Below are 44,486 nucleotides of genomic sequence, written 5' to 3'. Positions count from 1 at the left end.
GGAGAGAACCAGCTATCTCCAAGTTCGTTTGGAATTTCTCCGCTACCCACACCTCATCCCCGCACTTTTCAACGTACGTGGGTTCGGTCCTCCAGTGCGTTTTACCGCACCTTCAACCTGGACATGGGTAGATCACATGGTTTCGGGTCTACGACTACATACTCATTCGCCCTATTCAGACTCGCTTTCGCTGCGGCTCCGTCTCTTCGACTTAACCTCGCATGCAATCGTAACTCGCCGGTTCATTCTACAAAAGGCACGCCATCACTCATTAACGAGCTTTGACTTGTTGTAGGCACACGGTTTCAGGATCTATTTCACTCCCCTTCCGGGGTGCTTTTCACCTTTCCCTCACGGTACTGGTTCACTATCGGTCACTAGGGAGTATTTAGCCTTGCGGGATGGTCCCCGCGGATTCCGACGGAATTTCTCGTGTTCCGCCGTACTCAGGATCCTCCTAGGTGTTGTCAGCATTTCGTCTACGGGGCTTTCACCCTCTTTAGCGGAATTTTCCAAATCCTTCAACTATACTAACAGACTACCATAACGGAGTCCTACAACCCCAACAAGCAAGCTTGTTGGTTTGGGCTCTTCCCGTTTCGCTCGCCGCTACTCAGGGAATCGAATTTTCTTTCTCTTCCTGCAGGTACTAAGATGTTTCAGTTCTCTGCGTCTACCTCTAATCAGCTATGTATTCACTGAAAAGTAATATCCTATAAAAGATATTGGGTTCCCCCATTCGGAAATCTCTGGATCATAGCTTACTTACAGCTCCCCAAAGCATATCGGTGTTAGTCCCGTCCTTCATCGGCTCCTAGTGCCAAGGCATCCACCGTGCGCCCTTATTCACTTAACCTTATCAACCTTGCGGTTGGGTCTTGATCACTTCTTCTAGCGATAGAAGGTTAATCAATAAATAAGCAATTGAACTTATTAAAAAACTCATTCAACGCGGTGTTCTCGGTTTGTTTTGATTCTTTTTACTTCAATATCCAGTTTTCAATGAACGAATGTTTTGAGAGTAGACCTCTCAAAACTGAACAAAGTAAAGACGAAATGTATATTTCCGTAATATTCCTTAGAAAGGAGGTGATCCAGCCGCACCTTCCGATACGGCTACCTTGTTACGACTTCACCCCAATCATCTATCCCACCTTAGGCGGCTGGCTCCAAAAAGGTTACCTCACCGACTTCGGGTGTTACAAACTCTCGTGGTGTGACGGGCGGTGTGTACAAGGCCCGGGAACGTATTCACCGCGGCGTGCTGATCCGCGATTACTAGCGATTCCGGCTTCATGCAGGCGAGTTGCAGCCTGCAATCCGAACTGAGAGAAGCTTTAAGAGATTTGCATGACCTCGCGGTCTAGCGACTCGTTGTACTTCCCATTGTAGCACGTGTGTAGCCCAGGTCATAAGGGGCATGATGATTTGACGTCATCCCCACCTTCCTCCGGTTTGTCACCGGCAGTCTCGCTAGAGTGCCCAACTAAATGATGGCAACTAACAATAAGGGTTGCGCTCGTTGCGGGACTTAACCCAACATCTCACGACACGAGCTGACGACAACCATGCACCACCTGTCACTTTGTCCCCGAAGGGAAAGCTCTATCTCTAGAGTGGTCAAAGGATGTCAAGACCTGGTAAGGTTCTTCGCGTTGCTTCGAATTAAACCACATGCTCCACCGCTTGTGCGGGCCCCCGTCAATTCCTTTGAGTTTCAACCTTGCGGTCGTACTCCCCAGGCGGAGTGCTTAATGCGTTTGCTGCAGCACTGAAGGGCGGAAACCCTCCAACACTTAGCACTCATCGTTTACGGCGTGGACTACCAGGGTATCTAATCCTGTTTGCTCCCCACGCTTTCGAGCCTCAGCGTCAGTTACAGACCAGAGAGCCGCCTTCGCCACTGGTGTTCCTCCATATATCTACGCATTTCACCGCTACACATGGAATTCCACTCTCCTCTTCTGCACTCAAGTCTCCCAGTTTCCAATGACCCTCCCCGGTTGAGCCGGGGGCTTTCACATCAGACTTAAGAAACCGCCTGCGCTCGCTTTACGCCCAATAAATCCGGACAACGCTTGCCACCTACGTATTACCGCGGCTGCTGGCACGTAGTTAGCCGTGGCTTTCTGGTTAGATACCGTCAGGGGACGTTCAGTTACTAACGTCCTTGTTCTTCTCTAACAACAGAGTTTTACGATCCGAAAACCTTCTTCACTCACGCGGCGTTGCTCGGTCAGACTTTCGTCCATTGCCGAAGATTCCCTACTGCTGCCTCCCGTAGGAGTCTGGGCCGTGTCTCAGTCCCAGTGTGGCCGATCACCCTCTCAGGTCGGCTATGCATCGTGGCCTTGGTGAGCCGTTACCTCACCAACTAGCTAATGCACCGCGGGTCCATCCATCAGCGACACCCGAAAGCGCCTTTCACTCTTATGCCATGCGGCATAAACTGTTATGCGGTATTAGCACCTGTTTCCAAGTGTTATCCCCCTCTGATGGGTAGGTTACCCACGTGTTACTCACCCGTCCGCCACTCCTCTTTCCAATTGAGTGCAAGCACTCGGGAGGAAAGAAGCGTTCGACTTGCATGTATTAGGCACGCCGCCAGCGTTCGTCCTGAGCCAGGATCAAACTCTCATAATAAAAGTTAGAACAATCTTGCGATTGTTAAGCTCAATTTGTTTGCTAGCATATTGCTTGCTTGTTAAAAATGTTTGTTGTCTTGAATTGAATCAAGACGCCCTACACATTTGGTTCGTCTATTCTTTGTTCAGTTTTCAAAGGTCTACGTTACCTCGCAGCAACTTTTATATCATAACAAACTTTCGTTTGAATGTCAAGAACTTTTTTGAAAAAGTTTTTTTAAGTTGTTTTGCTCGGTCGTTGTTGTCTGTTGTGACAACTTCTATATCTTATCATCTCGTTTGTTATTTGTCAACAACTTTTTTGTTGTTTTTTCAAACTTTTTTCGAGAGATTTGAAATCAAGAATTGTTATTTAATTATTGATTTCTGAATCGCTCAGCTGTGTGACTCGCCTTGCGACATGTAATAATATACCAAGATTTCAAGCATTGGTCAATCATTATTTTCACTTTTTTTAAACTTTTTTTCAATACCGATTATTCTTTCTTATCCGATTAGATAAAGTTCGTTTTTTTATCAGATTACCCATTCTTTTTATTACTCATCTTCGATTTTTTTAGAAAAAAAGAATTGGTTTCAATTGTTTTTCTATTCTTTTTTTATTTAATTTTTTGCGAATACAAAAAAAGATGCCCTTAAGGCATCTTTTTTTATCTCATTGTTGGGAATAATAATACATCACGAATTGATTGTGCATCGGTTAATAACATAACTAGTCGATCAATCCCAATACCTAATCCTCCGGTTGGTGGCAAGCCATATTCTAAGGCTTCGATGAAATCTTCATCTACTCCGTGTGCTTCATCATTTCCTTGTTCCCGTTCTTTTTCTTGTTCTTCAAAACGTTCACGTTGGTCAATTGGATCATTTAATTCTGTAAATGCATTAGCAAACTCTTTTCCGATAATAAATAGTTCAAAGCGGTCAGTGAAACGACCATCTTCTGGATTTTTCTTCGCTAATGGTGAAACAGCTACTGGGTGACCATAAATAAATGTTGGTTGTTGCAATGTATCTTCTACAAATGTTTCGAAAAATTCATTAATGATATGACCGACTGTCATGGCATCTGTAATTTCAACATTATGTTCTTTAGCTAACGCACGGGCTTCTTCTATCGTCATCTCTTGCCAAAAATCTACGCCCGTTTGTTCTTTGACCGCATCTACCATGTGTAGACGTTTGAAAGGACTGCCTAAGTCAACAGCTTGACCATCGTACGTGATATCAGTAGTTCCTAAGACTTTTTCCGCAGCATTACGAATAATTCCCTCTGTTAAATCCATCACATCTTGATAATCAGTATAAGCAGTGTAAGCTTCTAGCATTGTAAATTCTGGGTTATGAGTGGTATCGATGCCTTCATTACGGAAGACACGACCAATTTCATAGACTTTTTCCATGCCACCGACAATTAAACGTTTTAAATGTAACTCTAGGGCAATGCGTAAGTATAAGTCCATATCTAATGCATTATGGTGTGTGATAAATGGACGAGCAGCAGCTCCTCCTGCTTCGTTATGCAAGACAGGCGTTTCTACTTCGACATAGCCATTGCCATCTAGATAACGACGGATTTCGCTAATAATTTGACTGCGTTTCATGAAGCGATCAAAGCTTTCTTTGTTACTGATTAAATCTAAATAGCGTTGACGATAGCGTTGTTCCACATTCGTTAATCCATGGTATTTATCTGGCAACGGACGCAAAGCTTTAGTTAATAACGTAATTGTTTGAGCTTTAACAGTAACTTCCCCCGTATTGGTTTTCATTACTTGACCTGTCACACCAAAGAAGTCGCCTAAGTCAGCATGTTTAAATAGTTCATAGGCTTCATCTCCAACTTGGTCCTTCCGAACATAAATTTGAATTTGGCCTTCACGGTCTTGCAAATGGGCGAAACCAGCTTTTCCTTTACCACGTTTTGTCATCATACGTCCAGCAACGCTGACTTCTGTATTCATTTCACTAAGTTCTTCTTTTGTATGATTATCATATTGTTCATGAAGTTCTGCTGAATTATGAGTGCGATCGAAACGTTTACCGAAAGGATCAATCCCTTCTTCACGTAAAGCTTCCATTTTTTCGCGGCGCACGAGCATTTGATCATTTAAATCCTCTAAATGCGCTTGTTGTTCTTCTGCCACTGTTGTTCCTCCATTCTTGATTTTAACCTATCCTAATAATGCCACAGTAATTCGAAAAAAAGCAAGCCGAATTTTACTTTCGGCTTGAATTTTTTATTCTTCTATAGTAGTTACAGCAACTTTGGAAATCTTCTCTACAAAGGCATCAAGTAAATCGACAACTGCTTGTTGTGTTTCAACTTGGTTAATCGCAACTTTCACTTTGGCTGCTCGCGAAATTCCTTTTAGATAGTAAGAAGCATGTTGGCGAAACTCACGGACCGCAATTTTTTCACCTTTTAAATCCACTAATCGTTGTAAATGAACTTTTGCAATATTGATTTTTTCAGCTGGTGAAGGCTCAGGCATCAATTCGCCCGTTTCCAAGTATTCTTTCGTCCGTTGAATCATCCAAGGATTGCCCAAAGCAGCTCGACCAATCATCACACCATCCGCTCCAACATATTCTAACATGCGTTTAGCATCTTCAGGCGTTTTGACATCGCCATTTCCCATAAAAGGAATGCTTAAATGCTTTTTCACTTCCTTTAAAACGTCCCAGTTGGCTGTCCCTTCGTACATTTGGACACGCGTCCGACCATGCATAGCAATTGCCGAAGCCCCTGCTTGTTCGGCAGCCAAAGCGTTGTCTACAGCATATAGATGATCTTCATCCCAGCCTGTTCGCATTTTTACAGTGACAGGCAAAGAAACTGCCGAAGAGACTGCGTGAACCATCTCATGCACTTTATTCGGATCCAGCAACCATTTCGCACCAGCTTCAGCTTTAATTATTTTATTGACAGGACAACCCATGTTAATATCAATAATCGCCGCTTGCGTATTTTCTTCCACAAACTTAGCAGCTTCCACTAATGTTTCTTTATCTCCACCAAAAATTTGTACACTTAAAGGATATTCCCGCTCATCAATATATAGCATTTCTAAGGTTTTTTTGTTTCTTAATTTAATTCCTTTATCACTAATCATTTCACAAACGACTAATCCTGCGCCAAATTCTTTTACAGTCACACGAAAAGCGGCGTTACTAATACCCGCCATCGGAGCTACGACAACACGGTTGGGGATTTCAACGTCTCCAATTTTCCACATAGTCTTTCCTCCTACTTTTGTTTCGTATTGCGAATCGCTTCATCGCGAAGTTCAATTAATTCTTCTTCACTATAGTGATATTTATTGTTACAGAATTGACAAACTGCTTCCGCTCCATGATCTTCATCAATCATCGCATTTAATTCATCGATCCCAACGGCAATCAAAGCGGTCGCAAATTTTTCTTTGGAACAGTCACATTTAAATTGTACAGGCATTTTTTCTAAAATTTCTACTTCGTCTTCTCCCAATAAGCGATACAAGACTTGTTCAGGTGTTTCTCCATTTTCTAGTAATTGTGAAATTGGGGGCACTTCCGCTAGACGCTGTTCAATAAAATCAATGGTACTTTCATCGGCACCTGGCATTACTTGAATCATAAAACCACCGGCTGCTTTCACCGATTCATCCGTGTCCACCAATACACCTAAACCGATAGCTGAAGGAACTTGTTCAGAGACCGCCATAAAATATGTAAAGTCTTCACCGATTTCACCAGAAACAATAGGTGTTTGTCCAGAAAAGGTTTCTTTTAATCCTAAATCTTTAATGACTGTGAAAATTCCTTCGTTACCGACAGCACCACGTACATCAATTTTACCTGTTGCATTCAACTTTAAGCTGACATGTGGATTTTTAATGTAGCCTTTTGTTTCTCCACGGCCATTACTATCGACAATAATAGCGCCAGCTGGGCCATTTCCTTGTACTTTTACAGTTAATTTATCGTCACCTTTTAAAGTCGCTCCTAGTAAAAGAGCTCCAATCAATGTGCGCCCTAACGCTGCAGTAGAAGAACTCCATGTATCATGTCTTCTTTGCGCTTCACTAACAGTTTCAGTGGCACTGATGGCATATGCTCGTATTGAACCTTTATAGCAAAGGGCTTTTACTAAATAATCTTCCATTCTTTTTCCTCTTCTCTTGGTGCTTTTTTGTCCATTAGTCAGATAATACTAGGAATCAGGTGTTTTTTCAACCAAATAATCTTCCTTCTATAGAATATCTTAATATTATAGAAGGTGCAGTATTCGTCAACTCGACAAATACTGCACCTTCTACTAATTGGTTATTTATAACGATCTTCGTAGTTATTGCGATCATATTCAGAATTGGAATCTGAATCTTTTTTCTCTTCAGATTGGACTTCTTTTTCTGTTTGTTCGCTTTCTACTTTGACTTCTTCTGCTTCATCATGTAATTCTTTTTTCGCTTCTTCAAAGTCTTGTTTTTCTTCAACTTGTTTTTGCGCTTCTTTTTCTTCTAAAGCACGTTTTGCTTCTTCGAATGTTTGCGCTTCTTTTTCACTAGGGTAGTCGCTGTCAGCACCTTCAGGCATTTTACCTGTTTCAAATAATGATTTGATTGCTTTTGCATCTAATGTTTCATATTCTAATAGTTTTTCAGCGATTAGTTTATGTTGTTCACGGTGCGCTTCGATAATTTCATGCGCTTTCGTATGAGCATCCATTAAGATACGACGAACTTCCTGATCGATTTCAAACGCCACTTGTTCTGAGTAAGCTTTTGTTTGACCATAATCACGACCGACAAAGACTTGATGGTTTCCTTCATATTGAACAGGTCCTAATTTGTCGCTCATTCCATATTCCGTTACCATGCTACGGGCAATCCCTGTTGCTTGTTCAAAGTCATTTGAAGCCCCTGTTGATTGAACGCCAAAGATAATTTCTTCTGCTGTACGTCCACCAAGTAAGCCAACGATTTGTTCAAACATATCTTCTTTAGTCATTAAGAATTGATCTTCTTTTGGTAAAGCAATCATATAACCGCCTGCGCGACCACGAGGGATAATTGTTACTTTATGGACAACACGGGCACGGCTTAAGACTAAACCAACGATTGTGTGTCCGGCTTCATGGTAAGCCACCATTTCGCGTTCTTTTTTATTAATCACGCGATCTTTTTTAGCTGGACCAGCAATTACGCGGTCTTCGGCTTCATCCACATCAGAAGCATCAATTTTTTTCTTGTTACGACGAGCGGCAACTAAGGCTGCTTCGTTTAAGACGTTTTCTAAATCAGCACCAGCAAAACCTGGTGTTTGTTGTGCAACAACTTTCAAATCAACGTCATCAGCTAACGGTTTGTTTTTCGCATGAACACGTAAAATCGCTTCACGACCTTTGACATCTGGACGTCCTACCAAGATTTGGCGGTCAAAACGACCTGGACGTAACAACGCTGGGTCTAACACGTCTGAACGGTTCGTTGCAGCAATTACGATAACTCCTTCATTGCCATCAAAACCATCCATCTCAACTAATAATTGGTTAAGGGTTTGTTCACGTTCGTCGTGTCCGCCACCCATACCAGCACCACGTTGACGACCAACTGCATCGATTTCATCGATAAAGATAATCGCAGGCGCGTTTTTCTTCGCTGTTTCAAATAAATCCCGGACACGGCTAGCACCGACCCCGACAAACATTTCAACGAAATCTGAACCTGAGATTGAGTAAAATGGCACACCTGCTTCACCTGCTACGGCTTTAGCAAGTAACGTTTTACCAGTCCCTGGAGGTCCTTCTAATAGTACGCCCGCAGGAATCCGTGCGCCTAATTCAGCGAAACGACGTGGATCTTTTAAGAATTCCACTACTTCAACTAATTCTTGTTTTTCTTCTTCCGCACCAGCTACATCTGAGAAGCGGACACGGTTAGCTTTTTTATCGGCTTCTTTGGCTTTTGATTTACCGAAGTTCATCACACGGCCACCACCGCCACCGCCACCGCCTTGTTGGCTCATCATCATGTAGAAGAAGAAGAAAATAATCACTAATGGTAAGAAACTAAACAACAGTGACAACCAAGCACCACTTGTTGATTGTTCTTTGACAACTAGCTTCACCTTGTTATTTTGTGCCGCATCTTGAATGCCAGCTAAGGTTGTATCACTAGGTAAAACGGTTGTTGTGAAGCCTTTTGACGATGCTTGCGTTGAGCCCCACAATGACAGACCACCTGTGTCTTTCACTTCTTGTTTTTCTTTATACTGCCCTTCAATCCGGTAAACCCCATTGGTTGGTTGAATGGTCATGTCTTTGACTTTTCCGTCTTCCAATTGTTGTTGGAAGGTTGAGTAATCGATGTCTGGCGATTGTTGGTTGTTATTTCCAAAAATGAAATAGACAACCATGACCATGGCAAGTACTACTAAGACGTAGTATAAACCATTTTTCATGCCATTATTCTTTTTGTTCATGCCTGTCCTCCTTATGCTCATCATTACAATTCATGTTATTCTTTTATCAATCCTGACCTTTACATTGTAACACAATTAATTCCTTGATAGATATTAATTTGATTCGTAAACTTCAGGTTTTAAAACGCCAATATAAGGCAAGTTGCGGTACGTTTCTGCATAGTCTAATCCGTAACCGACCACAAACTCATTGGGCACATCAAACCCTACGTAGTCAGCTTTAATGTCTACTACACGGCCTTCTGGTTTATCTAATAAGGTAACAATTTTCACAGATGCAGCTTTACGGTATCTAAACAAATCTACTAAATACGCTAATGTACGACCACTATCGATGATATCTTCTACGATTAAAATATGTCTACCTTCGACATTTGTGTCTAAGTCTTTGACAATTTTTACTTCGCCTGAAGAAACTGTCGCGTTGCCGTAGCTAGATACATCCATAAAGTCCAATTCTAAATAAGTATTGATTTCACGAGTCAAATCAGCCATAAATGGTACTGCACCTTTTAAAATACCGACCACTAAAGGATTTTTCCCTTGATATTCTTCTGTCAGTTGCTTGCCAAGCTCTGCAGACTTCGCAAGAATTTCTTCTTTGGAGATTAGGACTTTCTCAATATCTTTTTCTATCATAGTGCGCTCCTTTCAGCATTACTCCTTTGTCTTAAAAAGGAGTCTGTAGTGTATTTTATCAGTTTCTAAAGGAATACTCAAATAGGAATTTGCAAATTTTGGTACCCAAATGATTTCCTCTTGCTCATCCGTAATGACCCAAGCACTCTCTCTCGCTTCATTTGGCACTTTTTGATCAATAAAAACTCTGCTTAATTTTTTCGTAAACCCTGGTTTTAATGTAATCCGATCACCACTTTGGCGATGACGAACGGTCAAAGGTGTGGCTGTTGTCAACGGGATTGCTAACAACTGACCCGTCCATTGATTAATCTCTTCAGGAAGAGGAAACGGTTTGTCTGTCGCAATTAATCCTAGCCATTCGGTTTCCGATAAATAAATCCCCGCGCCAGGTACTAATAAATGTATAACTTCTTCTCGCAGTGCAACCTGTTTTTGTTCTAAGCATAGCCAATCATAACTTTTAGCTAGTTGCCATTGCTGTTCTAACATAACCGAGCCTTGCGGTTGGCGTTCATCATTCAAAACTTTTAAAATTTGTGTCATCTGGCGTTGGTTTAACGAAACCCCTAATGGCACTAATGTTTTTTGGAAAAACGCGGTTAAAAAGAAGTGCTGGTACGCAGGCGTTTCTTTTAATAATCTCTTCAAAGGAATGCGCCAGCCTTGTTTGGTTGGTTCTACGGCTTCAGATAATTGAGGCTCAATTTGTTCTTGAATAAATTCTTGAGCAAAACGTTGTTCATTACTAAAAGAAGCAATCTGATCTAAGAATTGCGGATTTTCCTGCTTTAATAGCGGCAAAACCTGATTACGGAGCCGATTTCTCAAATATTCATTGGTTTGGTTCGTTTCGTCCTCAAAATAAACGAATGCTTGGCGCTGTGCAAATTGATACAATTCTTCTTTTGGATAAATAAGTAACGGACGAATCAATTCCCCTGTCGCAAAAGGCCGTCTCTCTTTAATGCCCGCGGAATGGGAAAAATTCGTTCCTCGAATCAGCTTCATTAAAATCGTTTCCGCTTGATCGTCTAGATGATGTGCCGTCATTAAGACCGCCGCACCTTCAATTTCCATGACTTCTTTAAAAAATTCATAACGAAATGTGCGCGCTTTTGCTTCTAAATTCCGTTGCTTTTCAGGGTCTTCCCAACGCGTTTCATAATACGTTAGCTCTCGCTGCTGACAATAGGTAGCGAGATATTGCGCTTCCTGTGCCGACGCTTCTCGCAATTGATGATTGACGTGTGCAACAACCAATTGTAATTGTTCTTTTTCTGCCACCTGTTCCATTAACGTCAAAAGGGCCATGGAGTCTACACCACCAGAAACAGCGACCACGATTGTTTGATGCGGTTGCCAAAATCCTTGTTCTTTTCCTCGTTTATAAAACTGCCAAAACATTGTTCGCCCTTCTTTCTTCCTTAGAATAAAAGAGGAACCGAGAAATAACCCATTCGTTATCCCCAGTCCCCCTATTTGTTTGTGCTTAGCCGCGACGTCCGCCACGTCCGCCACGTTTGCCTTCAGTATTACGTTTTAATGAAGATAAACGGTCATCACTATCTTTCAAGAAAGAGCTCATCAATGAGTCAAAATCTTGTTTATTGTTATTGTTATTTGCTTGTGGTTTATTGAAAGGCTTTTTGCCCCCTGCGCGTGGATTACGGTCACGATTCTCATAATTGTTTTCACGACGTTGAAATTCACGTTTTGGTTGTTGCCCTTCTGCTGGCTCTTGCGCTTTACGGATCGATAAGCCAATTTTGCCGTCGTCACCAACTGAGGTTACTTTCACTGTTACTTCGTCACCTACTGTTAATACATCATGAATATCTTTAACGAATCCATTAGACACTTCACTGATGTGTACTAACCCAGTTTTTCCTTCTCCTAAATCAATAAATGCACCAAAGTTAGTAATCCCTGACACTTTTCCTGGCAATTTAGCTCCTACTTCGATTGACATAAAAAAATTGTTCCTCCTATTTTTTCCCTAATTATAATTGCAGTTTATTCAGCTGAAGACTTAGTTGTTTCAGTTGAAGACTGTGATTGACTATTTTTTTCTGAACTGCTCTTGCTTTCTTCCGCTCCAGAAGTCTGTGTTTTTTTCATTTGTTCTGGTGTGGGATAAATCTGTTCGCCTTCTTTTGAGAGAAGGAAACGGCTACGTGCTAATTTTGCCACATAATCATCATCTTTTAACAAAGCAACGTCTTTTTTTAGATCCTTGACCTTCTTATCAACTGCTACGGATTCAGCAATTGCATCTGCTCGTTCTTGTTTGAAAGCACCTAAGCGATGATAATCTTTCATCAATTGGATGCCAGAAAAGGCAAAAATAATGAAGGCCACGAGAAAAATCGCTGCCAAGCGTCTGCGTCTAAAAATCAATTGTTTCTGTTGTTTTTGGAATTCGACATACTGTTCTTTCGTGTAGTCATTTTCCAATGCCGCAACTTTCTTCGAGTTTTTTTCATTCTTTCCCATCGTCTCGCTCCACTCGCTTTGGATTGTCCGTTTTATTATACCAACATCTAAGAACCTTGTCTAATGTTAATTTCAGAGAAGTTAAAGAAAATCAAGCTTTTTTCTAAAATATTCTTTGCTTTTGAAATAACAGTGGTTGATTTATTAATTTTTTTCAAAAGCGGCGCGTCTGTTTCATTAAAACGCTGAAAGGATGAAGCGCTTGGAATATTCATCTTTTCAATGAACTTGCCAAGCGCTCCATCCTCACCTGTTTATTCTTCAGAGACACGTGTTTCTGATTTTATCTCATACATTTTTGTGGCATCTTCTTTTTTCGTAGAGTCATTTAGTTGCAGGACTTCTACTTCTAAAATTCTGTTCCCAAATTGAATTTTGACAAGGTCACCAATCTTCACAGTACTAGAAGATTTGGCTAAGACTCCGTTGATTTGAATCCGACCTTTATCAGCGACTTCTTTGGCAACTGTTCTTCTTTTAATAATGCGAGAAACTTTTAAAAATTTATCTAACCGCATCACATTCACCTCTTTTATTTTTTTTGTCTCATCCGTAAAATTTTTGCGCCATACGGTAAACTTAACCATTCACGTATCGTAAATAATTCTAACTTAATGATGGTGCTAATAAAAACTGTACTACCCACTGCAACACCTATAACTGTAACGAAAAACGCTTGACTTCGGTGATGCACACCTTGGAACAAGATGGAGATAATTCCTTGATAGACCAGTAATGACAGCATCATGATTGCTAAACTAAGCAACAGTTTTTTCAAAAAGTTTCGTTCTCGAACAAAACAATTAATCGCTGCATCCGATTGTCGGACTAAAACGAATAACGTCGCTAGTAACCCAAGAATAGTAGACCAACTAGCACCTAATGTTCCCCAACGAATGGTGAAAAAGCCCGTTGTCAGTAACTTCACTAATAAGCCCACACCAGCTGCCACTAAAGGACCTTTAAAACGATTGCGACTTTGTTCAATACTTTGGTAGGCCTGAATAATGGCCATAAAAGCGATGGATAAAACATACACCCCTAAAACATCGTTGCCTTTATAATCTTTAAAAAGTGTAAAGTTCATGTACGGCAATAACATCATTAGACCAATCGAAGCCGCCGATGCCAAGGTTGTGGTAAGACGCAAAAAGATTTTTGCAACTTGTAAAAATTGTTGACGGTCTTTTTTCATAAAATATTTTGTCAAACCTGGTAAAAAGGTCGAGCTTAAAGCTAAAGCAATTACCAACCCTAATTGAACTAGTGGTTGTCCTCTATCATAGACCCCTTTGTCCACTTTCGCAGCTAAATCAGAGAGCCCGAAAAGCATGAGGGCATTTTTTACTTTAAAGGAATCAATTAATTGAAATAGAATCAGAAAAGCACTATATAAAGAGACCAAACCACCCTCAATCATTAAACGTTTAAATAGTCCTGTGGTTTGAGGCATAATCTTCCATTGATGCAAGTATTCCGTACTTCCACTAAGAATTTTTCGATTGTAGTACCATAAGACAAGTACCGCTAAGACACCGCCAGCCAACGCACCACTCATAGCCACCGTCCCCGTTTGGTAAATGGAGCCACCAAAGTAATGATAGGACAACGCAGCTACTAGAATAACCCCGACACGCACAAACTGTTCCATCACCTGTGAAATACCACTAGGCACCATCAACAAATGACCTTGAAAATTCCCACGATAGAAGGAAAGAATTGGAACGAGTAAAAAGGTAAAGGAAACAACTTCCATTAATGGTTGGAGTGCAGCATCCCCCATACTAATAGCAATTTCTTGACTACCAAAGAAAAAGAAGGCCCAACAAGCAATCGCTAACCATAACACATAGGGATATAGTTGGCGCAACACTTGTTTTTGACTCCGAATATCTGGTTGTTCAGCAACAATTTTGGAAATAAATTGCGGTAAGCCTGACAATGCTAATGTCATCGCAATCCCATAGATTGGATAAACTTGCTGATACACGTAAAATCCTTCATCCCCTACAAAGTTCTGAAAAGGAACGCGATAAAACGCACTCAACACTTTTGCAATGAAGGAAGCAACGGTTAACACAACGGCACCTTGCATCATTCGTTGCATTTCTTTTTGTGCCATCTTCTAGGCCTCCTTTTAAAGGGAATCCGTTTCTTGCGAATGTTTGTATTTTTCTTGTCGCAATGCGGTTGTAAAAGCAGCAATTTCTTGAATCCAAACAGCTTCTTTACAATCTTTCGGCAACTTCAAGGAAATAGTCATTTGTTCTTTCTCAACTGCTAGATCCGCTTTTAAGCTGGTGGCCGATAACGCTTCAAACAACTGCTCCACAGAGTATGTTTTTGTGCCAATTTTACTTAACACAAACTTGACTTTTTGGTCGCGTTTACGAATACTTTCTAACAAGGCACGGTCGCCATCCATTTTGATACGGCCAGTGGTTAATAAATGCGCCACTTCGTCAGGATACTCTCCAAAGCGGTCTAACAAGTCCGCTTCTAATTCTTCGTACATATCCATATTTTCTAATTGACGAATCCGTTTATAAATTTCAATTTTTTGTCGTTCGTCTGTAATGTACGTTCCTGGAATATAAGCATCAATGCCCAAATCAATCTCAACAGACGTTTTTTGGTCTTGGATATTTTTCCCTTGTTTACGAGCAACTGCCTCAGATAACATCTGTGAGTACATATCAAACCCAACCGAATCAATGAAGCCGTGTTGTTGAGCACCAAGAAGGTTTCCGGCCCCTCGAATGGAAAGGTCACGCATCGCAATTTTGAACCCAGAACCTAATTCTGTAAAGTCTTTAATTGCTTCTAAACGTTTCTCACTAACTTCGTTTAGGATTTTTTGCTGTTCGTACATAAAATAAGCATAGGCCACTCGATTGCTACGCCCCACACGACCACGTAATTGATACAACGTAGATAAGCCCATGTAGTCCGCATTTTCTACAAACAAGGTATTAGCATTAGGAATATCTACTCCTGTTTCAATAATCGTTGTAGTGACTAATATATCATATTGTCCTTCAATAAAATCAAACAAAGTATTCTCCAGTTGTACTTCTGTCATTTGACCATGTGCATACGCAATTCGTGCATCTGGAACTAGTGCTTGTAACTCTTCAACTTTTCGTTCAATCGTATCTACTCGATTGTATAAATAAAAGACTTGACCATCTCGGGCCATTTCTCGCTCAATCGCTTCCCGAATCGCCCCAGGATTATTTTCCATGACATACGTTTGGATCGGATAACGATTCTCTGGTGGGGTTTCGATGACGGATAAATCACGGACACCTAACATCGACATATGAAGGGTCCTTGGGATTGGCGTTGCTGTTAACGTCAAGACATCCACTTGTGAACGCAATTGTTTTAGTCGTTCTTTATGTTTCACTCCAAACCGTTGTTCCTCATCAATAATCAACAAGCCTAAATCACTAAAATTAATATCTTGCGACAATAAACGATGGGTACCAACCACAATATCTACTTGGCCATGTTTAATTTTTTCAATTGTTTCATTTTGCTGTTTTTTCGTGCGGAAACGACTTAATAAACCAATTTCTACAGGAAAGCCCTCAAACCGCTCTTGAATCGTTTCGTAATGTTGTTGCGCTAAAATAGTTGTTGGCACTAAAAAGGCAACCTGTTTATTGTTGCTAACAGCTTTGAAAGCCGCTCGTAAAGCCACTTCTGTTTTACCAAACCCTACATCGCCAACTAACAAACGATCCATTGGTCGAGATTTTTCCATGTCGTGTTTAATTTCGGCGGCACTACGTAATTGATCATCTGTTTCAGAATACGGAAAAGCCTCTTCAAATTCTTTTTGATACGCATCATCTGGCGGAAAAGCATAGCCTTTTTCCGATTCTCTTGTCGCATAAAGTAAGATTAAATCATCCGCGATATCTTCAATTTTCGAAGCAACTTTTCGTTTAGTTTTCGTCCATTCACTGCCGCCTAGCTTGTTAATTTTCGGCGTTTTAGACTCGGAAGCAACGAACTTTTGAATCAAGTTCAATTGTGTTACTGGAATAAATAACTTGTCATCATTTTGGTACAAGATAGTCATGTAATCTTGATGGACCCCATCAACTTCTAAGGTTTCCATACCAATATATTTACCAATCCCGTGATTCGCATGAACGACATAATCGCCCGTTTTTAAGTCGCTATAACTTTTCAAACGTTCCGCATTAGAGATTGTTTGACGACGTGCCCGTTTTTTGGTCGTTGTATGAAAAATTTCTTTTTCCGTAATCGCCACGAGCTTGTTTTTAGGTAATTCAAACCCTGTTTGTAATGCCCCTTGGACAATTTGGACATGCCCATCTAACAACTGATCCCAATTGCTTACTACGCTAGGTATGTCAAAGTCCTGAAATAGCTCTTCGACTTTTTGAATCCGTTCTTTCGTAGGAACAAAAACAACGACCGTTTGGTTTTGCTTTTGCCAACGGTCCACTTCCGCTTTTAGCAACGGCATTTGACCGAAGAATTGTTGCATTGAACGATATTGGAAATTATGGACTTCTTGGAAACGAAGATTCCCCATCCCCTTTTGAAAAAGTGAAAAGAAGGTCGTATTTCGTGCAGTTTTTCGCAATTGATCATGAAAGTCTACGCCAAAAGTTTGTTCAGAAAACACGCGCATTTCTTCAATTTTCAGGGTTTGCCATTCCGCTTCCTCTCTAGCGATTTCTCGCTCCGTTTCCATCATACGAGAATAATCATCCACAAAAAGCAAACTATTTTCTGGTAAATAATCTAACAGCGTAGTTTTTTGTTGGTACAGAAAATCTGTATAATAGTGAGCATTTTCTGTAGGAATCCCTTGTTCCCAAGAAGACAGCAACTGACCAAAATATTCTTCTAAAAAATCGGTCTCCGTTTGATCTTTAGCTGTCGCTAAACGTTTTTCTAGAGCATCTTGTAACCTCGTCATGCCATGATTCATATCTGCCTTTGAGAATACTAAATCAGTCATTGGTGAAATCGTTACTTCTTCAAGATTTTCTAATGAACGTTGGGTATCTGCTTCAAAATAACGGATTGAGTCAATTTCAACATCAAACAGTTCCACCCGAACAGGGTATTCGGCATTTAGCGGATAGACATCAACAATGCTTCCGCGAATACTAAATTCGCCGGGCTTTCCGACCATCGATTGGCGTTCATAGCCCATTAACACTAAGCGTTGCGCGAGGATTTCAGGTTCTACTTCTGTCCCGATTTCCCAATGAAGTTGCGCATTTTGCCACGTTTCTTTCGTTGGCAAATATTTTCGTAGTCCAGCTACTGGTACGACCACGATTCCTGCATTCGCTGTCATCAGGAAATTTAACGCACTCACTCGATCTGCGCGCGCTTCTGGTGAAGAAAAGGCCATTTCGGCGGATAACACTTCATCTACTGGAAATAGATGAACTTGTTCTGAAGGTAAAATATTTAAAAAATCATCTACTAATTGATTGGCATAGTATAGGTTTGGGACCGCAATAACAATTTTTTGATGCGTCTTTTGTAAAGCGCCTGCCATCAGTAATGTTTTAGCAGAGCCTGATAACCCAGTAATTAGTTGGCGCGTTCCTGTTGTCATTAGTTGACTGCGCCATGATTTAGCAATTTCTGTTTGGCTAATTCGTTCGATAATATTCAAACAAGGGCCCTCCTTTCTGCTATTTTCCATTAAATTGATTCATTGTTTCAACAAACGTATGTCCTTCGCATGCATATAAAGCGGCATCGGCTGCTTTTTTTACAGCAAGTAACATCTCTTCGTGTGTTTCTTTGGGAAAAGTACTTAGTACATGGTGGATAACTGTATCATTTTTTGAGGGCCGACCAATGCCAATTTTAATTCTAGGAAAGACATTAGTTCCTAAATGGGCAATCAGACTTTTTATCCCATTGTGGCCGCCAGCACTACCTTTTTGCCGTAAACGAATTTTACCGACCTCTAAGTCTAAGTCATCATAAATAACAATCAAGTCTTCCTCATCTACCCCAAAGTAGGTCAACAACGGACCAACAGAGCGACCTGATTCATTCATAAATGTTAATGGTTTCACTAACAATACTTTCTCAGTCCCTATAAAAAACTCTGCAATATCTGCTTCAAAATTACTATTATTAAACGAAACATTTTGCCGATACGCAATTTCATCTAGCGTAATAAAGCCAATGTTGTGTTTTGTTTCTTTGTATTTACTACCGGGATTTCCCAGTCCTACGATTACTTTCATCTTTCATTCTCCTTGGATTATAAGCTTGCCAACACAAAATGGCTGGGAAGCGTATGCGCTACCCAGTTTTATTCATTATACCATAGAAATAAAAAAACTCGCAGTCTTTGAAGATTAAGAAAGATGTAAAAAAATTTTTTAGAAATTTAAATATGCGTAAGATAGTGAAATTACGCACATGTAAGAGCTACCATTTTGAAACAGGTCTGAAAACTGTATCATTTTTACAATCAAAGTTCGTGACATTTTTTACAAACCATGTTACTATCACTTTAGCAACAGGAAATAAAAACTCGTTGCTCACGAAAAAGAATGTAGAGGAAGGAATGGTACACATGACTGCAGCCGCAGGGAATAAAGATCACCAAAAAGTAATTTTAGTCGGGGACGGTGCCGTAGGTTCTAGCTATGCCTTTGCTTTAGTAACTCAGAATATTGCTCAAGAAGTTGGGATTATTGATATTAATGTACCAAAAACTGAAGGAGACGCGTTGGACTTATCTCACGCATTAGCATTTACTTCTCCTAAAAAAATCTATGCAGCTACTTATGACGATTGCCATGATGCAGACTTAGTTGTCTTAACAGCTGGCGCGCCTCAAAAACCAGGCGAAACTCGTTTAGACTTAGTTCATAAAAACTTGAAAATTAATAAAGAAATCGTTACAACAATTGTTGATTCTGGTTTCAACGGTATCTTCTTAGTTGCCGCAAACCCAGTCGATATTTTGACTTATTCAACTTGGAAATTCTCTGGCTTCCCGAAAGAACGAGTAATCGGTTCAGGAACTTCACTAGATTCTGCTCGTTTCCGTCAAGCAATTGCCGAATTAGTTGACGTTGATGCACGAAATGTCCATGCCTACATCTTAGGGGAACACGGAGATACAGAATTCCCAGTTTGGTCACATGCGAATGTCGCTGGCTTACAAATTTACGAATGGGTGAAAAATAATCCTGACGTTGATGAAGAAGCAATGGTTAATTTATTCTTCAACGTACGCGACGCTGCTTACACAATCATCGAGAAAAAAGGTGCTACTTTCTATGGAATCGCGGTTGCACTAGCACGTATCACTAAAGCTATCCTAAACGATGAAAACTCTGTGTTACCATTATCTGTTTATTTAGAAGGTGAATATGGTCAAAACGATATTTATATCGGTGCACCAGCGATCATCAACCGCCAAGGCGTTAAACAAGTCATTGAAATTCCATTAACAGATGCTGAACAAGAAAAAATGGAAGCTTCTGCTTCTGCATTAAAAGAAGTTATTGAAACAGCTTTTGCTAAATTTGAAGCAGAAGAAGCAAAATAACTCCTTCTACAATAGTCGAAAATTAAAAACAACCAAGAGTGACCACTATTGTTACTCCGCTTTAAAGCCTGGTACAAAAATCCAAAGTGATTTTTGTACCAGGCTTTACTTTTAATCTGTTTTACTTTACTCATCACTCAACTTTTAAAAAAAATTATTGTTTTGTTTAGCTCGAAAAATAACAATAACCAAAAATAAGTTTATTATCTAAAATTCACTACACTACTTAATACAGTCCATCTGCTTCTTCTTTTGTCACAATGTAAATATTTTTCATTTGCGTATAAGCATCTAGCATTGATTTATGCGTTTCTCGACCAATTCCTGATTTTTTATAACCGCCAAATGGCGCGCCCGCAGGCAATTGATTGTATGTGTTGACCCACATCCGACCTGTCCGTACACCACGAGCAACCCGTAATGCTACATTGATATCTTGTGAAAAGACGGCACCACCTAGACCATATTCAGAATCATTAGCTAAACGAATGACTTCTTCTTCCGTTTCAAATTTAATCACTGTTGCAACAGGACCAAAGATTTCTTCTTGGGCCACGCACATTGTATTCGTGCCATTCGCTAATAACGTAGGTGCTAAAAATGCCCCCTTGTCTAGCCCATTTTCTGTTAAACGTTGCCCACCAGTAATCAGTGTAGCTCCTTCCTTCACACCAATTTCGACATATTTTAAAATTTCTTCCAATTGATGCTCATTGATCTGAGCGCCCATTTCAACACCTTTTTCCCACGGGAAACCAACGTTCACTTGTTCAAATTTTTCCTTTAAAGCTTCTACAAATTGATCATAAATACCTGACTGAACGAACACACGAGACCCAGCACAACAAACTTGCCCTTGATTGAATAAAATCCCTAACTGCACGCCTTCTAATGCACGTTCCCAATTGGCATCTTCAAAAATAATGTTGGCTGATTTTCCGCCAAGTTCTAAAGTGGCTGGAATTAGGCGGTCGGCCGCCGCTTTAGCGACAGTGTACCCCACCTCTGTTGAGCCTGTAAAAGCTAGCTTATCAAACCCTGGATGTGCCAACATATAATTTCCTGAATCAGAACCACGACCGGTGATTAAATTCACTACTCCTTTCGGCAAGACTTGATCAAAAATCTTAAACAATTCCAACAAACTTAATGATGTGCTCGAGGACGGATGAATCACAACCGTATTACCTGCTGCCAACGCTGGCGCTAATTTCCAAGCACCCATTAATAAGGGGAAATTCCACGGAATAATTTGACCCACAACACCAATGGGTTCTTTCACAACAATGGATAACGTATCCTTATCAAATTCTTTGACAGACCCTTCTTCTCCACGAATCACACTAGCAAAATACCGAAAATGGTCTGCACTGGCAGGAACATCAATCGATTGCGTTTCCCGAAGCGGTTTTCCATTATCTAAAGTCTCCACCATAGCCAAATGTTCTTGATTTTCTTCAATCAAATCAGCAATTTTCAATAAAAGATTGCTTCTTGTTACAACGTCAACATCTTTCCATGTCTGAAACGCTTCTTGAGCTGCTTCTACAGCTCGATCCACATCTGCATTTGTGGCATCAACAAATTCTGCTAATTTTTCACCATTACTAGGATTGTAACTAGCAATCATTTTGTTACCACTACCTGTTGTCCACTCTCCATTAATATACAATTGATAGCTACTGGCAACTACTTGATTTATTTCTTTTTTACTCATTTAACCACCTCTTTTTTTATTTTTGTATCCGCTTACAATTATAAGACATCTTCTACCTAAAAGTAAATGATTCTACCTAAAAAAAATATAGCTATCGGCGACTGTTGCTAACTCATCCCGACCTGAAATCGCCTGGCAATAACTGAATGTATTAAACTTTATTGGAGAGAACTTTTGCCAAAAAAAGCTAGCACTGAAGAATTAAAATTGCTTCTTCAGTGCTAGCTTTGATTTTTCCAACTCATTCGTTCTTATTGACAAAGAGCTGATTTTTTTATTTATCTTTTGGAACGATATAGTTCATTAAATGTGTTTCATCGGCTGAGATTGTACGTGTCGAAACAACGTTTAATCCCTTCACGTTCATTTCAGAAATTAAGATGCTACCATCTTTAAAGACTTTTTCCACAAATGCGACATGACCATAAGTATTGTCTGCGCCTAAAACACCAGCTGGGAAGGAAACCGCTGCGCCTGCTTTTGGTGTACGACTTACTTTGTACCCGCGTGCACGACCTGTTTCGCCCCAATCTTGACCATTCCCCATTGTTAAGTCCACACGTTTACCTAATTGCGTAATACGGTTGTAGACATATTGTGTACAGTTGCCCCAAGCATAACTATTAAAGGTGTCATAGTTTTTGCCATTATAGGCTGGGAAATTTGATTCCATTGGTTCAACGGTTGCTTTTTCTTTATCATAATAAGTTAAATCGTATGTTTTAATTAACGCATTTAATTTCTTATGGTAATCTTTGTCCGTTGCGTATTTTCCTGTTAGGAAACGTGTCGCTTCTTTGTATGATTTGGCTTCCGTTTTCCAGACACCATGATAGAAATCTTTATTGGAATCTAAACCATTTTTCAATAATTTCGCATAATCTTCCATTGATTCTTTATACGTTGGATATTGACGGAATTTTGCTTCTACTGTGTATAGGTTACCGAAACCATTGTCTTCATAGGTAATAAAAGAAACAGATTGACCTTTGTAATCGCCTTTAATACCAAACAAATTGTAGTTTGGTTTCTGGCTTAATTTACTATTGCCGCTGCCACTTTCTAAAATTGCTTGAGCAATCATCACACTAGCATATAAGTTTTTGTCCTTGGCCACTTTCCGAGCAGATTCACCGATTTCTTGAATAAACTCTTCTGTCTTCTTCGTTTTGCTGACCGTAAACGTCTCATCGTCTTCCACTAACCCAACCGTTTCATTTGTAACTGGTGGGACTATTTCGGGCTGCGGTGTTGACGCTGCTGGTTGTTCTACTGGCTTTTCAGCTGGCGCTGTTGGTGTCACTGGTTTCGCCGGCTGTTTTGATTCAGAAGTACTCGTGCCAGGTTTTGGCTGTTCTTTAGAAGAACTTGGTGTAGTCGTCGGCGTGGTACTTGATTCAGTTGTACTTGTTGACGTAGAATCTGTGGTTGACTCTGTTGTACTCGTTGAGGTGGAGTCAGTAGTCGATTCTGTCGTACTTGTGGATGTTGAATCAGTTGTGGAATCTGTCGTTTCGGTTCCTGACGTTTCCGTGGACTCCGTGGTTGCAGATTCACTTGATTCGGTTGAACTTTCTGTTTCAGTTGTTGATTCTTCTGTCGCTTCTGTTGTTTCACTAGTCGCTGTCGTTTCAGTGGCTTCAGCAGTTGTTGCTTCTGCGGTTGTTTCTGCAACAGAACTATTTTCAGCTACCAAGTTATTACCTTCTGCAAATGCACCTACTGGCATTGATGAACCTAAAAGTAATAAGGTAGAGAACAGGGCAAATTGTTTTTTCATACTCATTCTCCTTTTTTATTTTTCTCCATTTATTTTTATGTACCAACATAATAATTGACATAGTTATTGTTTAAATGGCTCCTTTTTTAATAGTATACTGTTTCATAAAAAATTTCTAGCAAAAAGTTAAAAAAATAGAAGAAAATTCACAAATTATTCTATCTTTTTTTGGTAATTTTCTAAGAAAAAAAAGAAAGGGCTTGAATAAACATCAATGTCCTCTCTTTTTCTCGTTATCCTTCAAACAAAATACTTTTTTTTCGAAGCGCCTCTTTGATTTCTTGGAAAGTTTCTTCGTCTGCACAGCGAATAGTATGCAGATGGACGCCTCCTGTTAAAACTGATAGTAATGTAGCATGCTCTTTTTGATACTTGTCCATAAATTTATCAATATCTTTCTCTGATTGAATGCGCAAACTGCCGATTAATTCCCCATAAAGCGGATGTGCAATACTCACATCTACCACTTCTCCACCTTTGGCAACAATGACTGACAATTCTTCTCTCGTTTGTTCAGGCGTATGTTGACAAGCAATTTTCCGCTCAATTCCTTCTAAAGGTTGTTCCAACATATACCCTCGAGCTGTTGCGACAATTTCGACCCCTGTCGCCCGTAATAGAGCGACATCTCCTACAATAATTTGTCTACTGACATCAAAAGCTTTTGCAAAACGAGTGGCACTAATTGGCTTTTCGGTCTCTCTTAATCTTTTAACAATCTCTCTTCTTCTGATTTCTCCATCCACGACCTTCGCCTCACTCTCCTAAATGTTTTTCTTGGAAACGTTTAGAGGCGTCCATAATTCCCTGGAAAGTCTCAGATAATGTTTCTTCATACTCGGCATTTTCAACATGATTCAGAATAGTTTCTAATACTTGTTGTTCTCTTTCAGAATCAAAAACTGCATGACCTGCTTTCTTTTTCACTGCAGCAATCTCTGCGACGACGTCCATCCGCTGTTCTAATAAACGGACCAGTTCCTTATCGATTTGGTTAATCTTTGCTCGTTGTTGTTCTAAAGAAGTTGTTGGGGCGTCATCTTCAGTCAATTCTTTAATTATCCGTGCTGGATTACCTGCGATCACACAGTTTTCTGGGAACGATTTGGTCACAACAGCACCTGCTGCCACCACTACATTATCGCCTAATGTTACGCCTGGAAGGACAATCGCTCCACCGCCAATCCAAACATTGTTGCCAATGATAATTCGTTTCCCTGATTCCATTCCGCTATTACGCTTGGCTGCTTGTAATGGATGCTCGGCTGTATAAAGTTGCACATTGGGGCCAAACATACAGTTATCGCCAATTTCGATTGGACAAACATCTAAAAAAACGTTATTAAAATTGGCATAGAAATTTTTTCCCACAGAAATGTTGTAGCCGTAATCAAATTGAATCATCGGTTCGATGTACGTCCCGACACCCACTTTTCCAAATGTTTCTTCTATTAATTGACGACGAATATAAGTGTCTGGTTGTTGGTTAATTAACGCCATTTGTTCACGGGCTTTTTTGCGATCAGCCACTAATTCAGGATCTGAGGCAAAATATAGTGCACCTGCGATCATTTTTTCTTTTTCTGATTTAAATTCTTCCATTCCGTTACTCCTTTATCGTTAATTCTGCAAATATCGTTTCGGCTTTCGCTTCTAAAAAATAATAAGGTTGTTGTAAAAATAGCGGCGTTTGATTAATGGCTAAAATAGCTGCCGTTGGTTGTTTATAATGTATCAAATCGCAAAATGGATGCACTTGAAAACTCGTGCCGACAATCACGATTAAGTCGGCAGAAGCAACGGCCTGAATGGCTTTTTCGATTGCCTCTTCGGATAATCCTTCTTCATACAAAGTAATAGCTGGACGGATTTGTCCATGACAGTCTGCGTGCCGATCACTAAGCAAATAGTCTTGCCAAGGAACCGTTGCACCACAAGTTTGGCAATAACATTCATATAAATTACCGTGAAAGTCCACCACTTCTTGGCTACCTGCTTTTCGATGAAGCCCATCAATATTTTGTGAAACAATTTTTCCCCGTTTCATTTCCTCTAATTGGGCCATTTTCTGGTGAATGATATTAGGTTGTGCGTCTGGATGATAGAGCGTTTTAACGAATTGATAAAACTTTTCTGGCTCTGTTTTTAAGCAAGTCCGGCTCAATAAGTATTCCGGTTGCTGGATTCCTTGATAGACACCTTTTAAGGAACGATAATCTGGCACACCTGAGGCTGTCGAGATACCCGCACCTGTTAAAAATGTGATTTTTTGTTGGGTTGCCAACCAATGAATTGCCTCAGCTTGCGTGATATTTTGCATATCGATTCAGCTCCTAATCTTCTATATTATAACGTATTTTAACATTAGCACCAAAAGTTTTTCCACTTTTTGAAAACTTCTTACCTATATATTGATTTATCTTGAAAGAGTTTGTGACAAATTTCTCAACTCGTGGTAAAATATGCATGAGTAAAAGTGAGGTGAAACAACAATGGTCGCATTTATTATTTATTGGGCTGCAATTATTGCCTGCATCGCTTGGGGCGTTTTAAGCATTTGGTTCTCTGTTTTTTATCTTTCTCGTAAAGAAAACGGAAATCTTTGGGCTTTTGCGTTCTTCAACGTTATCGCTATTATCGCCTTAGCAATTGTTTTATTAGTTTACAAAACTTGGGATTTCGGTATCTTAACTTACTCAAGTCTAATTTATACAATTTTAGCTTCTTTAGGTGTATTGACTGTTCTTCAAGCTATTTTAGGTCGTGAACCAAAAGCTGTCAAAGCTTAAGTAAAAAGCAACTGTTCCTTTAGGAATGGTTGCTTTTTTCGTATTAGTTTCTATTTCGTAGGGAAAATGTTACGCTAATTTCATGGTGTTTGTGTCCTCTTGATAAATTCCTTTGCTGGAACATATTGACTTTCTTCTGGATTTATCCTAAAATTAATAACTGAATTTAATAACTGAATAGTGCCTCAAAAAAGAGGTAGAGGTCGCGGTTTTTATTACGCTTGTGGAGTGAGAGGACACTGGGAAGCAAGTTTAGGATCAATCGCCGAAATGCATAACGGAGCCTCTTCTGTTGTGTGTTGGGACGTAAGTTAAGAGCTTGCGGACTGTCTTAGTAGTGATGCTAAGTTGTGCTATGTTTCGTTGAGGAATTTTTTTCGACATTACCTAGCAACCTTACATCTGTTTGGTTGTTTTTTTGTATTCAAAAATAGGTTGTGACAGAAGTATTCTCCTTTAAAAAGACAGAATCGCTTTTGCTCAGCTGATTATCAAAGCTTGTTGATTGAAAAAAGACAAAACGATCAATCAGACAAGAAATTTAAAGGAGAGAAAAAGATGAACAAAAAAGTTTTTTCATTCAGTCTACTACTTGTCACGCTATTTTCGTTACTTGGCATGACAACCAACGCTTCGGCGGAGGAAAATGGTGAATTTCGTGTCGGCATGGAAGCTGGATACGCCCCTTTTAACTGGTCACAGAAAAATGATGCACATGGCGCAGTGCCTATTCAAGGCAACTCTTATGCAGGCGGCTATGATGTTCAAATTTCTAAAAAAATTGCTGATGGTTTAGGTCGTAAATTAGTAATCGTCCAAACCAAATGGGACGGCTTGGCGCCCGCCTTACAATCTGGAAAAATTGATGCCATTATCGCCGGAATGAGCCCAACCGCTGAACGAAAAAAAGAAATTGCTTTTACAAACCCTTATTATGAATCACAATTTGTCGTAATTGTTAAAAAAGATGGCAAATACGCTAATGCAAAAAGCTTGAAAGATTTAGCTGATGCTAAAATTACAGCTCAACTAAATACATTCCACTACGGATTAATTGATCAAATTCCAAATGTCAATAAACAGCAAGCAATGGATAACTTTTCAGCTATGCGAACAGCACTTGCTTCTGGCATGATTGATGGGTATGTTAGTGAACGCCCTGAAGGCATAACAGCAACTAGTGTCAATAAAGAATTAAAAATGTTAGAATTTCCAAAAGAAAATGGCTTTGATGCTAGCGCTGAAGACTCACAAGTAGCAGTCGGCATGCGTAAAGGCGATCCTGACATTGAAAAAGTAAACAAAATTTTAGCAGGTATTTCTCAAGATGAACGGACAAAAATTATGGACCAAGCAATCAAGGATCAACCTGCAGCAACAGATAGTGATGAACAAAAAACAGGACTTATTAACGATTTCAAAAATATTTGGAATCAATATGGCGACATGTTTTTACGTGGTGCTGGTTTAACGCTATTTATCGCGTTAATCGGGACGGTCGTCGGAACAACCCTTGGTTTACTAATTGGTGTCTTCCGTACAATTCCAGATTCTGAAAACCCAGTCGCTCGTTTCTTCCAAAAATTAGGAAATTTAATTCTTTCTATTTATATTGAAGTTTTCCGTGGTACACCAATGATGGTTCAAGCAATGGTTATTTTCTATGGTTTAGCTCTAGCTTTTGGCATCTCTTTAGACCGAACAGTGGCCGCACTATTTATCGTTTCTGTGAATACTGGTGCCTATATGTCTGAAATTGTTCGCGGAGGTATTTTCGCAGTGGATAAAGGACAATTCGAGGCAGCACAAGCGATTGGGATGACCCATGGACAAACAATGCGTAAAGTCGTTATTCCCCAAGTATTACGTAATATTTTACCTGCAACAGGGAATGAATTTGTCATTAATATCAAAGATACGGCCGTGTTAAGTGTTATCGGTGTCGCAGATTTATTCTTCCAAGGGAATGCTGCTTCTGGCGCAAACTTCCAGTTCTTCCAAACCTTTACAATTGTCGGCATCATGTACTTGGTAATGACTTTTGTGATCACACGAATCTTACGTGTTGTGGAACGTAAAATGGATGGCCCTTCTGCTTACGTTAAAGTAGAAGAATTAACTGAAGAAGGAAAAGAAAGCTAGGAGGCAAATAAATGAGTGCAATTATTGAAATTGAACATTTACGAAAAAGCTTTGGCGAAAACGAAGTATTAAAAGATATCAATATGAACGTCAATAAAGGAGAAGTTGTCACCATTATCGGTTCTTCTGGTTCTGGTAAATCAACGTTACTACGTTGTATTAATTTGTTAGAAAAACCAACAGATGGCAAAATCATCTATAATGGTAAAAATGTTTTAGAACGTGGTTATAGTTTGCCCAAATATCGGACCCATTTAGGTATGGTTTTCCAATCATTCAATTTATTTAATAACATGAATGTCTTAGAAAACTGTACTTCTGGTCAGATGACTGTCCTAAAAAGAAACAAAGAAGAAGCCAAAAAAATTGCCTTAGAAAATTTAGAAAAAGTTGGCATGGCTCGTTTTATTGATGCCAAACCTGCTCAATTATCTGGTGGACAAAAGCAACGGGTAGCCATTGCTCGAGCATTATCAATGGATCCAGATGTTTTACTTTTCGATGAACCAACTTCTGCATTGGATCCTGAAATGGTTGGCGAAGTGCTAAAAACGATGAAAAATCTTGCCCATACAGGGCTAACAATGGTGATTGTAACACATGAAATGGAATTTGCGCGGGACGTATCCGATCGTGTTATTTTCATGGATAAAGGTGTCATTGCGGAAGAAGGGACCGCTGAAGATATTTTTGTCCATCCAAAAGAAGCTCGGACAAAAGAGTTCTTACATCGGATTTTAACGAAAAACTAGTAAAAAAGAGGCAGTCATTCTGGTTAGAGTGACTGCCTCTTTTGTTATTTTTTGTATTGACGAATCATTGGCGGTTCATAAGAATCAATAAATGCACCAATTTCTTCTAAGGAATCTGAAATGAAAATTTTAGCTCGATCCGCTTCTGTTAAGAAACTAGTTTCTACCATTTTATCAAAAAAAGCAGCTAATAAATCATAGTAACCATTCACGTTGTATAAAATACAAGGATTCATATGTTCACCGACCCGGCCCCAAGAGATCACCTCGCTAATTTCTTCTAGCGTGCCGGGCCCACCGGGTAAAGCTAAATATACATCTGCCAATTCAATCATCTTTTTCTTACGCGCATGCATATCACTGACTGTATGCATCTTTGTAATGCCATTATGTGCAATCTCTCGTTCCATTAAAAAAGTGGGCATGACACCAATTACCTCTCCACCTTCTGCCAAAAGCGTATCAGCCACTGTACCCATTAGACCAACATTGCCACCGCCATAAACTAGATCATAGTGATTTTCTTTCATCCAAGCGGCTAACGCTACTGCAGCTTGCTGATAGATTGGCTCATTCCCCAGACTGGCGCCACAATATACTGCCATTTTTTTCACAAACATACCCTCCATTTAGATAGATTCTTTTTTACCATCTATCCTCTGGTAGCTATGGTAGCATATTTTGATTTTCTCGAAAAGGTGCAGCCATTTTTCTTTTCGTTTTAAAAGTATTTGAATTTTCAGACAATAAATGCTATAGTCTTTTTATATTTTAAAATTTCAGAAAAAGGAGCCCTATTATCTTGTCTACCTCACTCACTATTCGCTTAGTTGCCGAAGCAGATTGGCCCGCATTACATGCCTTGGATCAAATCATTTGGACAAAAAAGAATACCCCTGCCGAGATACAACCACTCTCGCTTACGGCATATCAGGAAAAAATGAAAGATGAAACGATTTTTGTTGCCATCAGCGGACAACAACTCGCTGGATTTATTGAAGTCCATCCGCCCACTTCGTTAGCAGCTCATCAAAAGCAATGGCTACTAAGTATTGGCGTTTCGCCAGATTTCCAAGGACAAGGGATTGGTGGTTCTTTGTTGTCGTATGTCAAAGAGATGGCCCAGATAAGCGGGATTCATAAGCTGAGTTTGCGAGTAATGGCTACCAATCAAGAAGCCATTCGATTCTATGAAAAACATGATTTTGTGCAGGAAGCACATTTTAAAGAAGAATTTTATATAAATGGACACTATTGTGATGATTATCAGTATGCTTATTTCATAGAAAAATAAGAAAACCAATGTTTTCTATAAAAACTGGTTGCTCTCTGTTTCTTCTTCTGTTATTTTAAATAATAAGACAATATTAAGGAGTGTGAATCTATGCAAAAAAAGTTAGTTTGGCGTGATTATCTATACGTTGGTTCAATGTTATTCGGTTTGTTTTTCGGTGCTGGAAATTTAATTTTCCCTGTACATATGGGACAAGAAGCGGGGGCTTCCGTCTTTTTAGCAAACTTGGGCTTCTTAGCCACTGGAATTGGCTTACCTTTTCTTGGTGTCATTGCTATGGGTGTTTCTAAAAGTTCAGGTGTTTTTGACTTAGCTTCTCGGATTAATCGTCGTTATGCTCTTATTTTTACCTTACTATTATATTTAACGATTGGTCCTTTCTTTGCTTTACCAAGGTTAGCAACTACTTCTTTTGAGATTGGTCTTGCACCATTTGTTCCTAAAGACTTGCAATGGCTGGTTCTTGCTGGTTTTTCCGCATTATTTTTCTTAGCTGTTTGGCTCTTCTCTAGAAAGCCAAGTAAAATCTTAGATTATGTGGGTAAATTTTTAAATCCGTTATTTTTAGCATTGCTAGGAATTTTGATTGTTTTAGCCTTTGTAAAACCATTAGGTCATGTGGCCAGTGCCGCTGTTGGTGAAAATTATATTTCAAGTCCTTTTTTTAAAGGATTTACAGAAGGTTATAATACGTTGGATGCTTTAGCTTCATTAGCTTTTGGGATTGTTGTCGTTTCCACTTTACGAAATATGGGCGTCGAAAAACCAGGAGATATCGCTAAAGGAATGATTAAATCAGGTGCTTTCAGTGTTGTATTGATGGGGATTATCTATACCTTACTTGCTTATATGGGAACAATGAGTATCGGGGCTTTTCCAATCAGTGAAAACGGCGGGATTGCCTTAGCCCAAATTGCCAATTACTATTTAGGCCTACCAGGGAGTATTTTACTGGCTTTTATCGTAGTTCTTGCTTGTTTAAAAACCGGTATCGGCTTAAGCACAGCCTTTTCTGAGACTTTTGAAGAAATGTTTCCGAAAGTTTCCTATCAAAAATTCTTGGCAATTGTTGTTATTTTACCAGCTATTTTTGCAAATGTCGGCTTAACCAACATCATTCAATTTGCCGTTCCAGTCTTGATGTTCCTTTATCCATTAGCGATTACTTTAATGCTTTTGGTAATCATCAGTCCTATTTTCAAACATCGACGGGAAGTCTATCAAGCAACGACCTATATCACATTGATTGCTGCTGTTTTAGATGCATTAAATAGCGCGCCTGCCTTTATCAAAGATACGGCGTTTGTAACAACGCTTTTAGAAAAAGCCGGCCAATACTTACCATTGTTCACTATTGGCATGGGCTGGGTCGTTCCAGCAACGGTTGCTTTTCTAATTAGTTGGGTTTGGGTCATGATTTCTAAAAAAGATCCTATTCTTGATTAATTCTTACCAAAACGACACTAGAAAAAATGCGGAAGCGCATCTTTTCTAGTGTCGTTTTTATGTATATTCGTTGTACCAAACTCTTGACTATGGTAAATTGAAGTTACCAACAAGTACTGGAGGAAATTGCCCATGTTAGTTACAACAACCGAGAGAATTAGCGGTCAAGAATATGAAATTATTGGAGAAGTTTTCGGGTTAACCACACGTTCTAAAAATATGTTTAAAGATTTAGGTGCTGGACTAAAAAGCGTAGTTGGCGGTGAAATCAAAGGTTACACTGATATGCAACGAGAAGCACGCGACCAAGCAATCGAACGTTTAAAAGCAGAAGCCTCTAAATTAGGTGCAGATGCCGTTGTGATGATGCGTTTTGATTCTGGCACAATTGGCACAGACATGCAATCTGTCGTGGCTTACGGGACAGCTGTTAAATACATCTAAATTTTGCAACTAAAAAGACACAGACCTTTGAGCCGACCCCCAAAAGTTAGACCTAGAAATCTAACTTTTGGAGGTTTTTTTGTATGGCAAAATACAGTTTTGAATTTAAACTTAAACTTGTTCATGACTACTTATCTGGTCAAGGAGGTCTAAGGTTTCTCGCAAAGAAGTATGGGTTTAAAGATAGTTCTCAAATAAGCAAATGGATAAATGCCTATAAAGAACTTGGTGAAGAAGGCCTACTTCGCAGTCGAAAAAATAAGAATTACTCTGTTCAATTTAAGCTAGATGCGTTAGAGTTATATTTAACAACAGAGTTGTCCTATCAAGAAGTAGCTAATCTTCTAAAAATGAACAATCCATCATTGATTGCGAATTGGCTTAGAACGTATCAGAAGTTTGGTATAGAGGGACTCTCTAAACAGAAAGGACGTCCACCTACCATGTCTAAAAAGAAACGAAATGAACCCCAACCACTACCAAGTGAACGATCTCAAGTAGAGAAACTAGAAAAAGAAAATAGAATGTTAAAAATTGAGAATGCCTATTTAAAAGAATTGAGGAGACTGCGTTTAGAGGACGAACAAAAAATGAACGAATCGCACGAATCATTCACAGTCTCCGAAGACACTTTCGATTAAAAGATATTTTGGAAACCCTAAGGTTTCCAAAATCTACTTACATGTACTGGCAAAAACGCCTCGACAGAACAGCTTCAACACAAATCATTGAAGAAGAAATTCAAGCGATTCGTAAAAAACATCAACATTATGGCTATAGAAGGATGACCCAAGAATTGAAACGACGTGGATTTCAAGTGAATAAAAAGAAAGTCCAGCGATTAATACAAAAGTTAAAGTTACAAGTCAAAGCTTTTACTAAGAAATCCAGAAAATATAATTCCTATAAAGGAACCGTTGGTAAAATCGCTAAAAATTTGATTCGTCGCCGATTTAAAACTTCTGTTCCTCATCAAAAAATTACAACTGATACAACTGAATTTAAGTACTTTGAAGCAGATAACGCAGGCATCTTTCGTCAGAAAAAACTATACTTAGATCCATTTATGGATATGTATAATAGTGAAATTCTAAGCTATAGCCTTTCTACTCAACCAAATGGTAAAACAGTTATGGGAGGTCTGAAAGAAGCAATTTCTCAAACAAATGATTGTCCCTATCGGCGCACCTTTCACTCTGATCAAGGCTGGGCTTATCAAATGAATGTCTATATACAAACATTAAAGGACAACAATATCTTTCAAAGTATGTCTCGAAAAGGAACCTGTTTAGATAATTCTCCTATGGAGAATTTCTTCAGTATCCTAAAACAAGAAGTGTACTATGGAAAAATCTATCAAAGTCAAAATGAATTGAGAGAAGCAATTGAGAACTACATTTATTATTACAATCATCACCGAATCAAGGAAAAACTTAACTGGAAAAGCCCAGTAGAATTTCGACAATTCAATCAAAAAACTGCATAAAAAATAGAGTGGAAAAATCCACTCTATAAAAGTCTAACTTTTTGGGGTCACTACACTTTTCTTGTAAGGTCTGCGTCTTTTTAGTTTTCATATTTCACTTCTGCTAAATACAATCCTTCTGGATGAGCAGTCGGACCTGCTAAATTTCGATCTTTGGCTGCGATAATTGCTGGAATCGCGGTTGGTTCCAGCCGCCCATTGCCGATTTTCAATAGCGTACCAACTAAAATCCGAATCATTTTGTACAAGAAACCATCGCCCCGAAAAGTGAATGTTAATTCATCCCCCTTTTCATTGACATGAACACTGGCTTCATGAATGGTTCGGACTTTATCTTCTACCGAACTTCCTGAGGCACAGAAAGAGGTAAAATCATGGGTGCCTAATAAATCAGGCAAAGCTTGTTGGATTTTTTCGAGATCAATGGGATACGGAAAATAACTAGCATAAAAACGTCGAAATGGACTTCGCGGTTTGCCAATATCCACTTTAAATTGATAGGTTTTTTCGATCACGTGATAACGTGCATGAAAGTCTTCTGAAACACGTTCCACGCTTCGCACAGCAATGTCTTCTGGTGTTTGTGTGTCTAACGCAAAGCGCATTTTTTCCAACGGACGTTCCTGCGGATAATCAAAGTGAATCACTTGGCCCATTGCATGAACACCTGCATCTGTTCGTCCTGAACCAAAAACCGTCACGGAGTGTCCGTTATTCATGCGTGCTAACGTTTTTTCTATTTCTTCTTGAACGGTACGCTCATTAGGCTGCTTTTGAAAGCCATGAAAATGAGTGCCATCATAGGCAATGATTGCTTTATAGCGGGGCATAATTTTTCTTCACCTTTTCTAAGTTCTTAATACAAATAAGCCAATGGTTAACAAGACAAAGCCAAACATTACTATTGTATCTCGTAGGTGCCAATGAAGAATGCGGTATTTTGTCCGTCCTTCGCCACCTTGATAACCTCTTGCTTCCATAGCAGTCGCTAAGTCTTCCGCACGATTAAAACTACTTACGAAAAGCGGAATCAAAAGTGGAACAATAGCTTTCATTTTTTGAAGTAAGTTTCCTTCACCAAAATCAACACCACGGGCACGTTGGGCATTCATAATCTTTTCCGTTTCATCCATTAATGTTGGGACAAAACGTAAGGCAATTGATAACATCAATGAAACTTCATGAACTGGAAATTTCACCACACGAAGTGGGCGTAACAAATATTCAATTGCATCTGATAACTCTAATGGTGCCGTCGTTAAAGTTAATAACGTTGACATGAAAATAATTAAAACAAAACGACAGAAAATAAATAGCCCATTCGTCACACCAAACTGGGTAATGGAAATAATTCCCCACTGAAAGTACACTTCCCCCCCTTGTGTAAACAAGGTTTGAAGAGCCACAGTAAACAGAATTAGCCATAATAATGGCCGAACACCGCGGATAAAGAAGCGGGCGCTGATTTTTGATAATGAAATAGCAAAAGCAGTAAAGGCTGCTATTAAAACATAACTCTGCCAATTATTTGCTAAAAAGATAATTCCAATAAAATAAAAACTAGCTAATAATTTTGCGCGCGGATCTAAACGATGGATAAAAGAATCACCTGGAATATAGCGCCCAAAAATCAATTTATTCATCATTTTGCCTCACCTGCTTCCTGCATTTTTTTCAGAAGCTGATCGGCTAATTGATCGGCCGTTAATGGTAATTGCTCAAAAGAAAAGCCTTTTGCCACTAATTTTTCAGCAAATTCGGCTGCAGTTGGCACGCCTAATTGTTTTTCTTTCAGCCATTGTGTCTCTTGAAACACTTCTTGTGGTGCTCCCGCTCGGACGATTTGTCCTTTTTCTAAAACAATCACATGATCTGCGTAATTAGCCACATCATCCATCAAATGTGTCACTAAAACGATGGTCATATTGTGTTCTTTATGCAGACGACTAAACATCTCCATCATTTCTTTACGACCCTTAGGATCCAAACCAGCAGTCGGTTCGTCTAATACTAAGACTTCTGGTTCCATCGCTAGCACACCAGCAATTGCGACACGGCGCATTTGACCACCTGATAACTCAAACGGAGAATGTTGTAAGTATTTTTCATCTAAGCCGACTAAATCAAGCATTTTCTTAGCTAATTTTTTCGCTTCTTCGTCTGAAACACCAAAGTTTTTCGGTCCGAAAGCGATATCTCGCTCCACTGTTTCTTCAAACAATTGTGCTTCTGGAAATTGAAAAACGATCCCAACTTTTTTACGAATTGGTTTTAAATTCTTATTATCAGTTTCTGGCGTAATTACACGCTCTCCAATTGTCACTTGGCCTTTAGTTGGTTTCACCAAAGCATTCAAATGTTGTAATAACGTTGATTTGCCACTGCCAGTATGTCCGACAATCGCTGTATAAGAGCCGTCTTGAATCGTTAAATTAATATCGAATAATGCCCGTTGCTCAAAAGGAGTATTGGGTTGGTAAGTAAAATCTACTTGTTTAAAACGGATGTCCATAACCAATCCACCATCCCTTCTTCTGTTAAATAATTCGTTGGCACAACAACGCCACTCTCTTTCAAAGCTACTTTTAATTTTTCAGGAAACGGTAAATCCAAGCCCATTTCAACAAGCGCTTCTCCTGCAGAAAAAATCTTTTCTGGTGTTCCCTCGTTTGTCAATTGTCCTTGGCGCATCACTAAAATACGATTCGCATTAGCCGCTTCATCAATATCGTGGGTAATAGAAATAACTGTTAAATTGCTTTCTTCTTTAATCTTTTGAATGGTAGCAATTACTTCTGCACGACCTTCTGGATCTAACATACTTGTCGCTTCGTCTAAAATAATAATATCTGGTCGCAAAGCAACCACACCAGCGATAGCTACTCGTTGTTTTTGGCCGCCAGATAGCCGAGCAGGTTCTCGCTTGGCAAAATCTAACATACGAACCCGTTCTAATGCATCGTGAACACGTTCGACCATTTCATCACGCGGAATACCTTGATTTTCTAAACCAAAAGCCACATCGTCTTCGACTGTTGAACCGACAAATTGGTTATCTGGATTCTGAAAGACCATTCCTACCATACGCCGGATATCCCAGACGTTTGCTTCATTTAATTCTTTGCCGCCAACTTTGATAGTCCCAGCAGCTGGCAGTAACAGCCCATTGATCGTTTTGGCTAACGTTGATTTACCAGAACCATTATGGCCAATAATAGCGACCCATTCGCCTTGTTGAATGGAAAAAGACACATCTTTTAAAGCGGGAGAAGCATCTTCTGGTTGATAATTAAATTGGATATTATTTAGTTCAATGATTGGTTGCATCGCGTACTCCCTCAATCTATTTATTCTTTCTAACACTACCAAAAAAGTAGCGTTTTTTCAATCATCTGTTCTGATTCTTCACACTATTTTTTATTATACCAAAAGAACGGTCATTATGGGAGCTCTTATCTGTCTTGACAGGTCTATTTTTCATAAAAATAACTTCTTGTTCTCATAAAACAAGAAGTTACTGATTTTCTTTTAAAAATGTGTCTTCAAATATTCAAACGCATATTGGGCATATAACTCAGCACCCATTGCCATCGCATCTTCATCAATATTAAAACGACCATGGTGATGTGCCCATTCCGTATCTTTCTCTGGATTACCGCTTCCCACTAAGGCAAAACAACCAGAAGCATGTTCAGTATAATAACTGAAGTCTTCACCACCGGTTGTCGGCTCTTCTTGTCTTAAGGCCGCTTCACCAAAATTTTCCTTAATTAGTGTTTGGGCAAACAAGGCATCCTGCTCATCATTAATCACTGGCAACGTTCCATATTGATAATCTAACGAAGCCGTCCCACCGTAAATAGCGGCTGTTTGTTCCGCATAGCGTTGCAGCGCCTGTTCTACTCGATTACGCGTTGCTACACTAAAGCAACGAACCGTTCCTTCTAAACGTGCATTCTCAGCAATCACATTAAAACGGGTCCCCACATCCATCCGTCCAATCGTGACAACTACTGGATCTAAAGGATCTGTCTCCCGAGAAACAATCGTTTGCAGATTCATCACGAAAGAAGAAGCTATGACTGCCGCATCAATACAAGCGTTTGGCATAGCACCATGGCCACCTTGGCCTTTAAAATCAGCAGAAAAAATATCTGCGGATGCGAAACTTGAGCCCACTCGACACGAAGCGGTTCCTACAGGCATTTGTGACCAGATATGTAAGCCAAATACATCATCAACACCGGTCATTGCGCCTTGCGCAACCATTGCTTTAGCACCTTGCGCATTTTCTTCAGATGGTTGAAAAATTAACCTTACTGTTCCCTGAAGTTCTTCCTGGATTTCTTTTAATACTTTAGCCGCTGTTACTAACATCGCGGTATGGGAATCATGCCCACATGCATGCATCTTGCCAGCTTCTAAAGATTTATAAGCTAAATCTTCATTTAATTCCTGTACAGGTAAGGCATCCATATCCGCCCGCAGCGCAACCACTCGGCCTGGTTTGCCGCCCACAATTTCAGCAATTAAACCCGTCGGTTCTGTTTTGCGATAAGTAATTCCTAATTGATCAAGAACTGCCGCGACTTTTTCTGTCGTTCGAAATTCTTCAAATTGTAATTCTGGATGTTGGTGTAAATCCCGTCGAAAAGCAATCATTTCTTGTGAATGCTGCTTGACTAGTGCTTTGATTTTTTTCATACTTACGCCCCGTTTCTACAAACTTAATAAAATACTTGAAAAAATACCCGCTAAAATAACCGAAACAATGGTAACTGTTACGAAACCTGCCACTAACATCGGTGGCATTAAATGGCTCGTTAAAGCCGCCTGTTCTTGTTCATCTTCTGTCAATGATTGAATCACTTCATTAGTAATAATATAATCGGCTGGAAAGCCATATAAAGCTGTCAACGAAACAGCGAATGCCATCTCTTTACTCACACCTAATACACGACCAACAATTGCTGAAAAGATGTACATCCCGATAACACCAATCACAATAATCCCAATCATTGGTAAAAATAAATCCATCAACATTTCAGGTGTGGCTTGTTTTAAGCCATCAAAGACAAAAAGCATTAACCCTAAAATCGCAAAACCAAAGCTATTTGCTTTCTGCAATGGTTGCTTTTCTAAAAAGCCTAAAGACGTTGCAATCACGCCAAAACATAAACACAGCACAAAAGGACTAATCGTCACAAACGGTGCCGTCCACACAGAAACATAATAAGCGAGTGTGGCAACTAAGGCTAAACGTAAAATTCGTGAATAATCTGTATGATATCGTTTGGGTACTTTTTCAAATAGTTTAGGCACATCTGGTTCTGCTCCTGTTTCTTGCCCCTCTTGTTCATGAACCGGCTGCCATGTCCCTGCTCGATATTCTTGAAGCTTCCGCTTTCCTTCTTTTTTTAGAACAATTGAAGTTAAGGGATAACCAGCAAACCCTTGAATGACATAAATTAAAATTGCCAAAACTGAAAGTGAGGCTAAACCAGCTGATTGAGCCGCTTCTGACATTACTAATGAAGAAACTAAACCTCCTACTAACGGCGGGATTGCAACTAAAACTGTTTTTAAGTCAAAAACAAAAGTCCCTACAGCTAATAACAAGGCAATAATGCCCAGAATACCTGACAAAGCAATCACAATCGTTTTCCATTGATTAACCAATTCTTTAACAGAGAGCAGAGTGCCCATATTAGTAATCAACAGATACATTAATAAAGTGGCAACCACTGTAGGAATCCCTGCCACTTCCACAATATTTTGTGGAAAAATAGTCCAATAACCAAGAATAAATAAAACACCACAAACAAAAACAGATGGAATCCAAGCTTTTGTTTTGATAGAAACTACATCACCAATGTATAAAATAACCATCAGCAACGAAAAAGCAAACATTTGCGACATATAATTCCCCCTTCTACTAACTCAGATTGTTTAATTATCTGAAAATTCCAATTAATAATCAGTATAACAAACCGGAAAAGCTTCTGCAATGCTTTTAAGAAACAAAAAAGCTTTGAGAAAACAGCGTTTTCCCAAAGCAAAAAAAAATCACCTTTATATGATGAGTGCTCCCCTGCTAAAGCCATCTTTAGCAGGGAAAGCAGAGCTAGACTCGGAGTCGCCTCCAACATCATAACACTCTAAAAGAAACATCTATAAAGTGATCGGTTTATTAATTATTTAACAAATTCGATAACTACCATTGGTGCTGCATCGCCGCGTCTTGGTTCTGTCTTCAAGATACGAGTGTAACCACCTTGGCGTTCCGCGAAACGAGGTCCTAAATCGTTAAATAGCTTTTGTAAAGCTGATTCAACAACGATAGACTCATCTTCTTCACGAACACTAGCAACTTCATTACGAACGAAAGTAGCTGCTTGACGACGTGCATGAAGATCTCCACGTTTACCTAAAGTAATCATTTTTTCTACAGTTGAACGTACTTCTTTCGCACGAGCTTCAGTAGTTACGATGCGTTCGTTGATGATTAAATCAGTTGTAATATCACGTAGCATAGCTTTACGTTGGCTTGATGTGCGTCCTAATTTACGGTAACTCACGTTGGGTTCCCTCCTTCGTTTCTGTTCTCACGAGCCACTGCTGTTAAGCAGGACTGGAAACTTCGTAAAAGTCTTAATCGTCCTTACGTAATCCTAATCCTAGATCATGCAATTTAAGTTTTACTTCTTCAAGAGATTTACGACCTAAATTACGTACTTTGATCATTTCTGGTTCAGATTTGTTTGTAAGTTCTTGTACAGTATTAATGCCTGCACGTTTTAAACAGTTATATGAACGAACTGATAAATCAAGTTCTTCAATCGTCATTTCTAGCATTTTCTCTTTTTGAGTTTCTTCTTTTTCCACCATGATTTCAGCGTTTTTCGCTTCGTCAGTAAGGTTTACAAAGATATCTAAATGCTCAGTCATGATTTTCGCAGCTAAACTTAGTGCTTCTTGAGGAATGATTGAACCATCTGTCCATATTTCCATTGTTAATTTGTCGAAATCATCACGACGACCAACACGTGTATTTTCTACTTGATAGTTAACACGACGAACGGGTGTGTAGATGGAATCAACTGGAAGTACACCGATTGGCATATCTTCTTTTTTGTTTTCGTCTGCTTGAACATAGCCACGACCAGGTTTCACTGTTAAGCGAGCATGGAAAGTAGCTCCTTCAGCAACACTACAGATAACTAAATCTTTATTTAGGATCTCAACATCACTGTCCACGATAATATCGCCGGCAGTCACGGTAGCGGGTCCTGTAATATCGATCTCAAGGGTTTTCTCTTCTTCAGCATATAATTTCAATGCTAAGCCTTTAATATTCAAAATAATTTGTGTTACGTCTTCTCGTACACCTGGAATGGTTGAGAATTCGTGTAAAACACCATCGATTTGAATATTCGTAATTGCAGCTCCTGGTAAAGAAGACAATAAAATACGACGTAGAGAGTTACCTAAAGTAGTTCCGTAACCGCGTTCTAATGGTTCAACGACGAACTTACCATAATCTCTATTTTCATCAATTTTTTCGATTCTTGGTTTTTCAAATTCAATCATTCTTATCTATACCCCTTTCAAAACGAAAAGTGTCTTGTTCAATGACGTTCCTAATTCAAACTCAGAATGAGTGGCGCTCATTAAACACGACGGCGTTTTGGAGGGCGGCATCCATTATGAGGAACTGGAGTCACGTCACGAATTGCAGTCACTTCTAAACCTGTTGCTTGTAATGAACGAATTGCTGCTTCACGTCCAGAACCAGGTCCTTTAACTGTTACGTCTACAGTTTTAAGTCCATGTTCCATTGCCACTTTAGTTGCGGCTTCTGCAGCCATTTGAGCGGCAAAAGGAGTTGATTTTTTGCTTCCTTTAAAGCCTAATGATCCTGCTGATGACCATGCTAATGCATTACCATGTGTATCAGTAATCATTACGATTGTATTGTTGAATGTAGAATGGATATGTGCTACACCTGATTCTATATTCTTTTTGACACGGCGTTTACGACTAACTTTTTTTGCTGCCATGAAGTTCTAACCTCCTTCACTTAGGAATTATTTTTTCTTGCCTGCTACTGTTTTAGTAGGGCCTTTACGAGTACGTGCATTATTTTTCGTGTTTTGTCCACGAGTTGGTAATCCACGACGGTGACGGATTCCACGGTATGAACCGATTTCCATCAAGCGTTTGATGTTTAAGTTCACTTCACGACGAAGATCCCCTTCAACTTTTAACTTATCAATTTCCGCACGAATCGCATCTGTTTGTTCGTTTGTTAAATCACGTACACGAACATCTTCAGATACGCCAACGTTTGCTAAAACTTTTTTAGCTGTAGTGTTACCAATACCATAAATGTAAGTAAGAGAAACTACTACACGTTTGTCACGAGGGATGTCTACTCCTGCAATACGAGCCATTATTCGTTACACCTCCTAATTATCCTTGACGTTGTTTATGTTTTGGATTTGCTGGGCAAATAACCATAACACGTCCTTTACGGCGAATTACTTTACAATGTTCACACATTGGTTTTACTGATGGTCTTACTTTCATGATAATACCTCCTGTGGTTTTACGGAGTACAATTATTTAAAGCGATAAGTAATACGGCCACGCGTTAAATCATACGGTGATAATTCAACTGTTACTTTGTCACCAGGTAAGATACGGATGTAGTGCATACGGATTTTACCTGAAACAGTAGCAAGAACTTGGTGTCCATTTTCTAGTTCGACTTTAAACATTGCATTCGGCAAAGTTTCGACGACTGTACCTTCGACTTCAATCATATCTTCTTTTGCCACGCACAGTACCTCCTTGTACTTGTTTCGCGTTTTCACACGATAAAACGGCGGAAACTCCAGCTCCCACCTAGAAATTCTCAACTAACTTCGTTATTCATTTTGATGTCACAAAACTGTAGAAGTCGGACTGATATATTCTACCATATTTAGTTATGTTTTGGCAAGAGAAACTGAATACATCAACAGGGTTAAACTGCGGGCAATTGGAAATTAGTTTTCGTCAATGATTTTTTTCACATCAGAAAAAACAGTATCGATTTCGCGATTGCCATCGATTGTATGCATCAAGCCTTGTTCTTTATAGAAAGCTAAGATTGGTGCGCTACTTTCAATGTTGACTGCCAAACGATTTTTAACCGTTTCGGGCTTATCATCTTCTCTTTGGTAGAATTCATGTCCGCCACAGCGATCACAAGTGCCTTCAACTTTTGGCGGGTTGAATAATTTATGATACGTTGCGCCACATGTGCGACAGATGAATCGTCCAGCTAAACGCTCGATTAATACATCTTCTTCTACATGGATGTCAATGACAGCATCAATTTTTTTGTTTAATTCTTTAAGCATTGTATCTAATGCTTTTGCTTGATCCAGTGTACGTGGGAAACCATCTAATAGGAATCCTTTGTCTGTATCTGGTTCAGCAAGGCGTTCTTTAACAATTCCGTTTGTTACTTCGTCAGGAACCAGTTCACCTTTATCGATATAAGATTTCGCTTCTAGGCCCAAGGCAGTTTCATTTTTCATTGCTGCACGGAACATATCTCCAGTAGAAATATGTGGAATGCCATACGTATCAATGATTTTTTCTGCTTGGGTGCCTTTACCTGCTCCAGGTAATCCCATTAAAATGAGGTTCATATATTCTCCTCCTAATTTTAAAGACCGGCTTATGAAGCTAGCCATATGTGAGAATGGTGCTGAGGTAAAACCTCAACACTCGATTCTTACTTATTGATAAAGCCGACATATTGACGTTTCATCATTAATCCTTCTAATTGTTTCGTTGTTTCTAATGCAACCCCGATAACGATTAGTAAACTTGTTCCACCTAAACCGATTGATTGAGGTAAGTTCCAAACCATTTGCGCAATGATTGGAAGTAAAGCAACAAGTCCTAGGAAAATTGAGCCGACAACACTTAATCTCATTAACACGCCAGATACATATTCTTCTGTACCTTTACCTGGTCGCACGCTTGGAATGTAGCTTCCTTGTTTTTGTAAGTTTTCCGCTAATTTCTCAGGGTTTACTTGAACAAATGCATAGAAGAACGTAAACGCAACGATTAGGACAGTATAGATGATTGCCCCTGGAACTGTGTTATAACTAAAGATTTTTGTCATAATGTCATACCAATTTTCACCAGCGAATTTTGATGAGAAAGCTTGTAAAATGGCATTTGGTGTTGCAATTAACGAGCTGGCAAAGATAACTGGAATAACCCCAGCAGCATTTACTTTTAACGGTAAATAACTACTTGTTGGTGCACCAGAAACACGTTTTGTATATTGGATTGGAATCTTACGTTCTGCTTGTTGGAAGAACGTTACGACTGTAACAATCACCAAAATAGCAATAACTAAGATTGCAATGAAAATAACAGATTGCCAAATACGAGAAGACTCGATATTGACGAAGTAATCTTCATAGATTTCTTTGACTGCTCCTGGCAAACGAGAAATAATCCCGGCAAAGATAATCATTGAAACACCATTTCCGATTCCTTTTTCTGTAATTTGTTCACCCATCCAAGTCACAAACATCGTCCCAGCAGTTAAAATAACTGCAATCATCACAAAGGTACCTAAGGTTGGATTGTTGACAATCCCAGTTTGACTTAAGCTATTAAAACCAGCAGTGATCCCCATTGACTGAGCCACACCCAAGACAATCGTTAGATATCTTGTTGCTTGATTTAATTTCTTACGCCCAACTTCCCCTTGTTTTGACCATTCTACAAATCTAG

Annotated in this window: 40 protein-coding genes, 2 rRNA genes, 1 pseudogene and 1 riboswitch (2 of these 44 running past the window's edge); of the genes and pseudogenes, 8 read left to right on the top strand and 35 right to left on the bottom strand. The window is 39.5% G+C overall.

All coding sequences use genetic code 11. The features are described from left to right. From IGJ24_RS01035 to pth, 14 genes are all read right to left on the bottom strand, one after another. Positions 1–856, bottom strand: a 23S ribosomal RNA gene (locus tag IGJ24_RS01035) (it extends 2,057 nt beyond the left edge of the window). A 226-nt stretch (positions 857–1,082) separates the two neighbouring features. Beyond that, positions 1,083–2,643 (bottom strand): 16S ribosomal RNA (locus IGJ24_RS01030). Together the 16S and 23S rRNA genes form the textbook arrangement of a ribosomal RNA operon. 652 nt (positions 2,644–3,295) lie before the next feature. Next, positions 3,296–4,792, bottom strand: a complete 1,497-nt coding sequence (lysS, locus tag IGJ24_RS01025) for a lysine--tRNA ligase (protein WP_002359372.1) — start codon at positions 4,790–4,792, stop codon at positions 3,296–3,298. A gap of 93 nt (positions 4,793–4,885) precedes the next feature. Next, a complete protein-coding gene (dusB, locus tag IGJ24_RS01020) occupies positions 4,886–5,884 on the bottom strand; it encodes a tRNA dihydrouridine synthase DusB (protein WP_002396119.1) in 999 nt (332 codons plus the stop codon). Positions 5,885–5,895: 11 nt separating this feature from the next. Further along, positions 5,896–6,792 (bottom strand): Hsp33 family molecular chaperone HslO, encoded by an 897-nt coding sequence (gene hslO, locus IGJ24_RS01015; protein WP_002359370.1) that lies wholly within the window; start codon positions 6,790–6,792, stop codon positions 5,896–5,898. 161 nt (positions 6,793–6,953) lie between these two features. Beyond that, positions 6,954–9,110 (bottom strand): ATP-dependent zinc metalloprotease FtsH, encoded by a 2,157-nt coding sequence (gene ftsH, locus IGJ24_RS01010; protein ID WP_002363441.1) that lies wholly within the window; start codon positions 9,108–9,110, stop codon positions 6,954–6,956. 93 nt (positions 9,111–9,203) lie between these two features. Further along, positions 9,204–9,749, bottom strand: a complete 546-nt coding sequence (gene hpt / locus IGJ24_RS01005) for a hypoxanthine phosphoribosyltransferase (protein ID WP_002356260.1) — start codon at positions 9,747–9,749, stop codon at positions 9,204–9,206. A gap of 18 nt (positions 9,750–9,767) precedes the next feature. Continuing rightward, entirely contained in the window at positions 9,768–11,156 is a 1,389-nt protein-coding gene (tilS, locus tag IGJ24_RS01000) for a tRNA lysidine(34) synthetase TilS (protein ID WP_289865876.1), read from the bottom strand. 85 nt (positions 11,157–11,241) lie between these two features. After that, on the bottom strand, positions 11,242–11,721 hold the full coding sequence (locus IGJ24_RS00995; protein ID WP_002356258.1) for a S1 domain-containing RNA-binding protein: 480 nt from the start codon (positions 11,719–11,721) through the stop codon (positions 11,242–11,244). A gap of 44 nt (positions 11,722–11,765) precedes the next feature. After that, a complete protein-coding gene (locus tag IGJ24_RS00990) occupies positions 11,766–12,245 on the bottom strand; it encodes an FtsB family cell division protein (RefSeq protein ID WP_002356257.1) in 480 nt (159 codons plus the stop codon). A gap of 254 nt (positions 12,246–12,499) precedes the next feature. Beyond that, complete coding sequence (locus tag IGJ24_RS00985) at positions 12,500–12,763, bottom strand: RNA-binding S4 domain-containing protein (RefSeq protein ID WP_002356255.1); 264 nt, start codon at positions 12,761–12,763, stop codon at positions 12,500–12,502. 14 nt (positions 12,764–12,777) lie between these two features. Then, positions 12,778–14,367, bottom strand: coding sequence for a putative polysaccharide biosynthesis protein (locus tag IGJ24_RS00980; RefSeq protein WP_289865875.1), 1,590 nt, complete (start codon positions 14,365–14,367; stop codon positions 12,778–12,780). Positions 14,368–14,382: 15 nt separating this feature from the next. Next, positions 14,383–17,922, bottom strand: a complete 3,540-nt coding sequence (gene mfd / locus IGJ24_RS00975) for a transcription-repair coupling factor (RefSeq protein WP_033627596.1) — start codon at positions 17,920–17,922, stop codon at positions 14,383–14,385. A 19-nt stretch (positions 17,923–17,941) separates the two neighbouring features. After that, positions 17,942–18,508, bottom strand: coding sequence for an aminoacyl-tRNA hydrolase (gene pth, locus IGJ24_RS00970; protein ID WP_002361556.1), 567 nt, complete (start codon positions 18,506–18,508; stop codon positions 17,942–17,944). 335 nt (positions 18,509–18,843) lie between these two features. Here pth and IGJ24_RS00965 point away from each other — a divergent pair, with 335 nt between their 5' ends. Continuing rightward, complete coding sequence (locus IGJ24_RS00965) at positions 18,844–19,827, top strand: L-lactate dehydrogenase (protein WP_002356251.1); 984 nt, start codon at positions 18,844–18,846, stop codon at positions 19,825–19,827. Positions 19,828–20,053: 226 nt separating this feature from the next. On the opposite strand, the gene IGJ24_RS00960 is transcribed toward IGJ24_RS00965, so the two are convergent. The 5 genes from IGJ24_RS00960 to IGJ24_RS00940 all read right to left on the bottom strand — a co-directional run bounded on the left by IGJ24_RS00960 (position 20,054) and on the right by IGJ24_RS00940 (position 25,644). Then, entirely contained in the window at positions 20,054–21,544 is a 1,491-nt protein-coding gene (locus IGJ24_RS00960) for an aldehyde dehydrogenase family protein (RefSeq protein ID WP_002376404.1), read from the bottom strand. Between the two features lie 274 nt (positions 21,545–21,818). Continuing rightward, positions 21,819–23,330 carry a glucosaminidase domain-containing protein gene (locus tag IGJ24_RS00955; protein WP_002378718.1) on the bottom strand — a complete coding sequence of 504 codons (1,512 nt, stop codon included), beginning with the start codon at positions 23,328–23,330 and terminating at the stop codon, positions 21,819–21,821. A 227-nt stretch (positions 23,331–23,557) separates the two neighbouring features. Continuing rightward, a complete protein-coding gene (locus tag IGJ24_RS00950; RefSeq protein WP_002356248.1) occupies positions 23,558–24,070 on the bottom strand; it encodes a transcription repressor NadR in 513 nt (170 codons plus the stop codon). A 10-nt stretch (positions 24,071–24,080) separates the two neighbouring features. After that, a complete protein-coding gene (locus IGJ24_RS00945; RefSeq protein WP_002363448.1) occupies positions 24,081–24,926 on the bottom strand; it encodes a chorismate mutase in 846 nt (281 codons plus the stop codon). A 4-nt stretch (positions 24,927–24,930) separates the two neighbouring features. After that, positions 24,931–25,644, bottom strand: coding sequence for an NAD-dependent protein deacylase (locus IGJ24_RS00940; RefSeq protein ID WP_289865874.1), 714 nt, complete (start codon positions 25,642–25,644; stop codon positions 24,931–24,933). Positions 25,645–25,816: 172 nt separating this feature from the next. Here IGJ24_RS00940 and IGJ24_RS00935 point away from each other — a divergent pair, with 172 nt between their 5' ends. The 3 genes from IGJ24_RS00935 to IGJ24_RS00925 all read left to right on the top strand — a co-directional run bounded on the left by IGJ24_RS00935 (position 25,817) and on the right by IGJ24_RS00925 (position 29,007). Next, the gene (locus IGJ24_RS00935; protein ID WP_002356244.1) at positions 25,817–26,113 is read left to right on the top strand and encodes a hypothetical protein; all 297 of its coding nucleotides are present in this window, start codon (positions 25,817–25,819) and stop codon (positions 26,111–26,113) included. A gap of 189 nt (positions 26,114–26,302) precedes the next feature. Continuing rightward, a riboswitch (Lysine riboswitch) is annotated at positions 26,303–26,477 on the top strand. 194 nt (positions 26,478–26,671) lie between these two features. Continuing rightward, on the top strand, positions 26,672–28,255 hold the full coding sequence (locus IGJ24_RS00930) for an ABC transporter substrate-binding protein/permease (RefSeq protein WP_002381368.1): 1,584 nt from the start codon (positions 26,672–26,674) through the stop codon (positions 28,253–28,255). Positions 28,256–28,266: 11 nt separating this feature from the next. After that, positions 28,267–29,007 carry an amino acid ABC transporter ATP-binding protein gene (locus tag IGJ24_RS00925; protein WP_002356242.1) on the top strand — a complete coding sequence of 247 codons (741 nt, stop codon included), beginning with the start codon at positions 28,267–28,269 and terminating at the stop codon, positions 29,005–29,007. Between the two features lie 44 nt (positions 29,008–29,051). Here IGJ24_RS00925 and IGJ24_RS00920 read toward each other — a convergent pair whose 3' ends face one another. Continuing rightward, a complete protein-coding gene (locus IGJ24_RS00920) occupies positions 29,052–29,636 on the bottom strand; it encodes a TIGR00730 family Rossman fold protein (RefSeq protein WP_002383869.1) in 585 nt (194 codons plus the stop codon). Positions 29,637–29,809: 173 nt separating this feature from the next. On the opposite strand from IGJ24_RS00920, the gene IGJ24_RS00915 reads away from it, so the two are divergent. The 4 genes and pseudogenes from IGJ24_RS00915 to IGJ24_RS00900 all read left to right on the top strand — a co-directional run bounded on the left by IGJ24_RS00915 (position 29,810) and on the right by IGJ24_RS00900 (position 33,677). Then, a complete protein-coding gene (locus tag IGJ24_RS00915; protein ID WP_202562405.1) occupies positions 29,810–30,301 on the top strand; it encodes a GNAT family N-acetyltransferase in 492 nt (163 codons plus the stop codon). Positions 30,302–30,391: 90 nt separating this feature from the next. Continuing rightward, the gene (gene brnQ, locus IGJ24_RS00910) at positions 30,392–31,747 is read left to right on the top strand and encodes a branched-chain amino acid transport system II carrier protein (protein ID WP_002361550.1); all 1,356 of its coding nucleotides are present in this window, start codon (positions 30,392–30,394) and stop codon (positions 31,745–31,747) included. A 132-nt stretch (positions 31,748–31,879) separates the two neighbouring features. Continuing rightward, positions 31,880–32,191: a heavy metal-binding domain-containing protein gene (locus IGJ24_RS00905; RefSeq protein WP_002381365.1), complete on the top strand. Its 312-nt coding sequence runs from the start codon at positions 31,880–31,882 to the stop codon at positions 32,189–32,191. Positions 32,192–32,274: 83 nt separating this feature from the next. Next, positions 32,275–33,677: pseudogene (locus IGJ24_RS00900) on the top strand (IS3 family transposase). A gap of 80 nt (positions 33,678–33,757) precedes the next feature. Here the strand turns inward: IGJ24_RS00900 and truA are convergent. The 15 genes from truA to secY all read right to left on the bottom strand — a co-directional run. Continuing rightward, positions 33,758–34,507, bottom strand: a complete 750-nt coding sequence (gene truA, locus IGJ24_RS00895) for a tRNA pseudouridine(38-40) synthase TruA (protein WP_002396128.1) — start codon at positions 34,505–34,507, stop codon at positions 33,758–33,760. Positions 34,508–34,525: 18 nt separating this feature from the next. Beyond that, positions 34,526–35,323: an energy-coupling factor transporter transmembrane component T family protein gene (locus IGJ24_RS00890; RefSeq protein WP_002373841.1), complete on the bottom strand. Its 798-nt coding sequence runs from the start codon at positions 35,321–35,323 to the stop codon at positions 34,526–34,528. Continuing rightward, positions 35,320–36,189, bottom strand: a complete 870-nt coding sequence (locus tag IGJ24_RS00885; protein WP_002381364.1) for an energy-coupling factor ABC transporter ATP-binding protein — start codon at positions 36,187–36,189, stop codon at positions 35,320–35,322. The genes IGJ24_RS00890 and IGJ24_RS00885 overlap by 4 nt, the downstream gene beginning before the upstream one ends. Beyond that, on the bottom strand, positions 36,165–37,004 hold the full coding sequence (locus IGJ24_RS00880; RefSeq protein ID WP_010822446.1) for an energy-coupling factor ABC transporter ATP-binding protein: 840 nt from the start codon (positions 37,002–37,004) through the stop codon (positions 36,165–36,167). The genes IGJ24_RS00885 and IGJ24_RS00880 overlap by 25 nt, the downstream gene beginning before the upstream one ends. A 201-nt stretch (positions 37,005–37,205) precedes the next feature. Further along, the gene (locus tag IGJ24_RS00875) at positions 37,206–38,381 is read right to left on the bottom strand and encodes a M20 family metallopeptidase (protein WP_438775343.1); all 1,176 of its coding nucleotides are present in this window, start codon (positions 38,379–38,381) and stop codon (positions 37,206–37,208) included. A gap of 15 nt (positions 38,382–38,396) precedes the next feature. After that, entirely contained in the window at positions 38,397–39,596 is a 1,200-nt protein-coding gene (locus tag IGJ24_RS00870; RefSeq protein WP_002356229.1) for a DUF819 family protein, read from the bottom strand. After that, the gene (locus IGJ24_RS00865) at positions 39,566–39,826 is read right to left on the bottom strand and encodes a hypothetical protein (RefSeq protein WP_002390254.1); all 261 of its coding nucleotides are present in this window, start codon (positions 39,824–39,826) and stop codon (positions 39,566–39,568) included. The genes IGJ24_RS00870 and IGJ24_RS00865 overlap by 31 nt, the downstream gene beginning before the upstream one ends. A gap of 45 nt (positions 39,827–39,871) precedes the next feature. Beyond that, on the bottom strand, positions 39,872–40,255 hold the full coding sequence (rplQ, locus tag IGJ24_RS00860) for a 50S ribosomal protein L17 (RefSeq protein ID WP_002356228.1): 384 nt from the start codon (positions 40,253–40,255) through the stop codon (positions 39,872–39,874). A 73-nt stretch (positions 40,256–40,328) separates the two neighbouring features. Continuing rightward, positions 40,329–41,267: a DNA-directed RNA polymerase subunit alpha gene (locus tag IGJ24_RS00855; RefSeq protein WP_002356227.1), complete on the bottom strand. Its 939-nt coding sequence runs from the start codon at positions 41,265–41,267 to the stop codon at positions 40,329–40,331. An 80-nt stretch (positions 41,268–41,347) separates the two neighbouring features. After that, the gene (gene rpsK / locus IGJ24_RS00850; protein WP_002356226.1) at positions 41,348–41,737 is read right to left on the bottom strand and encodes a 30S ribosomal protein S11; all 390 of its coding nucleotides are present in this window, start codon (positions 41,735–41,737) and stop codon (positions 41,348–41,350) included. A 27-nt stretch (positions 41,738–41,764) separates the two neighbouring features. Beyond that, complete coding sequence (gene rpsM / locus IGJ24_RS00845; RefSeq protein WP_002356225.1) at positions 41,765–42,130, bottom strand: 30S ribosomal protein S13; 366 nt, start codon at positions 42,128–42,130, stop codon at positions 41,765–41,767. Positions 42,131–42,149: 19 nt separating this feature from the next. After that, positions 42,150–42,266 carry a 50S ribosomal protein L36 gene (rpmJ, locus tag IGJ24_RS00840; protein WP_002288710.1) on the bottom strand — a complete coding sequence of 39 codons (117 nt, stop codon included), beginning with the start codon at positions 42,264–42,266 and terminating at the stop codon, positions 42,150–42,152. A 32-nt stretch (positions 42,267–42,298) separates the two neighbouring features. Further along, positions 42,299–42,517, bottom strand: coding sequence for a translation initiation factor IF-1 (gene infA, locus IGJ24_RS00835; protein ID WP_002356224.1), 219 nt, complete (start codon positions 42,515–42,517; stop codon positions 42,299–42,301). 210 nt (positions 42,518–42,727) lie between these two features. Then, positions 42,728–43,378 (bottom strand): adenylate kinase, encoded by a 651-nt coding sequence (locus IGJ24_RS00830; RefSeq protein WP_002356223.1) that lies wholly within the window; start codon positions 43,376–43,378, stop codon positions 42,728–42,730. 86 nt (positions 43,379–43,464) lie between these two features. Beyond that, positions 43,465–44,486, bottom strand: the 3' portion of a protein-coding gene (gene secY / locus IGJ24_RS00825; protein ID WP_002359350.1) for a preprotein translocase subunit SecY. Its footprint extends 277 nt past the window's final position; the window shows 1,022 of its 1,299 coding nt (coding positions 278–1,299); its start codon lies off the right edge, out of view — the gene reads right to left on this strand; its stop codon occupies positions 43,465–43,467.

Source organism: Enterococcus sp. DIV0546, assembly GCF_051712785.1.
Classification (GTDB): domain Bacteria; phylum Bacillota; class Bacilli; order Lactobacillales; family Enterococcaceae; genus Enterococcus; species Enterococcus faecalis.
The sequence above is the reverse complement of the archived record's forward strand: the minus strand, read 5'-3'. Positions and strand labels throughout refer to the sequence as shown.

Excerpts from the sequence above, each read along its gene's own strand:
- IGJ24_RS00995 (WP_002356258.1), bottom strand. The coding sequence starts at position 11,721 with ATGTCAATCGAAGTAGGAGCTAAATTGCCAGGAAAAGTGTCAGGGATT.
- IGJ24_RS00865 (WP_002390254.1), bottom strand. The coding sequence starts at position 39,826 with ATGTTGGAGGCGACTCCGAGTCTAGCTCTGCTTTCCCTGCTAAAGATG.
- tilS (WP_289865876.1), bottom strand. The coding sequence starts at position 11,156 with ATGTTTTGGCAGTTTTATAAACGAGGAAAAGAACAAGGATTTTGGCAA.
- IGJ24_RS00885 (WP_002381364.1), bottom strand. The coding sequence starts at position 36,189 with ATGGACATCCGTTTTAAACAAGTAGATTTTACTTACCAACCCAATACT.
- rpsK (WP_002356226.1), bottom strand. The coding sequence starts at position 41,737 with ATGGCAGCAAAAAAAGTTAGTCGTAAACGCCGTGTCAAAAAGAATATA.
- hpt (WP_002356260.1), bottom strand. The coding sequence starts at position 9,749 with ATGATAGAAAAAGATATTGAGAAAGTCCTAATCTCCAAAGAAGAAATT.
- IGJ24_RS00905 (WP_002381365.1), top strand. The coding sequence starts at position 31,880 with ATGTTAGTTACAACAACCGAGAGAATTAGCGGTCAAGAATATGAAATT.
- hslO (WP_002359370.1), bottom strand. The coding sequence starts at position 6,792 with ATGGAAGATTATTTAGTAAAAGCCCTTTGCTATAAAGGTTCAATACGA.
- IGJ24_RS00940 (WP_289865874.1), bottom strand. The coding sequence starts at position 25,644 with ATGCAAAATATCACGCAAGCTGAGGCAATTCATTGGTTGGCAACCCAA.
- IGJ24_RS00920 (WP_002383869.1), bottom strand. The coding sequence starts at position 29,636 with ATGGAGGGTATGTTTGTGAAAAAAATGGCAGTATATTGTGGCGCCAGT.
- IGJ24_RS00890 (WP_002373841.1), bottom strand. The coding sequence starts at position 35,323 with ATGATGAATAAATTGATTTTTGGGCGCTATATTCCAGGTGATTCTTTT.
- IGJ24_RS00925 (WP_002356242.1), top strand. The coding sequence starts at position 28,267 with ATGAGTGCAATTATTGAAATTGAACATTTACGAAAAAGCTTTGGCGAA.
- IGJ24_RS00830 (WP_002356223.1), bottom strand. The coding sequence starts at position 43,378 with ATGAACCTCATTTTAATGGGATTACCTGGAGCAGGTAAAGGCACCCAA.
- pth (WP_002361556.1), bottom strand. The coding sequence starts at position 18,508 with ATGAAAGTAATCGTAGGACTGGGAAATCCCGGTAGTAAATACAAAGAA.
- IGJ24_RS00965 (WP_002356251.1), top strand. The coding sequence starts at position 18,844 with ATGACTGCAGCCGCAGGGAATAAAGATCACCAAAAAGTAATTTTAGTC.
- IGJ24_RS00855 (WP_002356227.1), bottom strand. The coding sequence starts at position 41,267 with ATGATTGAATTTGAAAAACCAAGAATCGAAAAAATTGATGAAAATAGA.
- IGJ24_RS00990 (WP_002356257.1), bottom strand. The coding sequence starts at position 12,245 with ATGGGAAAGAATGAAAAAAACTCGAAGAAAGTTGCGGCATTGGAAAAT.
- rpmJ (WP_002288710.1), bottom strand. The coding sequence starts at position 42,266 with ATGAAAGTAAGACCATCAGTAAAACCAATGTGTGAACATTGTAAAGTA.
- IGJ24_RS00930 (WP_002381368.1), top strand. The coding sequence starts at position 26,672 with ATGAACAAAAAAGTTTTTTCATTCAGTCTACTACTTGTCACGCTATTT.
- IGJ24_RS00955 (WP_002378718.1), bottom strand. The coding sequence starts at position 23,330 with ATGAGTATGAAAAAACAATTTGCCCTGTTCTCTACCTTATTACTTTTA.
- brnQ (WP_002361550.1), top strand. The coding sequence starts at position 30,392 with ATGCAAAAAAAGTTAGTTTGGCGTGATTATCTATACGTTGGTTCAATG.
- IGJ24_RS00980 (WP_289865875.1), bottom strand. The coding sequence starts at position 14,367 with ATGGCACAAAAAGAAATGCAACGAATGATGCAAGGTGCCGTTGTGTTA.
- dusB (WP_002396119.1), bottom strand. The coding sequence starts at position 5,884 with ATGTGGAAAATTGGAGACGTTGAAATCCCCAACCGTGTTGTCGTAGCT.
- IGJ24_RS00870 (WP_002356229.1), bottom strand. The coding sequence starts at position 39,596 with ATGTCGCAAATGTTTGCTTTTTCGTTGCTGATGGTTATTTTATACATT.
- rpsM (WP_002356225.1), bottom strand. The coding sequence starts at position 42,130 with ATGGCTCGTATTGCAGGAGTAGACATCCCTCGTGACAAACGTGTAGTA.
- IGJ24_RS00945 (WP_002363448.1), bottom strand. The coding sequence starts at position 24,926 with ATGGAAGAATTTAAATCAGAAAAAGAAAAAATGATCGCAGGTGCACTA.
- ftsH (WP_002363441.1), bottom strand. The coding sequence starts at position 9,110 with ATGAACAAAAAGAATAATGGCATGAAAAATGGTTTATACTACGTCTTA.
- IGJ24_RS00960 (WP_002376404.1), bottom strand. The coding sequence starts at position 21,544 with ATGAGTAAAAAAGAAATAAATCAAGTAGTTGCCAGTAGCTATCAATTG.
- IGJ24_RS00985 (WP_002356255.1), bottom strand. The coding sequence starts at position 12,763 with ATGCGGTTAGATAAATTTTTAAAAGTTTCTCGCATTATTAAAAGAAGA.
- truA (WP_002396128.1), bottom strand. The coding sequence starts at position 34,507 with ATGCCCCGCTATAAAGCAATCATTGCCTATGATGGCACTCATTTTCAT.
- IGJ24_RS00935 (WP_002356244.1), top strand. The coding sequence starts at position 25,817 with ATGGTCGCATTTATTATTTATTGGGCTGCAATTATTGCCTGCATCGCT.
- IGJ24_RS00875 (WP_438775343.1), bottom strand. The coding sequence starts at position 38,381 with ATGAAAAAAATCAAAGCACTAGTCAAGCAGCATTCACAAGAAATGATT.
- IGJ24_RS00880 (WP_010822446.1), bottom strand. The coding sequence starts at position 37,004 with ATGCAACCAATCATTGAACTAAATAATATCCAATTTAATTATCAACCA.